The organism is Microbacterium sp. NPDC055502 (assembly GCF_053643635.1).
The window spans coordinates 999,982-1,055,147 of the sequence record NZ_JBSHKJ010000001.1 but is presented as its reverse complement, the minus strand read 5'-3'; the positions used below and the strand labels follow the sequence as shown (position 1 = coordinate 1,055,147).

Annotated in this window: 53 protein-coding genes (2 of these 53 only partly in view); 26 read left to right on the top strand and 27 right to left on the bottom strand. The window is 71.4% G+C overall.

Annotation, left to right across the window (positions count from 1 at the left end):
* Positions 1-277: the 3' end of a GNAT family N-acetyltransferase gene (locus ACWH95_RS05260; RefSeq protein ID WP_240744642.1), read on the top strand. 374 nt of this gene lie to the left of the window's left edge; the window shows 277 of its 651 coding nt (coding positions 375-651); its start codon lies off the left edge, out of view; it ends in the stop codon at positions 275-277.
* Between the two features lie 66 nt (positions 278-343).
* Here the strand turns inward: ACWH95_RS05260 and ACWH95_RS05255 are convergent, their stop codons facing one another.
* The 5 genes from ACWH95_RS05255 to ACWH95_RS05235 form a co-directional block, all read right to left on the bottom strand.
* Positions 344-535 (bottom strand): hypothetical protein, encoded by a 192-nt coding sequence (locus tag ACWH95_RS05255; RefSeq protein ID WP_454120312.1) that lies wholly within the window; start codon positions 533-535, stop codon positions 344-346.
* Between the two features lie 197 nt (positions 536-732).
* Positions 733-1,056, bottom strand: coding sequence for a thioredoxin (gene trxA / locus ACWH95_RS05250; protein WP_136033773.1), 324 nt, complete (start codon positions 1,054-1,056; stop codon positions 733-735).
* A gap of 68 nt (positions 1,057-1,124) precedes the next feature.
* Positions 1,125-2,099, bottom strand: coding sequence for a thioredoxin-disulfide reductase (trxB, locus tag ACWH95_RS05245; protein ID WP_136033775.1), 975 nt, complete (start codon positions 2,097-2,099; stop codon positions 1,125-1,127).
* A gap of 98 nt (positions 2,100-2,197) precedes the next feature.
* Positions 2,198-3,814, bottom strand: a complete 1,617-nt coding sequence (gene murJ / locus ACWH95_RS05240) for a murein biosynthesis integral membrane protein MurJ (protein WP_452313000.1) — start codon at positions 3,812-3,814, stop codon at positions 2,198-2,200.
* Positions 3,811-6,006 (bottom strand): DUF6049 family protein, encoded by a 2,196-nt coding sequence (locus ACWH95_RS05235; RefSeq protein WP_454120311.1) that lies wholly within the window; start codon positions 6,004-6,006, stop codon positions 3,811-3,813. Before ACWH95_RS05235 ends, murJ begins: the two co-directional genes overlap by 4 nt.
* 96 nt (positions 6,007-6,102) lie before the next feature.
* Between ACWH95_RS05235 and ACWH95_RS05230 the strand changes: the two genes are divergently transcribed.
* Positions 6,103-7,611: a DUF7059 domain-containing protein gene (locus ACWH95_RS05230; RefSeq protein ID WP_247638030.1), complete on the top strand. Its 1,509-nt coding sequence runs from the start codon at positions 6,103-6,105 to the stop codon at positions 7,609-7,611.
* A gap of 28 nt (positions 7,612-7,639) precedes the next feature.
* Entirely contained in the window at positions 7,640-8,698 is a 1,059-nt protein-coding gene (locus ACWH95_RS05225; protein WP_452313002.1) for an LLM class flavin-dependent oxidoreductase, read from the top strand.
* Between the two features lie 32 nt (positions 8,699-8,730).
* On the opposite strand, the gene ACWH95_RS05220 is transcribed toward ACWH95_RS05225, so the two are convergent.
* From ACWH95_RS05220 to ACWH95_RS05175, 10 genes are all read right to left on the bottom strand, one after another.
* Positions 8,731-10,500 (bottom strand): alkaline phosphatase family protein, encoded by a 1,770-nt coding sequence (locus tag ACWH95_RS05220; RefSeq protein WP_447653420.1) that lies wholly within the window; start codon positions 10,498-10,500, stop codon positions 8,731-8,733.
* Positions 10,501-10,647: 147 nt separating this feature from the next.
* Entirely contained in the window at positions 10,648-11,691 is a 1,044-nt protein-coding gene (locus tag ACWH95_RS05215; RefSeq protein WP_136037432.1) for an ABC transporter ATP-binding protein, read from the bottom strand.
* Positions 11,691-12,491 (bottom strand): ABC transporter permease, encoded by an 801-nt coding sequence (locus tag ACWH95_RS05210; protein ID WP_206252167.1) that lies wholly within the window; start codon positions 12,489-12,491, stop codon positions 11,691-11,693. The genes ACWH95_RS05215 and ACWH95_RS05210 overlap by 1 nt, the downstream gene beginning before the upstream one ends.
* A gap of 2 nt (positions 12,492-12,493) precedes the next feature.
* The gene (locus tag ACWH95_RS05205) at positions 12,494-13,321 is read right to left on the bottom strand and encodes an ABC transporter permease (protein ID WP_136037433.1); all 828 of its coding nucleotides are present in this window, start codon (positions 13,319-13,321) and stop codon (positions 12,494-12,496) included.
* Positions 13,318-14,403 (bottom strand): ABC transporter substrate-binding protein, encoded by a 1,086-nt coding sequence (locus tag ACWH95_RS05200; RefSeq protein ID WP_136045691.1) that lies wholly within the window; start codon positions 14,401-14,403, stop codon positions 13,318-13,320. Before ACWH95_RS05200 ends, ACWH95_RS05205 begins: the two co-directional genes overlap by 4 nt.
* 46 nt (positions 14,404-14,449) lie before the next feature.
* Positions 14,450-14,917 carry a DUF3830 family protein gene (locus ACWH95_RS05195; RefSeq protein WP_136033794.1) on the bottom strand — a complete coding sequence of 156 codons (468 nt, stop codon included), beginning with the start codon at positions 14,915-14,917 and terminating at the stop codon, positions 14,450-14,452.
* On the bottom strand, positions 14,914-15,672 hold the full coding sequence (locus tag ACWH95_RS05190; RefSeq protein ID WP_378822228.1) for a gamma-glutamyl-gamma-aminobutyrate hydrolase family protein: 759 nt from the start codon (positions 15,670-15,672) through the stop codon (positions 14,914-14,916). The genes ACWH95_RS05195 and ACWH95_RS05190 overlap by 4 nt, the downstream gene beginning before the upstream one ends.
* Positions 15,669-17,159 carry an aldehyde dehydrogenase family protein gene (locus ACWH95_RS05185; RefSeq protein ID WP_136033798.1) on the bottom strand — a complete coding sequence of 497 codons (1,491 nt, stop codon included), beginning with the start codon at positions 17,157-17,159 and terminating at the stop codon, positions 15,669-15,671. Before ACWH95_RS05185 ends, ACWH95_RS05190 begins: the two co-directional genes overlap by 4 nt.
* Positions 17,160-17,274: 115 nt before the next feature.
* Complete coding sequence (locus tag ACWH95_RS05180) at positions 17,275-18,300, bottom strand: Lrp/AsnC family transcriptional regulator (RefSeq protein ID WP_136035212.1); 1,026 nt, start codon at positions 18,298-18,300, stop codon at positions 17,275-17,277.
* A gap of 107 nt (positions 18,301-18,407) precedes the next feature.
* Complete coding sequence (locus tag ACWH95_RS05175) at positions 18,408-20,981, bottom strand: fibronectin type III domain-containing protein (RefSeq protein ID WP_378822226.1); 2,574 nt, start codon at positions 20,979-20,981, stop codon at positions 18,408-18,410.
* Positions 20,982-21,112: 131 nt separating this feature from the next.
* On the opposite strand from ACWH95_RS05175, the gene ACWH95_RS05170 reads away from it, so the two are divergent.
* Positions 21,113-22,540: a CCA tRNA nucleotidyltransferase gene (locus ACWH95_RS05170; protein WP_247982465.1), complete on the top strand. Its 1,428-nt coding sequence runs from the start codon at positions 21,113-21,115 to the stop codon at positions 22,538-22,540.
* A 22-nt stretch (positions 22,541-22,562) separates the two neighbouring features.
* Here ACWH95_RS05170 and treZ read toward each other — a convergent pair whose 3' ends face one another.
* The 5 genes from treZ to ACWH95_RS05145 form a co-directional block, all read right to left on the bottom strand.
* Positions 22,563-24,311, bottom strand: a complete 1,749-nt coding sequence (gene treZ / locus ACWH95_RS05165) for a malto-oligosyltrehalose trehalohydrolase (RefSeq protein WP_378822225.1) — start codon at positions 24,309-24,311, stop codon at positions 22,563-22,565.
* A gap of 34 nt (positions 24,312-24,345) precedes the next feature.
* A complete protein-coding gene (gene treY / locus ACWH95_RS05160) occupies positions 24,346-26,694 on the bottom strand; it encodes a malto-oligosyltrehalose synthase (protein ID WP_378822223.1) in 2,349 nt (782 codons plus the stop codon).
* Positions 26,691-28,868 (bottom strand): glycogen debranching protein GlgX, encoded by a 2,178-nt coding sequence (gene glgX, locus ACWH95_RS05155; RefSeq protein ID WP_378822222.1) that lies wholly within the window; start codon positions 28,866-28,868, stop codon positions 26,691-26,693. Before glgX ends, treY begins: the two co-directional genes overlap by 4 nt.
* Entirely contained in the window at positions 28,865-29,152 is a 288-nt protein-coding gene (locus tag ACWH95_RS05150) for a hypothetical protein (protein ID WP_378822221.1), read from the bottom strand. The genes glgX and ACWH95_RS05150 overlap by 4 nt, the downstream gene beginning before the upstream one ends.
* 119 nt (positions 29,153-29,271) lie before the next feature.
* Entirely contained in the window at positions 29,272-29,841 is a 570-nt protein-coding gene (locus ACWH95_RS05145) for a dihydrofolate reductase family protein (RefSeq protein ID WP_378822220.1), read from the bottom strand.
* A gap of 70 nt (positions 29,842-29,911) precedes the next feature.
* On the opposite strand from ACWH95_RS05145, the gene ACWH95_RS05140 reads away from it, so the two are divergent.
* The 7 genes from ACWH95_RS05140 (at position 29,912) to ACWH95_RS05110 (ending at position 36,009) form a co-directional block, all read left to right on the top strand.
* Entirely contained in the window at positions 29,912-30,478 is a 567-nt protein-coding gene (locus ACWH95_RS05140) for a TetR/AcrR family transcriptional regulator (RefSeq protein WP_136033830.1), read from the top strand.
* Between the two features lie 111 nt (positions 30,479-30,589).
* Positions 30,590-31,924 (top strand): GAF domain-containing protein, encoded by a 1,335-nt coding sequence (locus ACWH95_RS05135; protein WP_136033832.1) that lies wholly within the window; start codon positions 30,590-30,592, stop codon positions 31,922-31,924.
* Positions 31,925-31,933: 9 nt separating this feature from the next.
* Positions 31,934-33,046: an epoxide hydrolase family protein gene (locus ACWH95_RS05130; protein ID WP_378822219.1), complete on the top strand. Its 1,113-nt coding sequence runs from the start codon at positions 31,934-31,936 to the stop codon at positions 33,044-33,046.
* Positions 33,047-33,155: 109 nt separating this feature from the next.
* Complete coding sequence (gene exaC, locus ACWH95_RS05125) at positions 33,156-34,706, top strand: acetaldehyde dehydrogenase ExaC (RefSeq protein WP_206252179.1); 1,551 nt, start codon at positions 33,156-33,158, stop codon at positions 34,704-34,706.
* Between the two features lie 114 nt (positions 34,707-34,820).
* On the top strand, positions 34,821-35,207 hold the full coding sequence (locus ACWH95_RS05120) for a DUF779 domain-containing protein (protein ID WP_454120310.1): 387 nt from the start codon (positions 34,821-34,823) through the stop codon (positions 35,205-35,207).
* A gap of 30 nt (positions 35,208-35,237) precedes the next feature.
* The gene (locus tag ACWH95_RS05115; RefSeq protein WP_136033841.1) at positions 35,238-35,513 is read left to right on the top strand and encodes a type II toxin-antitoxin system TacA family antitoxin; all 276 of its coding nucleotides are present in this window, start codon (positions 35,238-35,240) and stop codon (positions 35,511-35,513) included.
* Entirely contained in the window at positions 35,506-36,009 is a 504-nt protein-coding gene (locus ACWH95_RS05110; RefSeq protein ID WP_454120309.1) for a GNAT family N-acetyltransferase, read from the top strand. The genes ACWH95_RS05115 and ACWH95_RS05110 overlap by 8 nt, the downstream gene beginning before the upstream one ends.
* On the opposite strand, the gene ACWH95_RS05105 is transcribed toward ACWH95_RS05110, so the two are convergent.
* Positions 35,999-36,913, bottom strand: coding sequence for a LysR family transcriptional regulator (locus ACWH95_RS05105; protein ID WP_454120308.1), 915 nt, complete (start codon positions 36,911-36,913; stop codon positions 35,999-36,001). The two genes, ACWH95_RS05110 and ACWH95_RS05105, sit on opposite strands and share 11 nt — an antisense overlap.
* 104 nt (positions 36,914-37,017) lie before the next feature.
* On the opposite strand from ACWH95_RS05105, the gene ACWH95_RS05100 reads away from it, so the two are divergent.
* Together ACWH95_RS05100 and ACWH95_RS05095 are read left to right on the top strand one after the other, a co-directional pair.
* Entirely contained in the window at positions 37,018-38,397 is a 1,380-nt protein-coding gene (locus tag ACWH95_RS05100) for an MFS transporter (protein ID WP_136033847.1), read from the top strand.
* Positions 38,394-39,140 (top strand): 3-hydroxybutyrate dehydrogenase, encoded by a 747-nt coding sequence (locus ACWH95_RS05095; protein WP_454120307.1) that lies wholly within the window; start codon positions 38,394-38,396, stop codon positions 39,138-39,140. Before ACWH95_RS05100 ends, ACWH95_RS05095 begins: the two co-directional genes overlap by 4 nt.
* A gap of 12 nt (positions 39,141-39,152) precedes the next feature.
* Here ACWH95_RS05095 and ACWH95_RS05090 read toward each other — a convergent pair whose 3' ends face one another.
* The gene (locus ACWH95_RS05090; protein WP_136035820.1) at positions 39,153-39,791 is read right to left on the bottom strand and encodes a TetR/AcrR family transcriptional regulator; all 639 of its coding nucleotides are present in this window, start codon (positions 39,789-39,791) and stop codon (positions 39,153-39,155) included.
* A gap of 63 nt (positions 39,792-39,854) precedes the next feature.
* Here ACWH95_RS05090 and ACWH95_RS05085 point away from each other — a divergent pair, with 63 nt between their 5' ends.
* Positions 39,855-41,168, top strand: coding sequence for a glycosyltransferase (locus ACWH95_RS05085; protein WP_454120306.1), 1,314 nt, complete (start codon positions 39,855-39,857; stop codon positions 41,166-41,168).
* 216 nt (positions 41,169-41,384) lie between these two features.
* Here ACWH95_RS05085 and ACWH95_RS05080 read toward each other — a convergent pair whose 3' ends face one another.
* Both ACWH95_RS05080 and ACWH95_RS05075 read right to left on the bottom strand, forming a co-directional pair.
* Entirely contained in the window at positions 41,385-42,494 is a 1,110-nt protein-coding gene (locus tag ACWH95_RS05080) for a hypothetical protein (RefSeq protein WP_454120305.1), read from the bottom strand.
* Entirely contained in the window at positions 42,491-43,462 is a 972-nt protein-coding gene (locus ACWH95_RS05075; RefSeq protein WP_454120304.1) for a hypothetical protein, read from the bottom strand. Before ACWH95_RS05075 ends, ACWH95_RS05080 begins: the two co-directional genes overlap by 4 nt.
* A 78-nt stretch (positions 43,463-43,540) precedes the next feature.
* On the opposite strand from ACWH95_RS05075, the gene ACWH95_RS05070 reads away from it, so the two are divergent.
* Together ACWH95_RS05070 and ACWH95_RS05065 are read left to right on the top strand one after the other, a co-directional pair.
* On the top strand, positions 43,541-43,900 hold the full coding sequence (locus ACWH95_RS05070) for a hypothetical protein (protein WP_206252185.1): 360 nt from the start codon (positions 43,541-43,543) through the stop codon (positions 43,898-43,900).
* Between the two features lie 155 nt (positions 43,901-44,055).
* Complete coding sequence (locus tag ACWH95_RS05065) at positions 44,056-44,352, top strand: hypothetical protein (protein ID WP_454120303.1); 297 nt, start codon at positions 44,056-44,058, stop codon at positions 44,350-44,352.
* A gap of 7 nt (positions 44,353-44,359) precedes the next feature.
* Here ACWH95_RS05065 and ACWH95_RS05060 read toward each other — a convergent pair whose 3' ends face one another.
* Entirely contained in the window at positions 44,360-44,947 is a 588-nt protein-coding gene (locus tag ACWH95_RS05060) for an Lrp/AsnC family transcriptional regulator (RefSeq protein ID WP_206252186.1), read from the bottom strand.
* 152 nt (positions 44,948-45,099) lie between these two features.
* Between ACWH95_RS05060 and ACWH95_RS05055 the strand changes: the two genes are divergently transcribed.
* From ACWH95_RS05055 to ACWH95_RS05035, 5 genes are read left to right on the top strand one after another with little or no spacing between them, the layout of a single operon-like run.
* Positions 45,100-46,686 carry an ABC transporter substrate-binding protein gene (locus tag ACWH95_RS05055; RefSeq protein WP_136035825.1) on the top strand — a complete coding sequence of 529 codons (1,587 nt, stop codon included), beginning with the start codon at positions 45,100-45,102 and terminating at the stop codon, positions 46,684-46,686.
* Positions 46,687-46,697: 11 nt separating this feature from the next.
* A complete protein-coding gene (locus tag ACWH95_RS05050; protein ID WP_136033861.1) occupies positions 46,698-47,759 on the top strand; it encodes an ABC transporter permease in 1,062 nt (353 codons plus the stop codon).
* Positions 47,756-48,667: an ABC transporter permease gene (locus tag ACWH95_RS05045; RefSeq protein WP_136033863.1), complete on the top strand. Its 912-nt coding sequence runs from the start codon at positions 47,756-47,758 to the stop codon at positions 48,665-48,667. Before ACWH95_RS05050 ends, ACWH95_RS05045 begins: the two co-directional genes overlap by 4 nt.
* Positions 48,664-49,506, top strand: coding sequence for an ABC transporter ATP-binding protein (locus ACWH95_RS05040; RefSeq protein WP_206252188.1), 843 nt, complete (start codon positions 48,664-48,666; stop codon positions 49,504-49,506). Before ACWH95_RS05045 ends, ACWH95_RS05040 begins: the two co-directional genes overlap by 4 nt.
* On the top strand, positions 49,499-50,338 hold the full coding sequence (locus ACWH95_RS05035) for an ABC transporter ATP-binding protein (protein WP_247638013.1): 840 nt from the start codon (positions 49,499-49,501) through the stop codon (positions 50,336-50,338). The genes ACWH95_RS05040 and ACWH95_RS05035 overlap by 8 nt, the downstream gene beginning before the upstream one ends.
* A gap of 60 nt (positions 50,339-50,398) precedes the next feature.
* Here ACWH95_RS05035 and ACWH95_RS05030 read toward each other — a convergent pair whose 3' ends face one another.
* Entirely contained in the window at positions 50,399-51,103 is a 705-nt protein-coding gene (locus ACWH95_RS05030; protein ID WP_454120302.1) for a hypothetical protein, read from the bottom strand.
* Positions 51,104-51,328: 225 nt separating this feature from the next.
* Between ACWH95_RS05030 and rpsF the strand changes: the two genes are divergently transcribed.
* From rpsF to ACWH95_RS05005, 5 genes are all read left to right on the top strand, one after another.
* On the top strand, positions 51,329-51,697 hold the full coding sequence (gene rpsF / locus ACWH95_RS05025; RefSeq protein WP_021201450.1) for a 30S ribosomal protein S6: 369 nt from the start codon (positions 51,329-51,331) through the stop codon (positions 51,695-51,697).
* 5 nt (positions 51,698-51,702) lie between these two features.
* A complete protein-coding gene (locus tag ACWH95_RS05020; RefSeq protein WP_136033869.1) occupies positions 51,703-52,203 on the top strand; it encodes a single-stranded DNA-binding protein in 501 nt (166 codons plus the stop codon).
* Between the two features lie 59 nt (positions 52,204-52,262).
* Positions 52,263-52,517 (top strand): 30S ribosomal protein S18, encoded by a 255-nt coding sequence (gene rpsR / locus ACWH95_RS05015; RefSeq protein ID WP_017203799.1) that lies wholly within the window; start codon positions 52,263-52,265, stop codon positions 52,515-52,517.
* An 11-nt stretch (positions 52,518-52,528) separates the two neighbouring features.
* Complete coding sequence (gene rplI, locus ACWH95_RS05010) at positions 52,529-52,981, top strand: 50S ribosomal protein L9 (protein WP_136033871.1); 453 nt, start codon at positions 52,529-52,531, stop codon at positions 52,979-52,981.
* 129 nt (positions 52,982-53,110) lie between these two features.
* On the top strand, positions 53,111-53,842 hold the full coding sequence (locus ACWH95_RS05005; RefSeq protein WP_136033873.1) for a GntR family transcriptional regulator: 732 nt from the start codon (positions 53,111-53,113) through the stop codon (positions 53,840-53,842).
* Positions 53,843-53,911: 69 nt separating this feature from the next.
* On the opposite strand, the gene kynU is transcribed toward ACWH95_RS05005, so the two are convergent.
* Positions 53,912-55,166, bottom strand: partial view of a kynureninase gene (kynU, locus tag ACWH95_RS05000; protein WP_378803046.1) — the 3' portion only. It continues 35 nt past the right edge of the window; the window shows 1,255 of its 1,290 coding nt (coding positions 36-1,290); its start codon lies off the right edge, out of view; it ends in the stop codon at positions 53,912-53,914.

Genomic DNA, 55,166 nt, shown 5'->3' with positions numbered 1-55,166 from the left:
CGGCGAGGGTCGGGTGCCGTTCGTGGACCGCTACCCCGCGCATCTGCACATCGACCTGCTGCCCGAGGCGCAGGGCCACGGGTGGGGGCGGCGGTTGATCGACACGCTCGCGACGCTGCTGCGCGACCGGGGCGTGCCGGGGATGCAGCTGACCGCCGGGACGCGCAACACCGGCGCCATCGCGTTCTACCGTCGCCTCGGCTTCGCGGAGCTGCGTCGGACGGACGACGGGGTGACGTTCGGGATGCTTCTCGACGACGTGACCCCGCGGCACTGAGGGCCGGGGACGCAGAAGGGGCCGCACCCCCGGGAGGTGCGGCCCCTTCTCGTCGTCCGGGGAGGATCAGCCGATCACCTGCCCGTGCTCAGTCGTCCTGGGTTCTTCGTCAGTCTTCCGGTTCACGTCTTCTCGGAGGCGGCGAAGCTCCGCATGGACGCTGTCTCGAAAGCGCCGGATCATCACGATGAGCGCGACAAGGAGGATTGCCGGAGAGGCGACAAGGAGGACGCCTACGCCAACGATCATCGGGTTCATCGCTTGTCTCCTGTCCGCCTGTTGAGCACTCCAGCAACTGCCGAGCCAGGCAGTCTTCATGTAACACGCTAGTCGCGAACGACCGATCCACGCCACCCAATGGAGACTGGTCCATAACGCCGCGGCACTGAGGGGCGGGCACGCAGAAGGGGCCGCACCCCCGGGAGGTGCGGCCCCTTCTCGTCGTCCGGGGAGGATCAGCCGATGAAGTCGGCGAGATCCTTCTCGAGGGCGAACTTCGGCTTGGCGCCGATGATGGTCGTCTTGACCTCGCCGCCGTGGAAGACCTTCATCGCCGGAATCGACGTGATCTGGTACTTCATGGCGAGCTCGGGGTTCTCGTCGACGTTGAGCTTGAGGATGGTGATCTTGTCGGGGTTGTCGGCCTGGATCTCGTCCAGCACCGGCGCGACCATACGACACGGACCGCACCACTCGGCCCAGAAGTCCACCAGCACGGGACCATCGGCCTGCAGCACGTCCTGCTCCCAGGTCGCCTGGCTCGTTGCCTTTGCACTCATCAGAGTTCTCCTTGTTCGAGGTTCGCCTGCTACAACAACGGGCGAGGGGAAAGTGTTCCCGGCGCTGATCAGGCCGTGATGACCTCGGCGGCCTCCGCGGCGGGGACTTCGACCGAGGCGTCCTCCAGATCGGCGAGGAAGTGCTCCGCGTCGAGCGCGGCGACCGTGCCGGTGCCGGCGGCGGTGATGGCCTGACGGTAGGTCGGGTCGATCACGTCGCCCGCCGCGAACACCCCGGGGACCGAGGTGCGGGAGGAGCGGCCGTCGACCCAGATCGTGCCCTCGGACGTGAGCTCGAGCTTGTCGTGCACGAGGTGCGTGCGCGGGTCGTTGCCGATCGCGATGAAGAGGCCGTCGAGGGGCAGGTCGCGCAGCGAGCCGTCGACCGTGGACCGCAGCTGCACACCGGTGACCGCGGTCTCGCCGAGGATCTCCGCGACCTCGCTGTTCCACACGAACTCGATCTTCTCGTTCGCGAACGCCCGCTCCTGCATGATCTTCGAGGCGCGCAGCGTGTCCTTGCGGTGGATCACGTACACCTTGTCGGCGAAGCGCGTGAGGAAGGTCGCCTCCTCCATCGCCGAGTCGCCGCCGCCGACGACCGCGATGGTCTTCTGGCGGAAGAAGAAGCCGTCGCACGTGGCGCACCAGGACACGCCGAAGCCCGACAGGCGCTCCTCGCCCTCGATGCCGAGCTTGCGGTAGGCCGAGCCCGTCGCATAGATGATGGTCTTCGCCTCGTGCGTGGCGCCGGAGCCGAGCGTGACCTTCTTGACCGGGCCGGCGACATCGAGCTCGGTGACGTCGTCGTACAGGACCTCGGTGCCGAACTTCTCGGCCTGCTCCTGGAACTTGGCCATCAGCTCGGGGCCCTGGATGCCCTCCGGGAAGCCCGGGTAGTTCTCGACCTCGGTGGTGTTCATCAGCTCACCGCCGACCTCGACCGAGCTCGCGATGAGCAGCGGCTCCAGGTTCGCGCGTGCGGCGTAGATGGCAGCCGTGAATCCGGCGGGGCCGGAGCCGATGATGATGACCTGACGCATGTGATCTCCGTTAGAAAGGCGGTGCCGTCGAAAGACGTCCGACTGCTTCAACCCATGGTAACCGCGGGGCATTCCCCAGCGGCAGGCGCGCGCGGGCCTCAGCGACCAGGGAGGAAACGGCGCATCAGGCCGCCCGCCGCCTTCAGCTCGGGCGCCCGCATCGCCGCCAGCAGCGCGATGTAGACCGCGACCACGACGAGGCCGATGATCGCCGTGCCCACGGCGCCCTGGATCTTGTCCGAGGCGGTCCAGCCGCCGGCGCCGCCCATCAGCTGGAACACGCCCCACCCGGCGAAGCCCGCGGGAATCGCCGCCACCGCGAAGCGGCCGATCGAGGTCGCCCACGTGCGCACGCCGAGACCGCCGAGGCGACGATGCAGAAGCCAGGTCGCGACGATCGTCTGCAGGGTGCTCGCGACGGACTGGCCGAGGGCGACCGCGGCCGCGAGCATCGTGATAGGGATCACCCCGGCCTGGTACAGCCCGCCCGCGAGCAGCGCCGTCGCGACGATGAGGACGCACTGGAAGATCGTGAACCAGAACGGCGTGCGGGTGTCGTCGTAGGCGTAGAAGGTGCGCTGCACGATGAACAGGATCGTCAGCGGGATCAGGCTCACGAGATAGCACAGCAGCACCAGCGCGGCGGCCTCGGCGTCGGGCGCGGAGCTCGTGAACACGCGCGACGCGGGGATCGCAGCGGCGGCCACGGCGGCGACGGCCGCCACGATGAAGAACAGCAGCGTGCGGATGCTGCGCGAGATGTCGGCGCGCACCTCGGGGTCGCGTCCGGCCGCGGCGTGCTCGCTGATCTGCGTGAAGTAGGGCGTCCCGATCGACAGCACGATCACGGAGTACGGCAGCATGAAGATCAGCCACGCGTTCGCGGTGACCGTCGCGGAGGCGCCCGAACCGGAAGCCTCGCTCACGATGTTGCCCTGGAGCACGCCGGCGGCCAGGCTCGCGAACGCCATCAGGAAGGTCCAGCCGGCGAGCTTGCCGACTGTGCCGAGGCCCACGCCGCGCCAGTGGAAGTCGGGCTTGAGGGCCAGCCCGGTGCGCCGCCAGAACACGAGCAGCACCAGCGCCTGCAGCGCGATGCCGAGCGTGGCCGTGCCGCCGAGCGTGGCGATCATCGCGGGCGTCCACTCCGCCGCCTTCGTCGGCACCGGGGCGAACAGCGCCCCCAGGATCAGGAAGCCGATGATCGAGACGATGTTGTTGACGACCGGTGCCCACGTGAACGGGCCGAAGATGCGTCGCGCGTTGAGGGCCTCGCCCAGCAGCGCGTACAGGCCGTAGAAGAGGATCTGCGGGAGGCACCAGTAGGCGAGCGCGGTCGCCAGGGCCTGCGCCTCCAGCGGCGCCCGGCCAGCGACGAGCACGACCAGCCACGGCGCGGCGATCGTCGCGACAGCGGTGGTCGCGACCAGCACGACCGTGCCGAGCGTGAACAGCTTCGAGATGAACGCGTTGCCGCCGTCGGCGTCGGCCGTGGCCTTCACGATCTGCGGCACGATCACCGCCGTCAGCACGCCGACCGAGATCAGCGAGAACACGCTGTTGGGCAGGGTGTTGGCGAAGGTGAAGGCGTCGGCGGCCTCCGAGCCCACGGCGCCGAGCACGCCCACCAGCACGATGCTGCGGAGCAGACCGGTGAGGCGTGACACCAGGGTGCCGGCACCGATGATGGCGCTCGCGCGTCCGAGGCTCGTCACGGGGTCTCCTTCGTCGGCGGGGCGTCGCGGTCGAGTGCGCGCTCCTGCGCCGCCGCCTCGGCCTCCTTCTCCTCGATCAGCTCGTCGACGGCCACCTCGACCGCGTGCTCCTCGATGGCCTCCCGGCGCTTGCGGCGCACCGTGCGCACCACGCCGAGGGCGATGAGCAGCACGGCGAGGCCGCCGAACACCACGAGCCCGATCGTCTCCCCCTCCGCGCGCACCGCCACCCGCACCGACTGCTCGGACTGGATGGGCACGCCCGTGGGGCTGGACAGGCTGAGCCGGAGGTCGAGCTCGCCGCTGCCCACCCGCGCCGACACGGGCACCTTGACCCGCGTGCTCGACTGGGGCTGCACGACCGTCTCGATCATGGGCTTCACCTCGAGGCGCGGGTCGCTCGGCGAGGCGGACAGCCGCACGGTCACCGGCCACGGGAGGTCGTTGCGCACCGCGATCGGCAAGTCGGCGTTCGCGGTGAGGAGCTGGATGGTGCTCGACGGGGGGATGCTCACGCTCGACAGGGTCGTGGTCGTGCGGGCGCGGTGGGCCGCGACCTTCTCGGCAAACGCGGCGTCGGACGACCCCACCGCGATCGTGCGCAGGATGCGCATCCGCTCCGGGGCGAGCAGCACGTCGGGCTCGCTCAGGATCGACGAGAACGCGGTGAGCGACTGTTCGTCGGTGAGCAGGTTCACGAGGTCGGCCGAGCGGGGGGCGGCGGCCGCCTCCGGCAGCGTGACCGCGACGGGAGCGGCGGCGCGGACCGTCGACAGCTCGAACCCGACGGAGTCGGCGGCGGAGATCGCGTCGCGCAGTGCGTCGGCCGTGCGGGTCTCGTCGCGGTCGAGTCCGACCAGCAGCGGTGCGCCGCCCGTGGCGCCCTGCGCCAGGAACAGCTGCGCGGCGGCCTCCGCGAGCAGACGCTGCCGCACGACCGGATCCGACGCCCCGGCGGCGCCCGAGAGCGCAGCGGACGTCGCGGCGTCGGTCACCAGCAGGTCCTGTCCGCCCGCGGTGGCGTATGCGGCGGTGGGTCCGCCGACCGTGTCGGACGACACGACCGTGGTCGTGCCCTGGCCGAGGTACCCCGCGAACGCCGTCACGTCGGCCTGGGTGAGGTCCTCCTCCGGCCACACGATGCGGGGGAGAGCGCCGTCGACCTCGGTGAGCGTCGCGTCGTCGGGCAGGGCGGGCGCGTTCGTGCTCCCCGGCGAGGGGCTCGGTGTCGACCCCGGCGCGGACGTGGGCTCGGCGGTGGCCTGCTGCTGCGGGAACGCGGCGGGGTCGAGGAGGGCGGCGAACGGCAGCGGGGACAGCAGCGCGCTCAGGCCCGTCTGCGCCTGCACCGTGACGTCGGCATCACCGAACTGCAGCGCGAACCGGGGGTTGGGGAGCTCGTCGAGCCGCGTCAGCCACTCCCTCGCCGACTCCGGTGCCGCGGTGCCGAGGGCGCGGATCGACGCGAGGATCGCGGGGTCGATCGCGAGTACGGCCGTGGTGCCGGAGACCCCGTCGAGCTGCGCCGTGAGCGCGCCCTCCGGTGCGGTCAGCGTCGTGAGCTCCTCCGCCGTCAGCAGGGCGCCGCCGGCCGGGGTCGCGGTGACGGGCACGAGGACGCCGACCGGGCTCGCCGAGGACGCGTTGACCACCAGCACGCTCGTGGCCGTGGTGTCCCACGTGGCCGCGCGCTCGCCGCCGGTGTCGCCCGTGCGCGCCCCGGTCAGTGCCGCCCGCAGCGGGTAGACGCCGGGGGCCAGGGTCTCGATGGTCTCCTGCGGCACGAACACCGTGGTCGTGGCGATGCCGTCCGGGTCGGCGGCCTTCGACGCCTCGTCGCCGAGCGAGACGAAGGAGCCGTCCGTCTCACCGTCGTCGAGCCAGTCGCTCACGGCATCGGAGGTGGGGAGGGGCGTGCTGCCGAGCTCGATCTCGACCCGTCCGGCGCTCAGCTCGGTCTCGGTGCCGTTGGTGATCGTGACGACCGCTGACGTGGAGGTGCCGGGGGCGACCACGCCCCGCAGCCCGGCGGAGACGTGCAGCTCGACCGTGCGGGTGTCGTCGTCGCCCTTCTGATCCGCGGCGGCCGCGACCGCGGGAACCGCGACGGCGCACACGGAGGCGGCGATCACCGCGGCCGCCAGCCGTCGCAGGCGCACACGGAGGCCCGTGTGGGGGGTGATCGCGGTCATGAAGGTCTTCCTCGAACGCCGGGGAGGGGCGGATCGTGAGTACTGACCCTGCGATTCTAGGAGGCGCGAGGGAGGAGAACCCTGAAGACGCGTAGAGTGACGGCCGTGTCCGACGCCCCCGCACCCGTCCCCGACCCCGTCCGCAGCGCCCGCCTCGCCGCCGATCTCGACGCCGCCGACCTGCGGTCGGACCCGCTCCGGCAGCTGTGGGGCACGGAGGCCGACGACGCGCTCGGCCGCGGCATGCGCGAGCCGATCCTCCGCGCGATCGCCGACGACGACGGTGTGCTCGCGACCCTCGGCCGCCTGTTCGTGCTCGGGCTCCCGCAGCCGGAGGCCGCCGTCGCGTCGGCCCTCCCGACGCTCGGAGTGGATGGACTCGTGGCCCTGGGGCTCGCGCGCGTCGAGGGCGACACGGTCGCACCGTGCGCGCTGCTGCGCCCGCAGTCGTTCGTCGACGCCGACGGGGTGGGCGAGTGGTGGATCGCGAGCGACCTCGATGAGGTGGCGCTGGACGGCCCCTTGCCCGCCGACCACGTGCTGGGCGTGGGCGGGGCGTCGCGCACCCTCGCGGAGACCGTCGTGCCGGTGCAGGTGGAGCGCGCGCTCGACCTCGGCACGGGCTGCGGCATCCAGGCGCTGCTGGTCGCCCGGCGCGCGGGCACGGTGGTCGCGACCGACATCTCCCGCCGCGCCCTCGCCTACGCCGAGCTCAACGCGCAGCTCAACGGCGTGACGAACATCGACTTCCGCCACGGCAGCATGTTCGACCCGGTCGCGGGGGAGGCGTTCGACCTGATCGTGTCGAACCCGCCGTTCGTGATCACCCCGCGCACCGAGGGCGTGCCCGCGTACGAGTACCGCGACGGCGGGCTCGTCGGCGACGCGCTGGTGGAGACGTTCGTGCGCGCGGCCCCGGCGCACCTCACCCGCGGGGGCATCGCGCAGCTGCTCGGCAACTGGGAGTCCCGGCAGGGCGTCACCGGGCTCGCGCGGCTCGAGGCGTGGGTGCCCGCCGACCTCGACCTGTGGGTGATCGAGCGCGAGGAGCTGACGCCCCTGGCGTACGCGGAACTGTGGATCCGCGACGGAGGGACCACGCCCCGCGATGCCGCGTTCGTGCCGCTGCTCACCGCGTGGCTCGACGACTTCGCGGCCCGCGGCGTGACCGCGGTCGGGTTCGGGTACGTGCTGCTGCGCCGCGGCGGCGGCGAGCCCCTACGGCGGGTGGAGCGGCTCGGACAGTCGGTGTCGAACGTGGGCGCGGCGCTCGCCGCGGGGCTCGCCGCGCACGACGTGCTCGCGGCGGGGCTGCCGTCGACGCTGCTCGTGGCGCCCGACGTGACCGAGGCCAGACACCTCATGCCGGGCGACGACGACCCCAGCGTGATCGAGCTGCGGCAGGGCGGTGGCTTCGCGCGCACGGTGGGGGTGGACTCCGCGCTCGCCGGGTTCGTCGGCGCGTGCGACGGGGAGCTCACGGTGGCGCAGATCGTCGGCGCGCTGGCCGACCTGTTCGACGTGCCGCTGGCGGACCTGTGGGCCGACCTGGAGCCGAAGATCCGCTCCCTCGTGCGGGACGGCTTCCTGACACCGGGGGAATAGACGCGGCATCCATGCGTTCGAATACATCATGAAGGCTTTCGGATTCCTCTCCTTCGGGCACTACGCAGACGTGCCCGGCTCGGCGACCCGCACCGCGGGCGACATGCTGAAGCAGACGATCGAGATCGCGGAGGGGGCCGACGAGCTGGGCGTGAACGGCGCGTACGTGCGCGTGCACCACTGGGCGCGCCAGGCGGCCTCGCCCATGCCGCTGCTGACCGCCATGGCCGCGCGCACCGAGCGCATCGAGGTCGGCACCGGCGTGATCGACATGCGCTACGAGAACCCCTTCCAGTTCGCGGAGGAGGCCGCCGCGCTCGACCTCATCGCCGACGGCCGCATCGCCCTCGGCGTGAGCCGTGGTTCACCCGAGACCGCGCTGCGCGGCTACGAGACGTTCGGCTTCCGCGACACCGAGGACCCGGAGCGCGGCAGTGTGCTGGCGCGCGAGAAGTTCGAGATCTTCCTGCGCGCCATCGACGGGGAGCGCCTCGCCCCGGGCGACCCGCGCATGGTGGGTGCCGGGCAGTACCTGGCCATCGAGCCGCAGTCGCCCACCCTCCGCGACCACATCTGGTGGGGCTCCGGCTCGCGCGCCACGGCCGAGGAGACCGGACGCCAGGGCCTCAACATGATGAGCTCCACCCTCGTGACCGAGGCCACGGGACAGCCGTTCCACGAGCTGCAGCGCGAGCAGATCGACCTGTTCCGCGCCGCGTACAAGGAGGCCGGGCACACCGGGACCCCGCGGGTGTCGGTGAGCCGCAGCGTCTTCCCGCTGATCTCCGACATGGATCGCGCCTACTTCGGGCTGCGCAGCGAGGAGAACGGCGACCAGATCGGCGTGATCGACGGGTTCCGCTCCACGTTCGGCAAGACCTACGCCGCGGAGCCCGACGTGCTCATCCAGCAGCTGCTCGCGGACGAGGCCGTGATGGCCGCGGACACCCTCATGCTCACGATCCCCAACCAGCTCGGCCCGGAGTACAACCTGCACGTGCTGGAGGCGTTCGCGGAGCACGTGGCCCCGGGGCTCGGGTGGAAGCCGAACACCGAGGGACCCGTGCAGGGCGACCCGGTCGCCTGACGCCGGTCGCCCCGCGCCGTCCGCGGCTCGGATCAGCCCTTCGCGGGGCCGAACAGCTCCTCGCCGTGCTCGTGCAGGAGCTTGTACGCGTCGGCGAAGGTCTGCGGCTCGGGCTCGCCGGGCGTGCCGTAGCGCGCGATGAGCAGGCCGAGCAGCCCGCGTGCCGGCGGGGTCAGCGGCTTGAGGTGGTCCGCCTCGTTCGGCTGCGGCGTGCCCTCCTCGGGGTTCGGCGGCGTGTAGGCCGGGGTGGTCACGGGCCAGTCGGCCGGATGCCGCGGTCTGTCGAGGTTCACCACGTTCATGAGCGTGTTCGCCGACTGGTCGCGGTCGTTGAGCGGCTTCAGGCCGTGCAACCGCGACAGCGTCGCGGTGACCGAGCCGTGGTGCATCTCGTCGTGGATGATGGTGCCGCGGCGGGTGTACGCCGACACCGCGATCGCGGGCACCCGGCAGCCCAGACGGTCGAACGTGAAGCCCATCTCGCCGGCCTTCGTGTCGGGCGTCGGCTTCGTGGCGGCGGGCGGCGGCACGTGGTCGTAGCAGCCGCCGTGCTCGTCGAACGTGATGAGCAGCAGGGTGTTCACGGCGTTCGAGCCGTCGGGCGTCGCACTCGTGCGCACCGCCTCGTAGATGTCGTGGATCAGGCGGTCACCGGCGCGCACGTCCGAGATGGCGCTGTCGAACACCGGCTCGCCGTCGACCACGCTCTCCCGCGGCGACCCGAACGGCGGGTGGAAGTCGTTGTGGTCGTAGACCATCCGCGGCTCGATGAACGCGTAGGCGGGGAGGGTGCCGTTCTTCGCGTCGGCGTAGAAGTCCTCCATCGTGCCGAAGTGCTCGGTGCGCCAGTACTTCTCCAGCACCGCGGCGTGCAGCATGCCCGTGAACGACACGAGCTGCAGCTTGTCGATGTAGATCTTCCAGCTGACCTTCGCGTCTTCCAACCGGTTGAACACGGTGGGTGCCGCGGGGGCGTCGATCCACTTCTTGTAGCCGCCGCCGGCCTGGTTCGTGACGAATCCGTGCGAGGTGGACGCGTGGAAGAACGAGCGGTTGCAGAACGTCTGCGAGGGGACGGCCGCGTACCAGTGGTCGAACACGGCGAACTCCGACGCCAGGGTCGACAGCACCGGCAGCATCTCGGGCGAGAACGAGCCCATGATGTGCCGGGCCTCGTCGACGCTCGGCTCCTTGCCGCCGCGGAGCCGCCGGAAGTTGATGATGTAGTCCTCGAGGAAGCCCGACATCGTCGCCTTCTCACCGTGCGTCGGGGCGTTGAACGGCGCGGACATCTGGTCGACGAACAGGTCAGCGTTGGTCTTCGGGTCGACCGTGCCGAAGATCTGGGTGTTGACGTGCGGGTACTCCTCGCCCGGGTCGGGGTCGGGCAGGCTCATGATCCGGTCGGTGTCGCCCTGGTAGACATGCGCATCGACCACGGTGCCGTCGGCGGCCGTGTTGCTGTGCGAGCCGAACGCGAGACCCTCGAACGTCTCGCCCTTCGGCAGCGTGTCCTTCGTGTAGAGGTAGCCGAGCAGGTTGTCGAACGAGCGGTTCTCGCCCATCACCACGACCACGTGGTCGAAGCCCGGCTCCTTCCGCGGCGTGAGGGCGGCGAACGGATCATCGCCGGTCGCGAAGCCGTCGCGCGGGTTGTTCCCCGCCACGGACGCGCCGATCGCCGCGCCTCCGGCCCCGCCGATGACGGCCCCCGCGAGTGCGGCACCCCCCACCTTGAAGAACCCGCGGCGGGACGTGTCGCGGGGGGCGGGAGACGGGGAGGGGGAGTCTTCGTCGGCCATGCGCCGATCCTATGACCGGGCGGGGCGGCTCCGCAGGGGTTGGGCGCTGTTCACAACTCCGGAGAAATCGAGCCCCATGGCCGGATCGCAGCGCAGGAGACGACGTGTCGCCCGAGAACTCCGGAGTTGTGAATGGTCGAGGGCGGGTCAGGCGGCGGGGATCCAGAGCACGGCGCCGTCGCGCCAGCCGAGGCCGGCGGGGCCCTCGGGGATCGGCTGCTCGTGGCGGGGGCGGACGACGCGCAGCCGCTTCCCGGCGAACTCGACGATGTAGACCACGTCGGCACCGCGGTACACGTGCGCCACGACCTCGACCGCCACCGGGGCGTCCGCGCCGACCGCCGGCGCCAGGTGCAGGTCCTCCTGACGCAGCACCACCTCGCCCGAGCCGTCGGCGCCCGCACCGGTCAGCGGCACCTGCACGCCCGTGCCGTCGACCGTCGCGGTCACACCGGAGCGGGTCGCGGGGAGCAGGTTCGCCGCCCCGATGAAGTCCGCCGCGAACGGGGTGCGCGGGGAGCCGTACAGCTCGGCGGGCGCACCCTCCTGCTCGATCACGCCGCCGTTCATCAGTACGATCCGGTCGGACAGGCTCATGGCCTCCTCCTGGTCGTGCGTGACGAACACCGTGGTGAGGCCGAGGGTGCGGTGCAGCTCCTTCAGCTCGACCTGCATGTCTTCCCGCAGTCGCGCGTCGAGGTTCGACAGGGGCTCGTCGAGCAGCAGCACCCGCGGCTCGAACGCGATCGCTCGGGCGAGGGCCACGCGCTGCTGCTGGCCGCCGGACAGCTGGGCGGGCATGCGGTCGGCGAGGTGACCCATCTGCACGCGCTCCAGCGCCCGCACCGCGAGCTCCTTCTGCTCGGCCTTGGGCTTGTCGCCGGCCATCCGCAGCCCGAAGCGCACGTTCTCGACCACGCTCATGTGCGGGAACAGCGCATAGCTCTGGAACATCATGCCGAGGTGCCGCTTCTCGGGCGGCAGCTTCGTGACGTCCTGTCCCGCGATCTCGATCGTGCCGCTGGTGGGCGACTCGAGCCCGGCGATGCAGCGGAGCAGCGTGGTCTTGCCGCAGCCCGACGGACCGAGCAGCGAGACGAACTCGCCGGACCGCATCGAGAGGTCGATGCCCTTGAGCACCTTCGTCCCCTTGAAGTCCTTGGTGAGTGAGGTGATGGTGAGCGTTGTCATCAGACGAACAACCTTCCCAGGCCGATGATGCGTTCGAGGACGATCATGAGGACGACGGTGAGCAGGACCATGAGGGTCGAGACGGCCGCCACGGTGGGCGACGTGCTGAACTCCAGCTGGCCGTAGATGGCGATGGGCAGCGTCTCCAGCTGCGGAGTGCGCAGGAAGAGGGCGATGACCGCATCGTCGAACGAGATGTTGAAGGCGAAGAACGCGCCGGCCGCGATGCCGGGGCGGGCGATGGGGAGCACGACGAGCCGGTAGCGGTTCCAGGTGCTGGCGCCGAGGGTGCGCGCGGCCTCCTCGGTGAAGTGGTCGGCGCGCGTCATCACCCCGGTCACGGTGCGCATCACGTACGGGATGGCGATGACCACGTGGATCGCGATCAGCACGCCGACGTTCGGCGAGCCGATCGTCAGGGACGCGATCGACAGCGCACCGATGGCGAGGATGATCGTGGGGATCGTCAGCGGCGACATCAGCAGCGCCTGGATCGCGGCCCCGCCGGGGACGCGGAAGCGGGTGAGCGCCAGCGCGGCCGCCGTGCCGATCGCCGCGGCGACGATCGCGACCGTCACACCCACCACGAGGCTCAGGCGGAACGGCTCCAGGTAGGTGTCGGAGGTGAGCGCCTCCACGTACCAGTCGAGCGTGAAGCCCTGACCGGGGAACGTGAGGAAGCGGTTCTCGCCCACCGAGGCGCCGGCGACGACGAGCAGCGGCACGAGCATGTACAGCGTCACGACGACGCCGAGGAGGATCGCGAGGATCCGGCCGAGGATCGGAACGGAACGGACCATGGTCACACCTTCTGCTTCCCGAGCCGGGACGTGGCCGCGAGCACGAGCATGACGCCCGCGAACAGCAGCACGGCCTGCGCCGCCGCGAACGCCCAGTCGAGGTTGGTGGTCGCGTCGACGTAGATGGTCTGCGCGAACACGGGGATCTGCGAGCCGCCGATGAAGCGGGGGGTGATGAACGAGCTCACCGACAGCACGAACACCAGCGAGGCGCCCGCGACGATGCCCGGCACCGACAGCGGCAGCACCACGTGGCGCAGCGTGCGCCAGAAGCCGGCGCCGAGCGTGCGCGACGCCTCTTCCAGCTGCGGCCTGATGCCGGAGATCACGCCGAGGATGCTGAGCACCGCGAACGGCAGGAGCACCTGCACCATCGCGATCACCACGCCCGTCTCGGTGCCGAGGAAGCCCTGGGTGCCGCCGACGAGGAGCTCCGCGCCGGGGATCTGCATCATCAGGCCCGACGGACCCATCAGCACCACCCAGCCGAACGTGCGCACCACGACGCTGGTCATCAGCGGCAGGATCACCACGATCAGCAGGAACGAGCGCACCTTCGAGCCGGCCCTGGCCATGATGTACGACAGCGGGATGGCGATGACCAGCGTGATCACCGTCTGGATCACCCCCAGGCGGAGCGAACGCAGCGCCGCCTGGAGGTGATATTCGCTCGCGAACAAGCGGGTGAAGTTGTCGAGGGTGAACCCGCCTGCCGGCGATTGCACGCTCATGAGAAGCATGCCGGCCACCGGGGTGAGGAAGGCGAGCGCGAGCAGCACGATCGCCGGCAGGAGCAGGAGCCAGGGCTCCCTACGGGTTCGGACGCTCATTTGGTGATCAGCGCATTCCACTCGTCGGTCCACGCCTGACGCGACGCGGCGATGTCGCCGGGCGCGTAGACGACGACGTCGTCGAGCTCGTCGCCGGTCAGCACGGACTCGGCCGCCTCGTCCGACAGCTCGGCCTTGGTGTTGACCGGGGAGTAGCGCATGTTCTCCGCGAAGACGGCCTGCGCCTCCGGGCGCAGCTCGAAGTCGATGAACAGCTTCGCCAGGTCGGGGTTGTCGCGACCCTCGACCACGTTCGCGGTGATGAGCGACGCCGTCGCACCCTCCTCGGGCACGATGAACTCCACCGGGAGACCCGCGTCCTGCAGCGTGCCCGCGTAGTCCATGGCGTACGGGGCGAGCCAGGTGTCGCGCTGGGCGAACGCGGTCTGCAGGTCGGGCGAGGTCGGCACCACGATCGCGTCGCCCGACGAGGCCAGGGCCCCGAGCTCCGAGATCGCCTCGGACGGGTCGTCGATGCCGCCGCCGAGGGTGTCGGCCACCCGCAGCATCGACAGCACGCCGTACGTGTTCGAGAAGTCGGTCAGCGCGATGTGACCGGCGTACGCGTCGTCGAACAGGTCCTCCCACGAGGTGGGCGCCGGAGCGTCCGCCTCGGTGTTGTAGACCAGGCCGATCGGGGCGAGCTGGATGACGGGGCCCTCGCCGCGCTCGAGACCGGCGGTCGCGATGTCGATCAGGTCGCCGGACTCCGACAGGTCGTCGGCGGCGATCGGCGCGATGAGGCCCTGCTCGGCGGCGGTGAACTCCTGGCCGCCGGAGAAGTGCACGACGTCGATCTGCGGGCTCGCCTTCTGGGCGGTGACCTGCGCGAGCGCGTCGGCGCTGTACAGGGTGATCAGCTCGACCTTCGCGCCCGTCTCCTCTTCGAACGGGTCGACGACGGCCTCGATGAAGGCCTTCTCCCAGTCGCCGCCGAACGACGTGACGACCAGGGTCTCGCCGGCGAACTCCTTCTCGCCGCCGGACGCGGAGGACTCGTCGTCACCGGCGGCACAGCCGGCGAGGACGAGGGCGCCGGTGGCGACGAGCGCTCCGGCGGTGAGGATTCTGCGGGTGTTCATGCACTGCTCCTTCGGGATGGGTCCAGCACGGGGGGAGGGGTGACGCCTAGAGGCGTCCGAGGGTGAGCTGCTTCGCTCCGTCGATGCGGATCGCGGCGCTCTCCTGAGCGAACTCCGCGAGTCCTTCGGTGATGCCGGCCCAGATGTTGACGGGTGTCCATCCGAGCGGGCCGAGAATACGGGCACCACGATCGTAGAAGACGCCGATCTCATACCACTCGAACGGCAGTCCGCCCATCTGCATCGGGCGCTGCCAGTACCACTGCAGATCACCGGGTGCGGGCACGACCTGCTGGTTCTCGGCGGGCACGGCCTCCGGGTCGAAGTTCTGCGCCTCCTCGGGCAGTCCCATCATGACCTCGGGCCCGGCGTACATCGCGTGCATGGTCTGCATGGTGACCGGCTTCTCCAGCGCGCCCCACATCGCCTCGCACGTGCGGGGGGCGAGGTCCTCGAACAGCGTGGCGACGGCGCGGACGCCGTTCTCGTACTCGAGGAAGATCTGCTTGGTCATCGGGTTCCTTTCTTTGCGGCGGAGGATTCCGCCGCTCGTTCACGGGCGGCCTCGACGAACGCCGCGAACAGCGGGCGCTCCTCGGCGGCCTCATCGGGGTCGATCATCTTCTCGGGGTGCCACTGCACCGCCCAGAAGGGCCAGTCGCCGTCGGTCTCGACGGCCTCGACGATGCCGTCGGGCGCCCAGGCCACGGGCCGCAGGCCGGGCGCGGACCGATCGACGGACTGGTGGTGGATGGTGTTCACGGTCCGCTCGGTCGTGCCGTACAGGGCGGCGAGGCGGCTGTCCTCGGCGAACACGACGGGGTGGCGTGCCGAGAGCTGCTCGTCGGCGCCGCGCACCGGATGGTGATGCTCGGTGGCGGGGATGTCGACGATCAGCGAGCCGCCGAAGGCCACGGTGCTCACCTGCAGGCCGCGGCAGATCGCGAGCACGGGGAGGCCGCGGTCGCGGGCACCGAGGGCCAGGGCGATCTCGTAGCCGTCGCGGGCGGAGTCGTACGTCTTGTCGTCCTGCGGGGCGGCGCCGTAGCGGGAGGGGTGCACGTCTTCCCCGCCGGAGAGCACCAGCCCGTCGAGACGGTCGAGCACCTCGTCCACCCCGCCGGTGGGCGGCAGCAGGACGACGGCGCCGCCGGCCGCCTCGACCGGCGCGGCGTACTCGGCACCGAGCGTGTGGGCCGGGCGACCCGTGCCGAGGTCGGTGTCGATGAGGCGGCGCCACGTGGTGATGCCGATGAGCGGGCGGGTCACGACAGCTCGATCCAGGTGGTCTTGAGGTCGGTGAACTTCTCCATCGCGTGCAGGCTCTTGTCGCGCCCGAAGCCGGAGCCCTTGACGCCCCCGAACGGGATGGTCATGTCGCCCTCCTCGAAGCAGTTGACCCACACGACCCCGGCGCGCAGGCGCCGCGAGAGGGTGTGCACGGCGTTGAGGTCGGTGCTCCACAGCGCGGCGGCGAGCCCGTACTCGGTGCCGTTGGCGATGGCCAGGGCCTCCTCCACGTCGTCGTACGCGATGACCGAGAGCACGGGGCCGAACACCTCGCGCTGTGCGACCTCGTGCTGCGGGGTGACCCCGAGCACGACGGGGGCGAAGTAGCTGCCGCCGTCGACCGCGGCGAAGCGCTCGGGGCTGCCGGCCGCCAGCTCGCCGCCCTCGGCCTGTGCCCGCTCCACGAAGCCGGCGATGCCGGAGAGCTGCTTCTCGCTGACGATCGCGCCCATCGAGGTGCCCACGTCGAACGGGTCGGCCGGGAGCGTGGTGCGGGCCACGTCGGCGGCGATCTCCAGGGCGCGGTCACGCTGCGCCCGCGGCACGAGCAGCCGCGACGAGGCCGTGCACATCTGGCCCTGGTTGTAGAAGCAGCCGTCGGCGGTCGCCCGCACGGCGCGCTCCAGGTCGGCGTCGGGGAGCACGAGGCTCGCGGTCTTGCCGCCCAGCTCGGGCCACACCCGCTTGCCGTTCGAGGCGGCGGCGTAGCCGAGGAACCGGCGGCCGACCTCGGGGGAGCCGGTGAAGGTGACGACGTCGACGTCGTGGTGCTCGCCGAGGGCCCGGCCGGCGATGTGCCCGGCACCGGGGGTGACGTTGAGCACGCCGGCGGGGATGCCCGCCTCGTGCGCGAGCTCGGCGAGGCGGAGTGCGGAGAAGGTGGTGTGCTCGGCGGGCTTGAGCACCACGCTGTTGCCGACCGCGAGCGCGGGGGCGAGCTTCCACGCGGTCATCGTGAGCGGGAAGTTCCACGGTACGACGGCGGCGACCACACCGGCGGGTTCGCGGGTGACGAGGGCGAGGCTGCCCGGCGCGGTGACGGGCAGCTCGTCGAGCACCTTGTCGACGGCCTCGCCGTACCAGCGGAAGCAGTTCACCACGGCGCGCAGTTCGGTCTGCAGGGCCTCGCGCACGGGCTTGCCCATCTCCAGCGAGATGGTGAGGGCGAGCTCTTCGGCGTTGTCGTGGATGAGCTGCGCGAACGCGATCAGGCGCTGCCCGCGCTCGCGGGGGGCGATGCGCGACCAGACGCCGGAGTCGAACGCGGCGCGGGCCGAGCGGACGGCGCGGTCGACGTCGGCGTCCGAGGCGGCGGCGATGGGCGGCAGGGCGCGACCGTCACGCGGGCTGACCGGGGCGAGCGGCTCGGCGGTGCCGTCCTCCCACGCGCCGTCGATGAACATGCGGGTGCGCAGGGTGAGCGTCGCCGCGCGGTCCGCCCAGTCGTCTCCAGTAGCCGTGAACACGATCGTCCTCTCCAGGGGTGATGGCCCTGGAGAGGATACTCGCCCTATTTCGCCACTAGGTCAAGCTATAGCGAACGATCTCGCCATTTCTTTACACTCCCGTAACAGAATCGGCCTATAGCCGGATGGCTCCCGTCGGCATGTCCTGCGCCAGCGCCTCGGGCGCCTCGTCGACGATCAGCGAGCCGCGAAGCACCGGGGTGATCACGACGAGCGACTCCACGACCTCGAGCCCGTCGTGCCCCGCGACCGCCGGTCCCGTGAGGAAGTCGTAGAACGCGTCGGCATCGGTCACCAGCACGTTCATGAGCAGCTGCGAGGTGCCCGTCGTCGCCACGATGAACTTCACCTCCGGAGCCGCGGCCAGAGCCGTGCCCACCTTCTCCAGCCGGTCCATCGGCACGCGCAGCCACACGAGCGCCTCCAGGCCCAGCCCGAACAGGCTCGGCACGATCTCGGTGCGCGGATGCATCAGGCCGCGCCGGTTCAGCGACTCCATGCGGCGCCGGGTCGTGGTCACGTTGAGGCCCAGGGCGCGGGCGAGCTGCGCCACCGGCATCCGCCCGTCCTTCAGCAGCAGCCGGATCAGCGCCTCCTCGTCGGCGCTCAGCGCATCGGCCGGATCGACCTCCGAGCCCGACGACTCGTCGAGCATGTGCACCTGCTCGTCGGTCAGCACGCCCACCCGCCAGTCGTGCCCCGAGCGGAAGAACTTCAGCACCGTGGTGACGTTGATCGACGCGATGCCGTCGACCTCCGGGAAATCGGTGAACAGCAGCTCGCGGATCGACGCGTCGTCGTGGGGGAGCAGCATGCCCGCGATGTCGCTGCTGCCCTCCAGGACCGACACCGAGGAGGCGTCGGTGCGCCGCGCGAGCGTGCGGGCGACGTGCCACAGCGCGTGCGGCTCGGTCGTGATGCGGAACAGCACGGCCCGGGCGTGCAGCACCCTCGCCGGGTCGACGTAGGTGGAGACCCGTACGAGGCCGCGATCGAGCAGACGCTGTCCACGGCGGGCGACCGTGCGCTCCGGCAGGTCGATGGCGCGCGCGATCTCACCCCACGACGCCCGCCCGTTCACCTGTAGGGCCGCGGCCACGATCCGGTCGGTCTCGTCGGCCATCACATCGTTCGCGGGCACGGGTTCTCCTTCGCGGGTTCGGGCACGTGAAGGTTATCCCAGGACCACGACGCGCGAAGGCGCCGCCGGAGCCGAAGCCCCGGCGGCGCCCTCGGTCACGCGGGCGGCTACTCCGCCTCGGCGGACTCCACCGTCGAGGCCTCCGTCGCCAGCGCACGACGGCGGCGCAGCGCGAACAGGCCGAGGCCCGCGGCGAGCAGCACGACCGCGGCGACGATGTACGGCACGCTGTCGGCACCGGTCGTCGCGAGATCGCCGTCGCTCGCGCCGCCCGAGCCGCCCTGGCCCGGAGTGGTCGCCCCGCCGCCCGCGGCCGCGGTCACGGTGATCGCGGCCGTGACCTCGGTGCCGTCCGGCAGGATCACGGCGAGCGTGTGCGCACCGGCCGGGGTGGCCGCGGGGATCGTGACGGTGCGGGAGAACGACCCGTCGGCCGCGGCCGTCACCGTGCCCAGCGACACCGGGTCGCTGCGGAGCTCCAGCTGCAGCTCGGCACCCGCCGCGAAGCCGCTGCCCGAGACCGTGACCGTGCCGCCGGCCGCGACCGTGGTCGCGCCCAGCTCGACGGACGCGGGCTGCTCGGGCTCCGGCTCCTCGGTCACCGGGGGAGTGACCCCGGCCTCGGTCACCCACTTCTCGCCCGCGTCGGACTTCGTCACCGTGAACGTGTCGTACACGGCGCCCACGGGCAGGTCGGTCGACGCGGACGCCGTCTTCTCCGCCAGGTACGACCGGTACACGAGCTGGTTCTTCGACACGTCGATCACCTGGTACGTGGTCACGCCCTCGCCGCGCAGCACCTGGGTGGCGCCGTTGTTGGTCCAGACGTTCTTCTCCGGCGTCTCCAGGTCGTAGTGCTTCGCGCCCGAGTTCGACACCACGTACACGGGTCCCGTGGTGAGGCCGGGGGTGTCGGTCGCGTCGGTGTTCACGTAGCCGCGGGCGTACGTGTGGTCGTGGCCCATCAGCACCAGGTCGATGTCGTTGCGCTGGAACACGGGCAGCCACTCGGCACGCAGCACCGGCTCGTCACGGCCGGCCGACGCCGAGAACACCGGCTGGTGGAAGGTCACGACGTTCCACTTCGAGGGGCTGTTCTGCAGCAGCAGGTCGAGCCACGCCGCCTGGAACCGCGTCCACAGCGTGCCGATCTGCGACGACGGGCAGTCCGCGCCCGAGCACGACGGGAGGCCGGCCGGGGTGAGGAAGGTCGTGTCGCGCGTCGCGTTCAGCGTGATGAAGCGCACGCCCTGGTAGTCGGTGTAGTACGCGGTCTCCGCGGCGAACGCGCTCCAGTGCTCGAAGAACGCGCGGTACTGCTGCGCCACGGGGGAGTCGCCCTTCGCGAGGTCGGCCAGGGCTCCGATCGAGCTCATCGAGGGGTTGTTGTGCGGGTACTCGAAGGCGGCCTTCCACGCCGTGAGCAGCTTGTCGCCGGAGTACTCGTGGTTGCCGGGGGCCGCCATCACGTTGGTGCGGACGGCCGAGTCCTCCATGCCCTTGAACCAGTTGAGCCACTCGTTCTCGTTGCTCGACGTGTTGATCAGGTCGCCCGCGTGCACGGAGCCGATCGAGCGCGGTGCGTTCGCCTCGGCCTGCTTCACAACGCTCGGCCACGTGGTGTCCAGACCGATCTGGGCGTCGCCGTAGTACAGGAACTGGAAGTCGGTGGCGTTCGGGTCGGCCGTGCGGAAGGTGAACCAGTCGCTCCAGCTGCCGGGGAGACCCACGCGGTAGCGGTACTCCGTCGCCGGGGTGAGTCCGGTCACGGTGGCCGAGAAGTGCTTGTTCGGGTTGCCGTTCACGACCCCCGCGTCGTACGCGTCGACGACGCGCGTCTCACCGCCGGCCGCCGCGCCGATCTCGACCTGTCCGACCGTGTGCGAGGCGTCGCCCGCGAGCCACGAGAACGACTGCGACACCTCGGGCCGCTCGGTCGGGGTGAGGATCACGCGCGTGGGCGGGGCGATCACCGGGGTACCGGGGTCGGACGCGGGCACGAGCGTGAGCGACGACATGTCGAAGTAGATGTCGGAGCTGGTGGCGCGGTCCTGGAACAGCGACACCGCGATGGTGTTGGTGCCGTCGTGCAGCAGTGCGCCCTCGGCGCTGAACGTGCTGGTGAGCGGGTCGCCGTTGGAGTCGCCCGCGTACTCGACGTTGGTGGTGTCGGTGATGCGGCCGTCGACGTAGCGCGCGACCTCCGTGCCGTTGATCCACACGACGAGCGCGTCGTCGTAGGTGACGGTGCTCTGCAGGGCTGCGACCTGCTCGGCGACGCCGGCCTCGAGCTCGAACGTGGTGCGGAAGAAGTACGTCGGGACCGTGGGCGCCTTCACCCCGTCGAGGTAGTGGTTCAGGAGCGTCTTCGGCGTCTGCGGCCCGACAGCGCCGAGCTTGCCGTTCTTCGCGCCGAAGCTGCCCGGAGCGGTCTTCCAGGCGCTGTCGTCGAAGGCGGGCAGGGTCCAGTCGCGCAGGGCGGCCGGGGCGGGCGACGGGTCGGTGCCGTCGTCGAGATAGTGCCAGGCGGTGTCGCCGGTGATGAGCGAGCCGGTGGGCACCTCGGGGTCGGGTGCGGCGAGGGCCGCGGGAGCGACGACGGCGCCGCCGAGCACGGCGAGCAGCGCGACGGACGTGAGTCCGCGACGCCGCCACCGCACCGCAGGGGTGGGGGAGGTCATGTCAGTCCTTCGTGGGTGGGGTTCCGTGCTCAGCCGCACGGGGCCCGCCCAGCCCATCGAAGCCGGATGACCGTCACCTGACGCCGAGACGACGGGGAGGTGAACGCGGGCGCCCCGGTACGCTGGAACCCATGCTCAACATGGCCGACGGCCTCGCCCGTCTCGGCGCGCTCGCCGAGAATCCCGTCGTCCGCACCCTCGCGCAGGCGTTCGCCGAGGCCGGGTTCGAGCTCGCCGTCGTGGGCGGACCGGTGCGCGACGCCCTGCTCGGCCGGGAGACGCACGACCTCGACTTCACCACGAACGCCTCGCCCGACCAGATCCTCGCGATCGTGAAGCCCGTGGCCTCGGCGCACTGGGACATCGGTCGAGCGTTCGGAACGATCGGCGCGCGCGTGCGGGGCGAGCAGGTCGAGATCACGACGTACCGCGCCGACAGCTACGACGGGGTCACCCGCAAGCCCACGGTCGAGTTCGGCGACACGATCGACGGCGACCTCGTGCGGCGCGACTTCACCGTGAATGCGATGGCCCTCCAGGTGCCGGCGGTGAAGCTGATCGACCCGACCGGAGGCGTGGAGGATCTGGTGGCCGGGGTCCTCCGCACGCCCGCCGATCCGCGGGTGTCGTTCGGCGACGACCCGTTGCGCATGCTGCGGGCCGCCCGCTTCAGCGCCCAGCTCGGCTTCCGCGTCGACGACGACACCGCCGCCGCGATCACCGAGCTCCGCGAGACCCTGGCGATCGTCAGCCCCGAGCGCATCCAGTCCGAGCTCGTGCGGCTGATGCAGACCGACGACCCGGTGCGCGGCATCCGCGTGCTGGTCGACACCGGCCTCATCGAGGAGTTCCTGCCCGAGGTCAGCGAGCTGCGCCTCGAGGTCGACGAGCACCACCACCACAAGGACGTGTACGAGCACTCGCTCACGGTGCTGCGCCAGGCGATCGCGCTGGAGCACTCCCGGCACCCCGGCGCCGCGCCCGACGTGCCGCTGCGCATCGCCGCCCTCCTGCACGACATCGGCAAGCCGCGCACCCGCAAGCTCGAACCGGGCGGGGCCGTGACCTTCCACCACCACGACGTGGTCGGCGCGCGCATGGCCCGCAAGCGCCTGCAGGCCCTGCGCTTCGACACCGCCACGACCGACGCCGTCGCCGCCCTGATCGAGCTGCACCTGCGGTTCTTCGGCTACGCGGAGGGCACCTGGACGGACGCGGCCGTGCGCCGGTACGTGCGCGACGCGGGCGACCTGCTGGAGCGCCTCCACATCCTCACCAGGGCCGACGTGACCACGCGCAACAAGCGCAAAGCCGCCCGGCTCTCCGCGGCCTACGACGACATCGAGTCGCGCATCTCGGCGCTGCGCGAGCAGGAGGAGCTCGACGCGATCCGCCCGGAGCTCGACGGCAACCGCATCCAGCAGGTGCTGGGCATCCGCCCGGGCCGCGAGGTGGGCGAGGCGTACAAGTTCCTGCTCGACCTGCGCCTCGACGAGGGCGTGCTCGGGCCGGAGGTCGCCGAGCAGCGCCTGCGCGAATGGTGGGCCGCCCGCGGCTGACCGCCCCCTCCCCGTGCGGGGCTCAGTGCAACGGCGGACCCACGACCGCGGCGCTGTCCGGCGGCAGCGTGAGCAGGCCGTCCGCGCGCGTGTGGGCTCCGGTCGACACGAGCTCCACCGCCTCGTCCGCGACCGCGAAGACCGCCCGGGCGGGGGAGAGGTTCACCAGCACCGACAGCGCCCCCCGGTCGATGCGGTACACGCGATGCTCCGGGCGGCCGTCGGTGGCGCGCACCTCGACCCTCGCGTGCGTCGTGTCGGGCTCCGTCAGCTCCGGCCGCTCCCGGCGCAGTCGCGCGAGGTCGCGGTACAGGCGCAGCAGTCGCGTGTGCTCCGGTCGCTCGACCTCCGCCCAGTCCAGGTGCGAGCGGGCGAAGGTGCCGGGGTCCTGCGGGTCGGGCACCGCCGCCGGATCCCACCCCATGCGCGCGAACTCGGCCGTGCGGCCCTCCGCGACCGCGCGGCCCAGCTCCGGCTCCGGGTGCGAGGTGAAGAACTGCCAGGGCGTGGTCGCCCCCCACTCCTCGCCCATGAACAGCATGGGCGTGCCCGGGGCCGTGAGCGTGAGCACCGCGGCGACCGCGAGGCGATCGGGCGAGAGCGTGGCGGAGAGCCGGTCGCCCGCCGCCCTGTTCCCGACCTGGTCGTGATCCTGCGCGAAGGTCACCAGCCGCCACGACGGGACCTCGGGCGGGATCGGTGCTCCGTGCGGGCGGTCGCGGAACGTGGAGAACGTGCCGTCGTGGAAGAAGCCCCGGTCGGTGACCTTCGCCACGGCCTCCGGCGATGCGAAGTCCTCGTAGTAGCCCGTGGTCTCGCCGGTGAGCGCGACGTGCACCGCGTGGTGCCAGTCGTCCGACCACTGCGCCGTGAGCCCGTACCCTCCGGCCTCGCGCGGCAGGATCAGCGTCGGGTCGTTGAGGTCGGACTCGGCGATCAGCGTGAGCGGACGGTTCTGCTGCGCCGACAGCGCGTCGACCCGCTCCGACAGCTCGCGCAGCAGATGCACGGGCCGGGTGTCGTGCAGGGCGTGCACGGCGTCGAGCCGCAGGCCGTCGACGTGGAAGTCGCGCAGCCACATCAGGGCGTTGTCGATGATGTACGCCCGCACGGCCGGCTCGTCGAGGTCGACCGAGTCGCCCCACGTGGTGCTGTCGCCCTCGCGCAGGTACGGACCGAACAGGGGCAGGTAGTTGCCGCTCGGGCCGAGGTGGTTGTACACGACGTCCTGCACCACGGCGAGGCCCCGGGCGTGCGCGGCGTCCACGAAGCGCTGATACGCCGCCGGGCCGCCGTACTCCTCGTGCACCGCGAACCAGAGCACGCCGTCGTAGCCCCAGTTCCACCGTCCGTTGACGGCGTTCACGGGCAGCAGCTCGACGTGGGTCACGCCGAGCTCGACCAGATGGTCCAGCCGGGCGACCGCCGCGTCGAGCGTGCCCTCGGGTGTGAACGTGCCCAGGTGCAGCTCGTAGATCAGCCCGCCTGCGAGCTGCCTCCCGGTCCAGTCGCTGTCGGTCCACGCGAACGCGGCGGGGTCGAACGCGGCCGAGGCCTCGTGCACGCCGTCCGGCTGCCGCCGCGACCGGGGGTCGGGGCGCAGGTGCTCGTCGTCGTCGATCAGGAAGCCGTAGCGCTCGCCGTCCGCCAGGATGCCGTCGCCCCGCCACCAGCCGTCGGCCGCAGCCGTGAGCTCCGTGTCGGTCGCGGTGCCGTCGGCCGCGAGCCGCCGCAGCCGCATCCGCCGTGCCCGCGGAGCCCACACCTCCATCACGACCGTGCTCCCCTCACCGTGCGTGTCCCCCTCACCGCGCGAGCTCGATCAGCGCCACGGGATACGTGTCCAGCAGCTCGGCCAACCGCACGGGGCCCGGGGCGATGCGGCGCCCCGTCAGCAGGTCGGTCCCGGGGATGTCCGGCCGCATCATCACGGTGTCGCCCCAGCCGCCGCGCCGGGCGAGGCCCACGGGCAACCGCGTCGCGATCGCGGTCGCCCCGCCGCGGTGCACCGCGACGGCATGCGCAGCGGCCGCCCCCTCGACCACGGCCGGGCGGTAGAAGCGGAACAGCTCCGGGTTGTCGCGGCGCAGGCGCAGCGCCCGGGAGGTGACCAGGAGCTTCGCGGCGCCGGAGTCGTCGATCGGCGGGAGGATGCCGCGGGCGACCTCGGCATCCAGCTCCCTCAGCATCCGCGCCCGCAGCGCGAAGTCGACCGGACGACGGTTGTCGGGGTCGACCAGCGACAGGTCCCACAGCTCGGAGCCCTGATACACGTCGGGCACGCCGGGGCCGGTGAGCTGCAGCAGCTTGGCGGCGAGCGAGTTCGAGCGGCCGTGGCCCGCGATCTCCGCGACGAAGCGGTCGAGGATCGGGGCGGCGTCGCCCTCGACGGCCTGGGCGACGGCCGCGAGACCCTCCTCGAACGCGGCGTCGGGGCGCTGCCAGGTGGTGCGCTCCGCCGCCTCGCGCGCGGCCTTGGTGGCGTACGCCAGCAGACGCTCGGACGGGATCGGCCACGCGCCGACCGCGGCCTGCCACAGCAGGGCGTCGAGCGGACCGTGGCCCGTGGTCGCCACGGCCCGCAGCTCCTCCAGCACCTCGGCCCATCGCTCCGGGACCTCGGACAGCACCGCGAGCCGCGCCCGGACGTCTTCCGAGCGCTTGGTGTCGTGCGTGGAGAGCGTGGTCATCGAGTACGGCCAGGCGGCGAGCCGGGCCCGCTGCGCCTCGTGGAACTCCTCGACCGTGACCGCGGGGATCGACGGGTCGGCCCCGACCTCCGTGAGCGTGCCCAGCCGCGTGTACCGGTAGAACGCGGTGTCCTCCACGCCCTTCGCCATGACAGCGCCGGTCACCTGGGGGAACCGCTGCGCGACCTCCAGCGACGTGTCCCTCAGCAGGGGTTCGAGCTCGGTGAACGCCGCGTCGAGGTCGGGGCGCCGCCGCCGCGCCTCCGCGAACGCCGCGCGCAGGTGCTCGCTGCCCTCGGGCAGATAGGCGCGGTACACCGGGAAGCACGCGACCAGCTCGGCGAGGGCGTCGTCGGCGTGCACGATGCCGCGCGGCAGGGTGCGCACGAGGCGCCGCACCTCCGCGACCAGCAGGGTGTCCGCGATCATCCGCTTCGTGTCGTGGATCAGGTCGGGCCATGCCAGTGCGGGCAGAAGCCCCGTCTCGGCGCGCAGTCGTGCGTCCAGGCGGTCGAGTGCGGCCACGCCGTCGCGGTCGACGAACAGCCGGTCCAGCTCGGCCAGCGCGTCGTATCCCGTGGTGCCGTCCGTGCGCCACCAGGCCGGCAGCGCCTCGCCCGGCTCCAGGATCTTCTCCACGAGGGTGTACGCGCGACCGGTCGCGTCGGCCAGCTGCTCCAGGTAGCCGCCCGGGTCGACCAGGCCGTCCGGGTGGTCGACGCGGAGCCCGTCCGCGAGGCCCTCGCGCAGCCAGCGCAGGATCTCGCGGTGCGAGTCGGCGAACACGTCCGGCAGTTCCACGCGCACCCCGGCGAGCTCGGACACCGCGAAGAAGCGCCGGTAGGTGAGGTCGGTGTTCTGGTCCTCCCAGTACCGCAGCTCGTAGTGCTGGGCGGCGAGCAGTCGCGGCAGGTCGTCCGCGAGCGCGGCGGTGCCGGGGGCGAGGGGCAGCTCGTGCTCGAAGTAGCGCAGCACGCCGTCGGGGGCGTCGGCGGCCGGGGTCGCGTCGACCACGAGCTCGCCGTTCGCGCGGGCCTCGTCGGGCGCGGAGCCGAGCAGCGGCAGCAGGATCCGTCCGCCGCCGGCCGCCCAGTCGATGTCGAAGGCCGCCGCGCGCCTGGTCTGCCGCCCGAGCCGCAGCACCTCCCACCACCACGGGTTCTGTCGCGGCACCGCGACGCCCACGTGGTTGGGCACGATGTCGACCAGCATGCCCAGCCCCGCGTCGTGCGCGGCCGCGGCGAAGCGCTCGAGACCGGCCTCGCCGCCGCGGTCCGCGTCCACGCGGGTGTGGTCGACCACGTCGTACCCGTGGGTGGAGCCGTGCACGGCCGCGAGCAGCGGCGAGACGTACACCCACGAGGCCCCGAGGTCGGCGAGGTACGGCGCGAGCTCGGCCGCCGCGTCGAGCGGGAGGTCCCGGCTGATCTGCAGGCGGTACGTCGACAGTGGCCGTCGGGTCATGCGTCGGCCTGCTCGCTCTGCGAGCGGAGCGAGGCGTCCACGGAGTCGTCGGTCGCGAGGGGTTCGCCGTCGATCTCGCGCAGCACGATCATGGCCTTGCCCTCCAGCGGGATCGTGGCGCGGGCATCGAGCGGACGGGTGTCGTCGATGTCGCCGGCGGTGTCGACGGCCACCGACCACTCGCGGCCGTGGCGTTCGTCGGGCAGCACCAGCTCGACGGGTTCGTCTCCGCTGTTGAAGTACACCAGGAAGTTCACGTCCTCCACCGGGCGGCCGCGGCGGTCGTTCTCGCGGATGCCGCGGCCGTTGAGGAACATCCCCACCGAGCGTCCGAAGCCCGAGTCCCAGTCCTCCGGTGCCATCGGGCCGCCATCGGGCCGCAGCCAGACGACATCCGGGATCCGCTCGCCGTCGTCCGCGCTCGCCGGTCGCCCGTCGAAGAAGCGGCTGCGGCGGAAGGTCGGGTGCTCGCGCCGGAGTCGTGCGACCGCGGCGGTGAACTCCACGAGCGGCAGGTCGGCGGCGTCCCAGTCGATCCAGGTGAGCTCGTTGTCCTGCGCGTAGCCGTTGTTGTTGCCGTGCTGCGTGCGCCCCAGCTCGTCGCCGTGCGAGATCATCGGCACGCCCTGCGACAGCAGCAGCGTGGCGAGGAAGTTGCGCTGCTGGCGCGCTCGCCGCCGGTTCACCTCGACGTCGTCGGTCGGGCCCTCGACGCCGTTGTTGTCGGAGCGGTTGTGCGATTCGCCGTCGTTGTTGTCCTCGCCGTTGTCCTCGTTGTGCTTGTCGTTGTACGACACGAGGTCGCGCAGCGTGAAGCCGTCGTGCGCGGTGACGAAGTTGATCGACGCGACCGGCCGCCGTCCGGAGTGCTCGTACAGGTCGGCCGAGCCGGTGAGGCGGGCCGCGAACTCGCCCAGCGCCTGCGGTTCGCCGCGCCAGAAGTCGCGCACGGTGTCGCGGTACTTGCCGTTCCACTCCGACCACTGCGGCGGGAAGTTGCCCACCTGATAGCCGCCGGGCCCCACGTCCCACGGCTCGGCGATCAGCTTGACCTGCGACACCACCGGATCCTGCTGCACGAGCTCGAAGAACGCGGCGAGGCGGTCGACGTCGTAGAACTCGCGGGCGAGCGTGGAGGCGAGGTCGAAGCGGAACCCGTCGACGTGCATCTCCGTGACCCAGTAGCGCAGCGAGTCCATGAGCAGCTGCAGGGCGTGCGGGTTGCCGGCGTTGAGGCTGTTCCCGGTGCCGGTGTAGTCGGTGTAGTAGCGGCGGTCCTCTTCCAGGCGGTAGTACGCCTCGTTGTCGATCCCGCGCATCGAGAGGGTGGGCCCGAGGTGGTTGCCCTCGGCGGTGTGGTTGTAGACCACGTCGAGGATGACCTCGATGCCGGCCTCGTGCAGGGTGCGCACCATGGCGCGGAACTCCTGCACCTGCTGGCCGTGCTGACCGGTCGCCGAATAGGCGTTGTGCGGGGCGAAGAACCCGAGGGTGTTGTAGCCCCAGTAGTTCGACAGACCCTTGTCCTGCAGCACCGAGTCGTTGACGAACTGGTGCACGGGCATGAGCTCCAGCGCGGTGACGCCGAGGCGCTGCAGGTGCTCGACGACGGCGGGGTGGGCGATGCCGGCGTAGGTGCCGCGCAGCTCCTCCGGGATCTCGGGGTGACGCTGGGTGAGGCCCTTCACGTGCGCCTCGTAGATCACGGTCTCGGCGTACGGGGTCTTGAGGCGACGGTCGCCCGCCCACTCGAAGAACGGGTTGATCACGACGCCCTTGACCATCGCGGCGGCGGAGTCGTCGTCGTTGCGGGAGTCGGGGTCGCCGAAGTCGTAGCCGAACAGCGACTGCCCCCAGTCGATGTCGCCGGCGACGGCCTTGGCGTAGGGGTCGAGCAGCAGCTTGTTCGGGTTGAATCGCCGGCCCTGCGCGGGGTCGTGCGGGCCGTGCACGCGATACCCGTACAGCTGCCCCGGCTGCACGGTGGGCAGGTAGCCGTGCCACACGTACGCGTCGACCTCGGTGAGCGGCACCCGGGTCTCGGTGCCGTCGTCGTCGAACAGGCAGAGCTCCACGCTCTCCGCGCCCTCGCTGAAGAGGGCGAAGTTGGTGCCCTGTCCGTCGAACGTCGCGCCCAGCGGGTAGGCCTCGCCCGGCCAGATCTCGCGGCTCATCCGGCGAGGGCGTGGTGGCGCGAACCGGCGGCCATGGCGCTGACGATGCCGACGGCGTGGTCGAACTCGTAGACCTGCGCGACCTCGACGGCGCGCGCATAGGGGTGACCGAGGTAGCAGACGTAGAGGGGCGGCACGACGTCAATGTAACCCACGGGCGAGGCGGGGTCGACGACATATCTGTCGAAGTCGATCCGCTCGCAGGACGGCTCAGCGGCACCGGCGGACGGAGGCGTCTGCGTGCGCTGCGGGGAGCCAGTGGGGATGGGGGTCTCGACGTTCATGGCGTCTCTCCTGACTCGTGGGTGTGACCTCACGATAGGAAGCGGGACGGATTCGGAGAACGCCATTGCCAGGGCGGCCCGGAGGGGGTATGGGACCCGCCCTCCGGGCCGCCGGGCGCTCAGTTCTCGCGGCGTCTCTCGAACTCGGAGAACACGACGCCGGACTCGTACGCGGTCGTCTCCACGGCGTCGAACCGCTCGGGGCGATACGGGCGCTCGCCGAAGAGGGGGATGCCCGCGCCGAAGAGGAGCGGCTGGCGTTTGAGCACGAGCCGGTCGATCTCGTCGGCGAGGGTGGCCGCGAGGGCGCCGCCTCCGCACAGCCAGATCGCACCGCCGTCCTCCTGCTTGAGCCGGCGAACGACCTCGACCGGGTCTTCCGCCGTCACCTCCAGGTTCTCGGCCTCGGCCGTGTGCGCGCGGCTGAACACGATCTGGCGCAGGTGCCGGTACGGGCTCGGCAGGCCGCCCACCTGATAGGTGTTCCAGCCCATCAGCACGGTGTCGAACACGTCGTTGCGCTGCTCGATGCCCAGCGCCTCGGCGGCGACCGTGGGGATCGTGTCGGCGAACCGGGCGTTGATGCCGTCCATGTGGTCGCCCTCGACGAGGAAGGCGTCGAACTCTCCGCCCGGGCCGGCGATGAAGCCGTCGAGCGTGACGGCCACGTAGTACACGAGGTCTCGCATGATTCTCCAATCACTACATCTGTCGCGGTTGAGACTACAACAGCCGTAGTGATTGCGCTAGGGTCGAGACATGGTCAAGAACGAGTCGCGTCGCCGCGTGATCGCCGACGCCGGGCTGACGGTGCTGGCCCGCGAGGGCTCGCGCGGACTCACCCACCGGGCCGTCGACGTCGAGGCGCAGGTGCCCACCGGGACCACGTCGAACTACTTCCGCAGCCGCGAGGCCCTGATCGAAGGACTCGTCGACCGCATCGGGGAACGGCTCGCTCCGACCCCCGAGGATCTGGAGCGTCGCGCCGCCGGCACCCCCGGCCCCGCGCTGTTCGCCGACTACGTGCGCGACATCGTGCGTCGGCTCACCGGCGACCGCGACGTGACGCTCGCCCTGTTCGAGCTGCGCCTGGAGAGCGCCCGGCGCCCCGAGCTCGCGGCCGTGCTCGGCGCGTGGCAGCGCGCGGGCTTCGACGCCGACGTGGCCTTCAACACCGCGGCGGGCCTGCCCGGCGGACGCGCGGAGATCGCCCTGTTCCACTACGCGATCGACGGCCTCCTGCTCGACCGCCTCACCACCCCCATCGACCCTGACACCTCGACCGATGCCGTGATCGACGCCCTGGTCGCGGGCCTGCTCCGCTGAGCCTTCGAGCCCCTGCCCGGGAGGAGTCCCGCGGGGGCGCGAGGCGATATTCCGCCGCAGGTCCAACGCTCCTACACTGAGGGCACGCCCGTTCTCGACGAAGGAGATCGCGTGTCTGCACCGTGGCAGGGAACCCACGGGTCTCTCCCCGAGGCCCCGCGCCTGCTCGTCGAGCGTGCGCACGAGGAGCTCATCGCCGGGAACCTCGACGACCGCCGCCTGCAGGAGGTGCGCCCGCTCGTCCGGGAGTCGTGGGAGCGGTCATGGCGGGGTCGCGTCGGACCGGAAGGGCTTCCGCCGCTCGACCTGCACGCCGAGGAGCTGGAGGAGTACCGCCTCGCGCATCCGCTCGCCTCCGCGATGGACCTGATCCGTGCCCTGCTGCTGCCGGGCTCCTCGGAGGACTCCGGGGTCGTGATCGCCGTCGGCGACCAGGCCGGGCGGCTGCTGTGGATCGAGGGCGACGCGCAGCTGCGCTCGCTCACCGACGGCATGGGCTTCGTGGCGGGGGCGAACTGGTCGGAGGCCGCCGTGGGCACCAGCGCACCGGGCACCGCGCTCGCCCTCGGGCAGTCGGTGCAGATCCGCGGCGCCGAGCACTACAACCGGCTCGTGCACCCGTGGTCGTGCAGCGCGGCGCCCGTGCGCGACCCGGAGACCCAGCGGGTGCTCGGCGTGATCGACATCACCGGCGGCGCCGAGGTCGTCACCCCGCAGGCCCGGCTGCTCGTTGACGCGACCGCCCGTGCCGTCGAGTCCGAGCTGATGGTGGCCCGGCTGCGGCGGCGCGCCGAATCCCCGCGCAGCCGTCCCTCCCCGAAGCCCCGAGCGACGGCGACCGCCCGCGCGCGGCTGCACGTGCTCGGCCGCGACCGCGCGCGGCTGGAAACGGAGTCCGCGCACGAGGAGGCGGTGATCGAGCTGAGCGCGCGGCACGCCGCCATCCTCCTGATGCTCGCGGTGCACCGGCAGGGGCTCTCCGCCGAACGGCTGTGCGAGCTGGTGTACGGGCCCGACGTGTCGCCCGACACCCTGCGCCCGGAGATGGTGCGGCTGCGGAAGGTGCTGGAGCGCACGGCTCCCGACCTGGTGCCCGAGTCCCGCCCGTACCGGCTGCCCGTGCCGCTCGAGACCGACGCCCACGACGTGCTGTCGCTGCTCGACCGCGGCGCCCACCGCGTCGCGCTCACCGCCTACCGCGGCGCCGTGCTGCCCGAGTCGACCTCACCGGGCGTGGAGGAGTTCCGCGACACCGTGCGCGCGGCGCTCCGGGAGGCGATGCTGTCGGAGGCGAGTCTCGACGTGCTGCTCGCGTACGCGGACATCCCCGAGGGGCGGGAAGACGCGGAGGTGCTGCGGCTCGCGCTGGAGATGCTGCCCGCGCGCTCGCCGCGGCGGGCGGGCCTGGTCACCCGCATCGAACGCGCTGTCGGTGGCCCCGCGTAGCGTCCGGGCATGACCGAGATCCGTCCGTTCCGCGTGCACGTGTCCGACGAGGTGCTCGACGATCTGCGCGCCCGCCTTCGACGCGCGCGGCTGCTCGACGACTCACCCCGGCGCATGCGCTCCGGCATGAACGCGGCCTGGCTGCGTGAGCTCGTGCAGTCCTGGGCGGAGTGGGACTGGCGGGCGCGGGAGGAGTGGCTCAACGGCTTCCCGCAGTTCCTCGCCGAGGTCGACGGCACCGACATCCACTTCGCGCACCTGCGCTCCGAGCGGCCCGACGCCCCGGCGCTGCTCCTCATGCACGGCTGGCCGCACACGTTCGCGCTGCAGCTCGACGCCGCGGCGCTCCTCGACGACGTCCACGTGGTGGTCGCCAGCCTGCCCGGTTTCGCGTTCTCGCAGCCCTACGCCGACGGTCCGGCCGACGAGCGGCGCTTCGCCGCCACGATGCACCGGCTGATGACCGAGGTGCTGGGCTACGACTCCTACGTCACCTACGGCGAAGACGTCTCGGCGAACGTGAGCGATCTGATCGCCGTGTCATACCCCGATCGGGTGGCGGGCATCGTCGCGACCCATGCGCACTTCGGCACGCCGGAGGAGCGGGCGGCCAGCGACGACCCGGAGGTGCAGGCGTTCTTCGCCCGGCTCGACGCCGAGCACGGACCGAACGGGTCGTACGGGCACGTGCAGTGGGCGCGGCCCGACACCCTGGCCGCGGCGCTCAACGACTCCCCGGCGGGGCTGCTCGCGTGGATCGCCGAGAAGCTGTCCGAGTGGGCCGACACCGACGGCGACGACCCGGCGGCCGTGCAGGCCGTGATCTCGCGCGACCGCATCCTCACCGAGGCGATGATCTACTGGGTCACGCAGAGCATCGCGAGCTCCTTCCGGCCGTACTACGAGGGCGCCGACACTCCGGCCCCGATGCCGCCGGTCACGGTCCCCGCCGCGGTGTTCATCCAGCGCCACGAGCACGACTACCCCGAGGGGCTCGCCCGCGGCTACTACCGCGACCTGCGCGTGTTCGAGCGGCTCGAGCACGGCGGCCACTTCACGATCGCCGAGGTGCCGGGGGCGATGGCCGAGCGGTTCCGCGCCTTCCTCGCCGCGCTCCCCTGAGGCTGCAACCTCCTGCAACGTTGCGCACGGGGCTGCAACGGGGAGCCGCCTACCGTCGGAGACAGCCGCTGAGCATCGAGGCCGCGGCCCACCCGTCGAAGGAGACCCCATGACCATCGTCGAAGAAGACGTGTCCCTCGCCTACGCCGCTCCGGGGCAGCCCGGTGCCGTGGCCACCTATCGCCCCCGCTACGGGCACTACATCGGCGGCGAGTTCGTCGAGCCCGTGAAGGGCCAGTACTTCGAGAACATCAGCCCGGTCAACGGCAAGCCCTTCACCGAGGTGGGCCGCGGCACGAGCGAAGACGTCGACCGCGCGGTCGACGTGGCGTGGAAGGCGTTCGCCACCTGGGGCAAGACCAGCCCCGCCGAGCGCTCGGTGCTGCTGAACCGCATCGCCGACCGGATGGAGCAGCACCTGGAGGCCATCGCGGTCGCCGAGACCTGGGAGAACGGCAAGCCCGTGCGGGAGACCCTCGCCGCCGACATCCCCCTCGCGATCGACCACTTCCGCTACTTCGCCGGGGTCCTGCGGGCGCAGGAGGGCGGCATCAGCCAGCTCGACGAGAACACCGTCGCGTACCACTTCCACGAGCCGCTGGGCGTGGTCGGACAGATCATCCCGTGGAACTTCCCGATCCTGATGGCCGTGTGGAAGCTGGCGCCGGCGCTCGCCGCGGGCAACTGCATCGTCATCAAGCCGGCCGAGCAGACCCCCGCCTCGATCCTGTTCCTGTTCGACCTGATCGGCGACCTCATCCCGGCCGGCGTCGTGAACATCGTGAACGGGTTCGGCATCGAGGCCGGGGCGCCGCTCGCGCAGCACAAGCGCATCCGCAAGGTGGCGTTCACGGGCGAGACCACGACCGGGCGGCTGATCATGCAGTACGCGTCGCAGAACCTCATCCCGGTGACGCTGGAACTGGGAGGCAAGAGCCCGAACGTGTTCTTCGAAGACGTCGCGCGCTCCACGACCGACCCGTTCTACGACAAGGCGCTCGAGGGCTTCACGATGTTCGCGCTGAACCAGGGCGAGGTGTGCACGTGCCCGTCGCGGGCGCTCATCCAGCGCTCGATCTACGACGGCTTCCTCGCCGACGGGCTGGAGCGGGTGAAGAAGGTCGTGCAGGGCAACCCGCTCGACCCGGCGACGATGATCGGCGCGCAGGCGTCGAACGACCAGCTGGAGAAGATCCTCAGCTACATCGACATCGGGAAGCAGGGCGGGGCGCGACTGCTCGCGGGCGGTGAGCGGGCCGACCTCGGCGGCGACCTGAGCGACGGGTTCTACGTGCAGCCGACCGTGTTCGAGGGCACGAACGACATGCGCATCTTCCAGGAGGAGATCTTCGGCCCTGTGCTGTCGGTCACCTCGTTCGACGACTTCGCCGACGCGATCTCGATCGCCAACGACACCCTGTACGGTCTCGGCGCCGGGGTGTGGAGCCGCAGCGGCGACACGGCCTACCGCGCCGGCCGGGCGATCGAGGCCGGCCGGGTGTGGACGAACACGTACCACCAGTACCCGGCGCACGCCGCGTTCGGCGGGTACAAGCAGTCCGGCGTCGGCCGGGAGAACCACAAGATGATGCTCGACCACTACCAGCAGACGAAGAACCTCCTGGTGTCGTACGCCGAGGGCCCGATGGGCTTCTTCTGATCCGCCTCCCGGGCGGGCGCGGCAGCGTCCGCCCGGGATACTCCGGTCGTCGAGCGAGCGACCCGCGAGCGGCGGGGTCTCGCTCGACGACCGGCACTACGGAAGGACGGGCACATGACGGAGAGCACCCCCGAGCGGGTCGCGGTGACGGAGCCCGCGGCCGCACTCGTGCGTGAACTGACCGCGCAGCACGGTCCGCTCATGTTCCACCAGTCGGGCGGCTGCTGCGACGGCTCCGCGCCCATGTGCTACCCCGTGGGGATGTTCCTCACCGGTCCGGGCGATGTGCTGCTCGGACGGCTCGACGTGGGGCTGACCGAGCCCGTGGAGGTGTTCATGTCGGCGTCGCAATTCGAGTACTGGAAGTACACGCACCTCACGATCGACGTGGTCCCCGGCCGCGGCGCCGGCTTCAGCGTGGAGGGCCCGACGGGTCTGCGGTTCCTCATCCGCTCGCGCATGCTCGACCCCGCCGAGCTCCTCTCCCTCGGGCTCGCCTGATCGTACGGTGATCTGCCGTACACTGGGGCGATGAGTACTCCCCTGAAGAACGCCCGCCTGGAGTTCCGCGTCACCTCGGAGCAAAAAGCGGCGATCGAGGAGGCGGCTGCCATCGAGGGCCGCACGGTGACCGACTTCTCCGCTGCGGCCCTCGTGGAGCGGGCGGAAGAGGTGATCCAGCGCGACCGTAGGATGCTCGTCGACATGGTGCGCTTCGACGCATTCATCGAGGTGATGGACCGCCCGGCGCGGTCCATCGACGGGCTGCGCACGCTCCTGGACCGGGAATCTGTGTTCGTTGACTGAGTTCCTCACGCCGCGGCCGCTCGCCGTGGGCGACGCGCTCGCCGACTTCCGGTGCGGGGTGGAGAGCCTCGATATCTGGCTCCGCGGGCGCGCGCGTCGCAACGAGAAGAGCGGCGCATCGCGCACCATGGTCTCGGTCACGCGCGAGGGCCGGGTGGCCGGGTATTACTGTCTGTCCGCGAGTTCGCTCGACCGTGCCGAGGGTCCCCGTCCGGTGTCGGCAGGGATGCCGTCGTCCGTGCCGGTCGTGCTCCTCGGTCGGCTCGCCGTCGATCAGGAGTTCTCGGGACTCGGGCTCGGGGCCTCGCTGCTGCAGCACGCGACCCTCCGTGCGCTGGAGGCCGCGGCCACGATCGGCATCCACGCCGTCCTGGTGCACGCGATCAGCGACGAGGTCGTGCCCTTCTACGAGCGCTTCGGCTTCACGGGCTTTCCCGGAGAGCGCCGCACGCTGTACCTGCTGACGAAGGACGCCCGCGCGACGCTCAGGCGGTGAGGCCGTCGAGCATCGCCCGGGAGGCGCGGGTGCGGGCGCGCAGCGCGTCGGCGAGGGCGGCGACCGCGGGGAGCCGCAGCGACTCGGGCCGGGCGACCATGTAGTAGGGCAGCTTCTCGGCGAACACCGACGGCAGCAGTCGCACCAGGTCGTCGTGGCGGTCGGCGGCGAAGCACGGCAGCAGCCCGATGCCCGCGCCCGCCCTGGTCGCCTCCACGTGCACGAACACGTTCGTCGACGTGAGGCCGTCCTGCATCCCGGGCACGAGCCGGCGCGGGAGGTCGAGCGCGTCCACCTGCAGCATCGAGTCGACGAAGTACACCAGGCGATGCCGCTCCAGCTCCTCCCGCGTGGCCGGCGTGCCCGTGCGCGCGAGGTAGTCGCGCGAGGCGTACATGCCGAGCGTGTAGGTGCCGAGCTTCACCGCGTGGGCTCTGCGGGTCTGGGGTGCGCCGACCACCACCTCCAGGTCGAGCCCGGCGCGGTGCTCGGCCGCCCGACGCGTCGCGGCGACGATCTCGACGGTCAGCCGCGGATGCTCGAGGCGCAGGTCGGCGATGGCGGGCGCCGCGATGTAGGCGCTGAAGCCGTCCGTGGCCGACATCCGCACGACGCCCGCGACCGGGTCGGGGGTCTCACCGCCGCCGTCGTCGAGCTGCGACAGTGCGGCCTCGATGCGTCCTCCGGTCTCGGCGGCGCTGCGCCCGAGGTCGGTGAGCTCCCATCCGGATGCGGACTGAGCCACGACCCGTCCGCCGAGGGCGTCTTCCAGGGCGGCGATGCGCCGGGCGACCGTGGTGTGGTCGAGGCCGAGGTGCGTCGCGGCGCTGGTGTAGCGGCCGGTGCGGGCGACCGCGAGCAGCACGAGCAGGTCGTCAGCCCGGGGTCGCCTCGTCGCCTCCATTCTGCAATTATGCACAAGGGCTGCGCGTGACTGGGCATTGCTGCAGCCTTAGCGCCCGCCGACACTGGTCGGGAGGTGTCACCGTCGACACCCGAAGGAGAGACATGGCATCCCCCACTGCTGCATCCCCGACCGCCGCACCCCCGTCGAAGCTCAAGCGCGTCGTCGCGGCCTCCATGGCCGGCACCGTCGTCGAGTGGTACGAGTTCTTCCTCTACGCCACCGCCGCGAGCCTGGTGTTCGGCACCTACTTCTTCCCCGCGACCGGATCCCCGCTCGACGGCATCATCGCCGCCTTCGTCACCTACGCGGTCGGCTTCATCGCGCGCCCGCTCGGCGGCATCGTGTTCGGGCAGATCGGCGACCGCTTCGGCCGCAAGCCCACCCTGCAGGCCACGATCATCATCGTCGGCGCCGCGACCTTCCTGATGGGCTGCCTGCCCGGGTTCCAGAGCATCGGCTACTGGGCCCCCGCGATGCTCGTGGCCCTGCGGTTCATCCAGGGCTTCGCGGTCGGCGGCGAGTGGGGCGGCGCGGTACTGCTGGTCGCGGAGCAGAGCCCCGACCGCTCGCGCGCGTTCTGGTCGAGCTGGCCGCAGGCCGCCGTCCCGGTGGGCAACCTGCTCGCCACGCTCGTGCTGCTCGTGAGCTCGTGGGTCATGAGCTCCGCCGCGTTCCTCGAGTGGGGCTGGCGCATCGCGTTCTGGCTGTCCGCCGTGATCGTCCTCGTCGGCTACTACATCCGCCGTCACGTGGAGGAGGCGCCGATCTTCCTGGAGGCGAAGGCCCAGGTCGAGACCGAGAAGGCCACCTCCTACGGCGTCGTCGAGGTGCTGCGCCGCTACCCGGTCGGCATCGTGCAGGCGATGGGCCTCCGGTTCGCGGAGAACATCGTCTATTACATCGTCGTCAGCTTCACGATCGTGTACCTCAAGACCGTGCACGAGTACGACACCAGCCAGCTGCTGCTGGCGCTGCTGATCGCACACGTGGTGCACTTCGCGGTCATCCCGCAGCTCGGCCGGCTCGCCGACCGCTGGGGCCGCAAGCCCGTGTACCTGACCGGCGCGATCCTCAGCGCGACGTGGGCGTTCTTCGCCTTCCCGCTGTTCGACACCCTCAACCCGGTGCTGATCGTGCTGGCGGTGACGATCGGGCTCTGCTTCCACGCGTTCATGTACGCGCCGCAGCCGGCCGTGATGGCGGAGCTGTTCCCGACGCGCATGCGCTACTCGGGCGTCTCGCTGGGCTCGCAGGTGACGGCCATCCTCGCCGGCTCGCTCGCCCCGATCCTGGCGATCCAGTGGCTGCGCGACTTCGGCTCCTGGCTGCCGATCGCGATCTACATCGTGATCGCCTGCGTGGTCACGGCCATCGCCGTGCTGTCGCTGCGCGAGACCACCGGCATCTCCCTGCAGGCGATCGACGACGAGGACGCGGCGCGCACCGCGGCGCGACTGGACGCGGAGAAGGCCACCGCATGACGGATCTGCGCGGACGCCGGGCCCTCGTGACGGGCGGAGCGAGCGGGATCGGCGCCGCGTGCGTGCGCGCGTTCGCCGCCGCGGGGGCCCGGGTGACCGTCGCCGACATCGACGGCGACGCGGCGCGGGCCCTCGCGGCGGAGGTGGGCGGGGAGGCGTGGCAGGTGGACCTGTCCGACGTCGCCGCGCTCGCCGACGCGCGGATCGACACCGACATCCTCGTGAACAACGCGGGTGTGCAGCACGTCAGCCCCATCGAGGAGTTCGATCCGGAGCGGTTCTCGTTCCTCCTGCGGCTGATGCTGGAGGCGCCGTTCCTGCTGATCCGGGCCGCCCTCCCCGGCATGTACGAGCGCAGGTTCGGGCGGGTGCTGAACGTGTCGAGCGTGCACGGCCTGCGGGCCTCGCCGTTCAAGGCGGCGTATGTCGCGGCCAAGCACGGGCTGGAGGGCCTGTCGAAGGTCACGGCGCTGGAGGGCGCGGCCCACGGGGTGACGAGCAACTGCCTGAATCCGGGCTACGTGCGCACGCCGTTGGTGGAGAAGCAGATCGCCGATCAGGCGCGACTGCACGGCATCGCGGAGGACGAGGTGCTGGAATCGGTGCTGCTCACCGAGTCCGCGATCAAGCGGCTGGTGGAACCGGAGGAGGTCGCGGCGCTCGCGCTGTGGCTCGCGGGCGACGCGGCGGGCATGATCACCGGAGCGAGCCACACGATGGATGGCGGCTGGTCGGCGCGCTGACGCGCAGGCGCGTCAGGGGCGTGTGACCTCGGCGAGCACCGTCGTGCGCAGCCAGTCGGCGTAGCGGGCGGGCGTCCACCCGGACTGCGCGACCAGCTGCTGGTAGCTCTCGGGCGACAGCAGGAATGACAGGGCATCGGCGGTCGCGTCGGTGTCGGTGGCCGCGGGGGCGATGCCGCGCCGCACCAGCTCCGCCACGAACCCGCGGTAGTCCGCCGCCCGGTTCTCCAGGATGCGGCGGAGCGCTTCGTCGACGACGGGGTCGGACAGCGCGGCCCCGAGCAGGACGGTCCACAGGCCGTGCCCGCGCTGGTTGGCCGTGGTGATCTGCGCGAGCACGCCGTCGAGGAACGCGTCGTCGGGCAGGTCGAGCAGTCCGGAGGCGACCTCCGTCTCCACGAGTGACTCCGCGGCCTCCGACCCGGAGAACGTCACCTCGAACGCGGCGATCAGCAGCTCGGCCTTCGCCGCGGTGGTCTTCACGGTCTCGGCCGACACCCCGGCCTCGCGGGCAATGGCCGCGATGGTGGTCGCCTGGTAGCCCTGCGACGCGAAGAGCCGGGCGGCCGCGGCGACGATGCGCGCTCGCGTCTCCTGGGCCTGGCGGGTGCGCAGGGCGGACGTGTAGGCACGCGGGGCGGCTTCAGCCATTGACTTTCCTCAAGGGGTGATGAATACTTCGACGGTACAGTCAATCCTAACCGAAGGCACGCCATGTCCAGCTACCTCCTCACCTGCACTCCCGCTCACGGTCACGTGCTCTCCCTCCTGCAGGTCGCCCGGCACCTGGTCGACGCCGGGCACGAGGTCGGATTCCTCACCAGCGCCCGCTACGCCGACCGCGTGCTGGCCAGCGGCGCCCGCTTCCTTCCGCTGCCGCCCGAGGCCGACGTCGACCTCGACGACGCCGACGGCGCGTTCCCCGAGCGTGCGGGTCTCACCGGCCCCGCAGCACTCCGGTTCGACATGAGCACGCTGTTCGTGCGGCCCGGTGCCGCCCAGCTCGCGGCCGTGCGCGCCGAGCTCGCCTCCCGTCGCATCGACGCCGTCCTCACCGAGCCGCTCTTCGTCGGGGGTGCGCTGCTGCAGCTCCTGCCCGCGGCCGAGCGGCCGCCCGTGATCGCGCTCGGGATCTTCCCCCTCGGAGCCCGCAGCGTCGACACCGCGCCGTTCGGGCTGGGCGTCACCCCGATGCGCGGGCCGCTGGGGCGCCTGCGCAACGCGGCCCTGCGGCTCGTCGCCGAGCGCGCGATCTTCGGCGGGGTGCAGCGTGAGGCCGACGACATGGCGCGGCAGACCGTCGGCCGCGACCTCGGCGGCTTCGTGCTGGACTGGGCGGGACGCACCGACGCCTACGTGCAGTTCACGGTGCCCGAGTTCGAGTATCCGCGCGGCGACCTGCCCGACACGGTGCACTTCGCCGGACCGCTGCCTACGACCGCGTCCGACGCCCCGCTGCCGGACTGGTGGGACGACCTCGACGGCGACCGCCCGGTCGTGCACGTCACCCAGGGCACCATCGCCAACTCCGACTTCACCCAGCTCGTGCTGCCCGCGGTGCACGGGCTCGCGCCGTCCGACCTGCTCGTGGTGGTGACGACGGGCGGGCGCCCGAGGAACAGCCTTCCCGCCGACCTGCCGGAGAACGTGCGGGCGGCGGAGTACCTGCCGTACGACCGGCTGCTGCCGAAGATCGACGTGCTGGTCACCAACGGCGGGTACGGCGGCGTGCAGCAGGCCCTCGCCCACGGGGTGCCGATCGTCGTCGCCGGCCAGACGGAGGACAAGGTGGAGGTCTCGGCGCGCGTGGGCTGGTCGGGCGCCGGCGTGAACCTCCGCACCAACACCCCGGCGTCCGCCCAGATCGCCGCGGCCGTGCACCGCGTGCTGGCGCAGCCGTCGTTCCGCGTGGCGGCGGAGCGCATCGGCACGTCGATGCGCTCGGCCGATGCGTGGTCGACCCTGGATGGGGTGCTCGACCGGGTGACGCGGTCGTGGCCGGCGCGGGAGACCGTCGCGGAGAGCTGAGCGCGCGGTCCATTCCGGCGCATGGACGCAACAGGACGCAACGTCGACCGGTATACCATCCTGGGCAGGCGCCTCCCGGTGTCAGTCCCCAGCTGACCTGGCGGGCGCGACGGCATCGCCGTCATGCGGAGGGAACGTCGGAATTCCTTTCGATCCCGAGGGGGGATGGGGTGGGAGTCGATCCCCAGACGACACCCACCCCCACTTCGCACGCGGTCAGTTCCAGCGCGTCAGCAACCAGAACGCCGCGAAGCCGATCACCACGATCAGGGGAAGCCACGTCCCGGTGCGCTTGAGGCGTCGTCCCTGCGGCGCGACGCCCGGCGGCGGAGTCAGCAGGCCGACCGGCGGAGCGAACGGCAGCGCGTGCCCGCCGGAGGATCCCGCCGTGACGGGCGGCGTCCCCTGCACAGCCAGCCGATCGTCGCGCCATCGCGCCCACTGGTCGAACTTCGTCAGCAGCGCGCCGACCGCGCCGAACAGCCACGCCCACGTCGCCGGATCCAGCGTCGACGCCTTGCGCTGCGTGTACAGGAACAGCCAGTCGTCGACGATCTCCACGTCGAGCTGTGCGGCGTTGTCGATGAACCGCGCCATGATGTCGGGCGTGAAGAGGTAGAGCGCATCCTGCTCGTAGCCCTCGGGGCAGTACAGGGTGAAGTGCCGGTCGAAGTCGCCCTCGAGCGACAGCCGCTGCGCCCGCTGGAACGACGCCGGCAGGTTGGAGCCGAAGCCGTTGTTGCCCGTCGCGTCGAGCACGATGTTGGGCAGCGGCACGTCGAGCTTCACGGCCACGTAGCCCCAGCGGTAGGTCGTGGAGTTCTTCCCCGACTGCACCGTGTACTGGTAGTTGCCGAACTCCACGAACCGCGGGTGGCTGCCGCGCACCAGGTCCGTGGCGAGGCGCGACCGGCCCAGCTGGAAGATCATGCCGGGCAGCGGCGGGTCGTCCACGCGCGGCTCGTACGTCATGCCGTTGGCCTGGGCGAAGCGGTGCAGCCGGTAGCGGGTGGCCTGACCGTTGCGCACGGCCATCCAGATGAGCACGCCGACCGCGGCCGCGAGCAGCACGATCAGCACGAGCGGGATCGCGGCCGCGCCGGGGGATCCGGTGGATGCGGCCAGGCTCAGCACCACCGTGATCAGGATCGGCAGCATCACCAGCCCGGCGATCGACACGGCGACGATCGCGATGATGGAGGACACCGCCATGCCCGATGTGCGCCGCGACCGCAGCTCGGCGGCGAAGGCGCGCACGGCGGCCGGGTCGACCGGTTCCGTGAGGGGACGGGCGTCGAAGCTCGGCGCCGGAGCGGGCGCCGTCACCGGTTCACCTCGTCGGCGTCCCACGTGAGGTCGGCGCCCTCGCGCAGGGCCAGCGCCTCCAGCCGCTCGTCCGTGCAGATCGCGCGGATGAGCTCGGGCGAGCCCGCGACGATCGTCGAGTCGAAGTCGATCTCCGAGACCATGACCCAGGCGCGGTCGTCGGGCCACAGCAGGCTCGGACTCTGCGCCGACGGCGGGAACCCGTGCTCCTCGGCGGCGAGGTCGCGCCACGGCGCCCGCAGGACCCAGTCCGGATCGGCGAACTCCGATGCTCCGGCGGTGAACGGCACGTGGTCGCGCTGGGGGAGCCGCAACCGGGGCCCCTCCGAGATCTCGCGTGACAGGATGCCCTCCTGCCAGGTGGGCTTGCGGAAGCCGTTGTTGAACGGATCGTGGGTGCTGCGCTCCAGCATCGCCCGGTGGTGGGGGTCGTCGTCGAACCCGAGGAACGCGCGCGACGGCGTCTGTCCGAAGAAGCCGACCAGCCCGCCCCATCCCTCCCACAGCGCCGCGACCCCCGCGTCGGGTGTCGCGGTGTGCGCGGCGAGGTGGCCCGCCACCACGGACAGCAGGTCGGGGTCGAGCTCCCCCTCCGCAGGGGCGTTGTACTCGCGCCCGTCCGGGCCGATCCGGGTGCGCCAGTCGCCCTCGACCGGGGTGCGCACGATCCGCTGCCACTGTGCGAGTGCGTGCATCGTGGTGCCGAAGACCGCGGCGGTGTCGGCCCAGGTCACGCGCTCGCCGGAGAACTGCGCGTCGAGCCGGCGGCGCTCGGGTTCCGGCAGGCGCTCCCACTCCTCGGGGGTGGGGTACGGGCGGTCGGGCAGGGAGCGCACGACCCCCGGATGGAACACGCGCGCGTAGGCGGGGAACCCGCGCGGCACCACGCCGTGCATGCTCGCGGTCACGTCGTCGTCGAGGCGGTCGCGCAGCCAGGCGCCGGGGCTCGGGTCGGCCATCCACTCCATGCGACCCACGGTACCGGCCGGGCCCGGGCGCCCGGCTTCCCGCGCGGCGGCGTCTGCGGCATCCTCCATAATCGAGGGGTGACTGCGACTGCGACCCTTCCCTCCCTCGACGGCCGACGCTTCCGCATGGTGTCGTCCACCACCTCTGCCGTCGACCCCGACGCCCCCAGCATCTTCGAGTACTTCGAGCGCGACGGCGCCATCTGGGGCGGGTATGAGGGCGACACGGTCACGTTCGGCAAGTTCGTCGGAACCCGCACCGCCGACACCATCTGGGTGTCGTTCGTGCACGTGCTCAAGACCGACGGCACCGTCGTCACCGGCGACGGCGAGAGCGAGCTCGAGCTCACCGACGACGGCCGCATCCGCCTCGTCGAGCACTACGAGATGCACGGCCTGCCGCAGCTGAGCGTGGTCGAGGAGATCCCCGCCGCCTGACCCGGGTCAGCGGGGCGGCCTCGTGCCGGGTTCATGATCACCCGCGAGGTCCGCTCGTCCAGTAACGTGTTACCTGCGCGCACTCGGGTGAGTGAGGGGAGGCGCGCGACGGGCGACGGGCGAAGGTCGAGGTCGACCGGAACGGAGTCACGCGCATGGACGTTTCCGACGAGGAACCCCCACGCGATCCGGCGGTGACGCGGCGAAAGATGCGGCGCCTCGCGCGGCTCGTCGTCTGGGTCCTGGCGATCGCCTCGGTGTGGACGGGCATCGCACTGACGGTCTCGCGAACCGTGACCGTCTGGGAGCCGGTCGACGGGTCGGCGGGAACCTACGCCGCCCATCCGGTCGACGTGACCGGGGTCGGGCTCGCACTTCTCGTGGTGGGTCTCGTGATCCTCGCTGCGCTGCTCATCCTCGAGGGATACGGCCGGAGCGACACCGAGCGCTGACCCCGGGTCAGCGGGGCGGGAGGGTGTCGCGGCCGGGGGAGGCGGGCGTCCAGCGGGTCATGCCGAGCGGCACCTCGGTGTCGCGCTCCGGGAGGTCGGCGGGCAGCAGGTAGGGGCGGCGGACCACCTCGTCGAGCACCACGACGCTGACCACGGTGCGCACCTCGGGCAGCTGCGCGATCACCCCGGTGGAGAACTCGTGCACCCCGCTGACGTCGACCGCGCGGATCAGCAGCATCGCGTCGTGCTCGCCCGTGGTGATGGCGCACCACTCCACGTCGGGCATCTCGATGATGCGCTCCCGGAACGAGGCCCAGGCCTGCGGCATGACCGTGACGAACACGAGCGCGCCGATCGACAGTCCGGCCTTGGCGTGATCGACGCGGGCGCTGAAGCCGGTGATGACGCCGTCGTGCACCAGGGACTCGACCCGGGTGTACGCGCTGGCGCGGGAGATGCCGACCTTCTCGGCCAGTGCGGCGATCGAGACGCGACCGTTATCACGCAGCACATCGAGGATTCTGTACGCCGTCTCATCCAGTGGGGCGGCACTTCGTCCAGAAAGCTTCGACGGATCCGCATCCTTGCTGGACATATTGCTCCTGACATCCGAGGTTCTGGACAAAGCGTGCCGATGTGACCCGCACTTGCTGGACACATCGTCGCATATGATGCGAATCTGATCACCGGTCGTCCACATCGGACATCACCGGAACCCGAATGTACTCCTCGCCCTTGGAGGCCCTCATGTCGTCACGCCGTTTCACGCCGGTCATCGCGCTCGGAGCCGTCGCGCTCCTGGCGCTCGCGGGTTGCTCGGGAGGGAACTCGGCGAACAACTCCGACGCGTCCCAGGGCTCCGACTCGCTCGTCATCGACACCGCGTTCTCGATCGAGACCGCCGACCCTGGTCACACCTACGACCCGACCGGCAACATGATCGCGAAGGCCCTGTACGAGACCCTCGTCGACTTCGAGGGCTCCGACGTCTCCACGCCGGTCCCCGGTCTCGCCTCGTGGGAGCAGAACGACGCCGCGACCGAGTTCACCTTCACGCTCGAGGGCGACCGCGTGTTCTCCGACGGCTCGCCCGTCGAGGCGAAGGACGTCGTGTTCTCGCTGCAGCGCATCCAGGGCATGGAAGACGCCAAGCCCAACTTCCTGCTCGGCGGCCTCACCATCACCGAGGTCGACGACAAGACCATCCGGTTCACGTCCGAGACCCCGCTGCTGCAGCTCCCGGCCATCCTCGCGAACCCGGCCCTCGGCATCGTGAACTCCGACGTGGTGATCGAGAACGGCGGCGCGATCGACGGCACCGACTCGGCGCAGGAGTTCCTCGACGGCGAGTCCGCGGGCTCCGGGCCGTTCGTGCTCGACACGCTCGACCTCAGCTCGCAGGTGGTCCTGAAGAGCAACGACGAGTACAACGGCGACGAGAAGTCGGCCTACAGCCGCGTGGTCGTGCGCAACGTGTCGGAGAGCGCCACGCAGCTCGCCAACCTCAAGGGCGGCGACTCGATGGTCGCGATGGACCTCAACGGCGACCAGGTCGCGGGCCTCGGCGACGACATCACGGTCGACTCGGTCCCGTCGGGCCAGACCATCTTCCTGCTGCTGAACCAGTCGCCCGCCGTGGCCGGCGAGCTGGCCAACGTGAAGATCGCCGAGGCGATCCGCTACGCGCTCGACTACGACGCGCTGCTCGAGCTCGCCGGTGCGGGCGCCGTGCAGGCGACGGGCGTGATCCCGCCCGGATTCGAGGGTGCACTCGACGGCGGCGTGGAGCAGGACCTCGACAAGGCGAAGGCCGCGCTCGCCGAGGCCGGCTACACCGGCCAGACGCTGAAGCTGCAGTTCCCGAACGACTACCCGGTCGGCGGCGTGGAGTTCACCCCGCTCGCGGAGCGCGTGCAGGCGCAGCTCGAAGACGCCGGCATCACGGTCGAGCTCGCCCCGGCCCCGTTCGCGACCGAGCTCGACGCGTACGTCAACGGCACCGAGGGCTTCGGCCTGTGGTTCTGGGGTCCGGACTACGCCGACTCGGCGAACTTCCTCCCCTTCGCTCCCGGTCTGAAGGTCGGCCTGCGCGCCGGCTGGGCGGCCGAGGCCAACCCGGAGATCGCGGGCATCGCGGCGGGTGCCGCGAGCGCCACCGACCCCGCGCAGCGCGAGGCCGCGTTCACCGAGTTCGCCGAGGCGATGCAGGAGCAGGGTCCGTTCGTGCCGCTCATCGTCCCGGGCCGCAACATCTCCTCCGCGAGCGACGTGACCGGTGCCGTGTACAACTCCGTGTGGGAGATGGACATCGCCGAGATCGCCCCGGCCGGCTGAACGGACCTTCCATGACGACAGTGGCCGTGCAGAGGCAGGCGCAGCGGCGCCGTTCGCCTCTCGTCGGATACCTGCTGCGGCGGGCCGGGACCTCCCTGCTCCTGTTGGTGGGCGTGACGATCGTCACGTTCGCGCTCACCAACCTGGTGCCGGGAGACCCGGTCTCGGCCGCCCTCGGTGAGGGCGCGTCGCAGAACCCGGCGACGCGCGAGGCGTTCATCAAGGCGAACGGACTCGACCAGCCACTGTTCGTGCAGTACTTCATCTATATGGGGAACCTGCTCCGCGGGGACCTCGGCACGTCGCTGGTGACCGGACGCCCGGTCACCAGCGACCTCGCCACCGCGGTGCCCGCGACGATCGAGATCGCGATCGGGGCGATCATCGTCAGCCTCGCGGTCAGCATCGTGCTCGGCACGCTCGCCGCCTACCGCCGGGGCCTGGTCACCGACCAGGTCATCCGCGTGGTCACCCTCGTCGGCCTCAGCGTCCCCACCTTCTGGCTCGCGCTGGTCAGCTTCTACGTCTTCTTCCTGGAGCTGCGCATCGCGCCGGGCTCGGGGCGCATCTCGCCGTCGATCACCCCGCCGCCGCGCGTGACCGGGCTCTACACCGTCGACTACCTGCTCAACGGCGACGGCGTCGGCTTCTTCGACGCGCTCGCCCACCTCGCTCTTCCCGTCATGGTGCTCTCGCTCGTGACCATCGGCCTGCTCACCCGGTTCATCCGCACGTCGGTGCTGGAGGTGCTGGGCAGCGACTACGTGCGGGCCGCCCGCGCCAAGGGCCTCCCGGCCATGCGCGTCATCCTCGACTACGTGCTCCGTGGAGCCTCGCTGCCGATCCTCACCGTGGTGGGCGTCGCATTCGGGGCCCTGCTGTCGGGCACCGTGCTCGTGGAGTCGGTGTTCGCGTGGCCGGGCCTGGGCACGTACGCCTACAACTCCGCCGCGAACCTCGACCTGCCCGGAATCATGGGCGTCGGCCTGGTCGTCGGCGTCATCTACCTCCTCATCAACTTCATCGTCGACCTGCTCTACGGCGTGCTCGACCCGAGAGTGAGGATCGCATGAGCCGCATCGACGCCGCCGCCGGCCCCTGGCGCTTCCGCTTCCGCTGGCCCCGCGCCTGGCGCACCCCGCTCGGCATCATCGGCACCGTGATCGCGGCGGCCTGGATCGTCATCGCCTTCACGGCGCAGTGGTGGGTGCCGTACCCGCCGAACGCGCAGGTGCTGCCGCGACTGCAGGAGCCGGGCATCGACACGATCCTCGGCACCGACGGCAACGGCCGCGACATCTTCTCGCGACTCATGACCGGAGCGACCGTGAGCCTGCCGCTCGCGCTCATGCTCGTGATCGCGGCGATGATCATCGGCACGCTGATCGGCGCCGTCGCGGGCTACTTCGGCCGCGCGGTCGATGAGACGCTGATGCGCATCACCGATCTCTTCATGGCGTTCCCGACCGTGATCCTCGCGATGGTGGTCGCCGCGTCGCTCGGCCCGTCGCTGTTCAACGCGGTGATCGCGGCGATCGTGGTGTCGTGGCCGCAGTACGCCCGCGTCACCCGCAGCATCGTGCTCGGCCTGCGCGGACAGAACTACGTGATCGCCGGACGCCTGCTCGGCCACTCGCCGCTGCGGACCCTGTTCGTCGACATCCTCCCCAACATCGCCGGGCCCGTGCTCGTGCTCGCCACGCTCGACATCGGCGCCGCGATCCTGCTGCTCTCCGGCCTCTCCTTCCTCGGCCTCGGCGCGCAGCCGCCCACCGCCGAGTGGGGGTCGATGATCTCGGGGGCCATGCAGAACTTCGACGCCTGGTGGCTCGGGGTGTTCCCCGGTCTCGCGATCCTCACGGTCGTGCTGGCGTTCAACTTCCTCGGCGATGCGATGCGCGACGTGCTCGACCCGACCGCCGAGGTCACGCACGAGAAGGAGGCCGACCACCAGGCCTCCGCGACGGGGGTGCCCGCATGACCGCCGCGCTGAGCATCCGCGATCTCACGGTCGACATCGGCCGCCCGCTCGTGAAGGGTGTGTCGCTCGAGCTCGAGGCCGGGCGCATCCACGGCCTCGCGGGCGAGTCGGGCTCCGGCAAGACCCTCACCTCGCTCGCGGTGCTCGGGCTGCTGCCGCGGCAGGCCCGCACGGGCGGCTCGATCACCCTCGCGGGGGAGGAGCTGCTCGGCCTGAAGCGCCGCGGCCTCAACCGCATCCGCGGGAAGCGCATCGCGATGGTGTTCCAGGACCCGTCGGCGTCGCTGCACCCGCAGCTCCCGGTCGGCCGCCAGCTCACCGACCACATGCGCGTGCACCTCGGCCTCACGGGCGCCGCGGCGCGCGAGCGGGCGGTGGAGCTGCTGCAGACCGTGCAGGTGCCGAACCCGGCGGAGGCGCTGAAGCGCTACCCGCACCAGTTCTCGGGCGGGCAGCGGCAGCGCATCGCGATCGCGTGCGCCCTGGCGTGCGACCCCGAGGTGCTGCTGGCGGACGAGCCCACCACGGCGCTCGACGTCACGGTGCAGGCCGGCATCCTGCAGCTGCTGCGCGACCTCGCCATCGAACGGAACCTCGCCGTGCTGCTCGTGACGCACGACCTCGGCGTGATGAGCGCGATCGCCGACACCGTCGCGGTCATGAAGGACGGCCGCATCGTGGAGCTCGCCGACCGCGAGACCCTGTTCCTGCACCCGCAGCACGAGTACACGCGGATGCTGCTCGCCGCCCTCCCCGGCTCGCGCATCGAGGCGCCCGCGGTCGACGCGACGGACCAGGTCGATGCGGTCGACCCGATCGAGGAGGATGCGCATGAGTGAGGTCAGCGTCCTCGACGCGCGCGACGTGGTCGTGCGCTACCCGGGCAATCCGCCGGTGATCGCCGTGAACGGGGTGTCGGTCCGCGTCGCCGCGGGGGAGACCGTCGCGCTGGTCGGCGAGTCGGGCAGCGGCAAGTCGAGCCTCGCCCGCGCCGTCGTCGGCATCGAGAAGACCGCCGCCGGCACGGTCGAGTTCCGCGGGGCCCCGGTCGCGCCGCTCGGCATCCGCCGCCGGTCGACCGCCCTGACCGGGATCCAGATGGTGTTCCAGGACCCGTCGACCTCGCTGAACCCTCGCCGACGCATCGGCGACCAGATCTCCGACGGCATCGCCACCGCCCGAGCGCGCGGTGCCGCCGGATCCACCGTGGAGGAGTGGCTCGAACGCGTCGGGCTGCCCGCGAACGTCCGCACCCGCTTCCCGCACCAGTTCTCGGGCGGGCAGAAGCAGCGCATCGCGATCGCCAGGGCCCTGGCCGCGCGGCCCTCGCTGCTCGTGGCGGACGAGCCCATCTCGGCGCTCGACGCGTCGACGCAGACGAGCGTGGCCGGACTGATGCGCGACCTGGTGGCCGAGTCCGGCGCCGGCATGCTCTTCATCTCGCACGACCTCGCCGTGGTGCGCCGCATCGCCGATCGCACCCTGGTCATGTTCGCGGGACGGGTGCTCGAGTCGGGCCCCACGGAGCAGCTGTGGTCCGCGCCGCAGCACCCCTACACGCAGGCCCTGCTCGCGGCCATCCCCGAGCCGGACGGCGCCGGCCGCATCCCCGACGCCCCCTCCACGGACGACCGCGGCGTGTGGGCCGAGGTCCCGCCCGTCGCCTACTGACGCGGGGCCGGACGACGAAGGGCCGGGGCGCATGCCCCGGCCCTTCGTGTCATCCCCGGATCACACCGGGGCGACGATGTTCTGCTTCACGTCCCACTCGGTGATCTCCATCGCGATCTCCAGCGACTGGCCCTCGACGGACGCGGTGCTCTTCGATGCGAGGTTGACGTAGTCGGCGGTGACCTCGAACGCCACGTCGACCGTCGTGCCCTGCTGGTCGACCGAACCGGTGATCAGGAACACCTTCTGGCCGAGGCGCTCGCCGGTGCCGCTCACGGTGAAGTCGCCCGCGAGGGCCTCGGCCGCGGCGGCGGGGTCCATGGCGGCGACGTCGGCCGCGCTCGTGCTGAGGCCCGCGATGATCGGGTCGCTGGAGTCCGGGTCGGCCGGCTGCCAGTCGCTCGACGGCGACTTGACCCACACGTCGTCGCCGATCGCGACGATCGAGCCCATCGGCGAGATCGACTCGAGGGCGTTCTCGGAGGGGTTCACGCGGGCGGTGCTCTCCATGCCCAGCACGCTCGTCTTGGCGGCGTAGCCCGCGGAGTCGGCCATCGCGTCGGCGATGCACGTGCCGAGCGCCGTGCCGTCGACGGTCGCGCCCTCGGCCAGCTCGGGGCAGTCCGTGGCCGGTGCGTCGGCCTCCTGCGATGCGGCCGTGCTCGGCTTCGCGTCGGCCGGCTTGTCCGATCCGCCCGCCGAGCATCCGGTGAGCATGACGGCGGCGGCGAGAACGACGCCGACCCCCCACTTGTTGACGCGCATGGCGCCCCCCTCCAGTCATGTGCCCGATGACGGTCATCGGGCACGCCCTCCAGCATGCCAAGCCGCGGGCCGATCGGTGGGAGGCGGCTCGGAGGAATGTCCGCTAGACTGTCGAGGTTGTCTGCCTTCCGGCACCCACTCGGGTTCCACGGGCAGGCACGTGCACACACCCTCCTGCTCCCGGGAAAGTCCCGAGAGCCGTTCTAGTCCGAAGGAGGTGGGTAAGTGACGCACCAGTACGAACTCATGGTCATTCTGACCCCCGAGATCGACGAGCGCCAGGTCGCCCCGACGCTCGACAAGTTCCTGAAGGTCATCACCAACGATGGTGGCTCGATCGAGAACGTCGACATCTGGGGCAAGCGCCGTCTGGCCTACGAGATCCAGAAGAAGACCGAGGGCATCTACGCCGTCGTCAACTTCACCGCGACCAGCGCCGCCACGCAGGAGCTCGACCGTCAGCTCAAGCTGAACGAGCAGATCATGCGCACCAAGGTCCTGCGCGCGGAAGAGGCTCAGGCGATGATCGCGTCCGAGGCCAAGCGCTCCGAAGAGAAGGCTGCCCGCAAGGCCGCCAAGGCTGCGAAGGCCTAAGTCTCATGGCCGGCGAAACCGTCATCACCGTGGTGGGAAACCTCACGGCCGACCCCGAGCTGCGGTACACGCAGAACGGGCTGCCGGTGGCGAACTTCACCATCGCATCGACGCCGCGCAACTTCGACCGTGCCGCGAACGAGTGGAAGGACGGCGAAGCGCTGTTCCTCCGCGCGTCGGTCTGGCGCGAGTTCGCGGAGCACGTGGCGGGCTCGCTGACCAAGGGCATGCGCGTGATCGCGCAGGGCCGTCTGCGTCAGCGTTCCTACCAGGACCGCGAGGGCAACCAGCGCACCGCGATCGAGCTGGAGGTCGACGAGATCGGCCCCTCGCTGCGGTACGCGACCGCGCAGGTCACCCGTGCGGCCTCGAGCGGTGGCGGTGGCGGGCAGTCCCGTCCGCAGCAGCAGCAGGTGTCGGAGGAGCCGTGGTCCACGCCCGGCTCGTCGACCAGCGCCGACGCCTGGAGCACTCCGGGCAGCTTCGGCGACGACACCCCGTTCTGATCAATTCTCCGGATGCGCGCGTGCGCGCAGCGTCCGATCATCATCACTAAGGAAGAGCAATGGCTGGAAAGTCGAGCGGCGACCGCCGCAAGCCGCGGAAGGGCGCGAAGAACGCCGCCCCCGCGAAGTCCATCCGGGTCGGTGTCATCGATTACAAGGATGTCGCCACCCTCCGCAAGTTCGTCTCGGAGCGCGGCAAGATCCGCGCCCGTCGCATCACCGGTGTGTCGGTGCAGGAGCAGCGTCTGATCGCCACGGCGATCAAGAACGCCCGCGAGATGGCGCTCCTGCCCTACGCTGGCGCCGGCCGGTAAGGGGTACTGAGATGGCAAAGCTGATTCTCACGAACGAGGTCGCCGGGCTGGGTAGCGCCGGTGACGTGGTCGAGGTCAAGAACGGGTACGCCCGCAACTACCTCATCCCGCAGGGTTTCGCGACCGCGTGGACGCGCGGTGGCGAGAAGCAGGTCGCGTCGATCCAGGCCGCACGCCAGGCGCGTGCGATCCACGACCGCGACGAGGCCGTGGCCCTGAAGAACTCGCTGGAGGCCGCCAAGGTGCGCCTCGCGGTCAAGGCCGGCAAGGAGGGTCGTCTCTTCGGCTCGGTCAAGACCGCCGACGTGGCCGACGCGGTCGAGGCCGCCGGTCTCGGTGCGATCGACAAGCGCAAGGTGCACATCACGTCGCCCATCAAGGCGACCGGTGAGCACGAGGCGACCGTGCGTCTGCACGAGGACGTCACCGCGGTCATCACGCTGCAGGTCGTCGCCGCCAAGTAAGGCACGTCTGTCGAACGCCCTCCGTCCTCCGGGACGGGGGGCGTTCGTCGTTCTCCGGCCGCGACGCGTTCGGTGATCTTGGATCCAGAATGCAGAGTTTGAGGGCTTCGATCCGATAGCCTCTGACCCATGGTGAAGTCAGGGGACGCGGCCGCGTCTGCGAAGGATCGCGCCGATGCGCTGCAGAAGCTCGCCCAGCGACACGGGGCCGGGTATCGGTCGGTCGGCGCGATGGCGTACGACATCATCCGCGACGCGATCCTCGATGGCACGCTCCCGCCCGGCATGAAACTGCGCCAGGAGACCCTCGCCGAATCGATCGGCATCTCCCGCCTCCCGATCCGCTCCGCCCTCATCCAGCTCGAGGCCGACGGGCTCGTGGTGTTCCACGCACGCCGCGGCGCGATGGTGCGGGCACTGTCCACGGAGGAGGCCGGGGAGGTCTACCACCTGCGCATGCTGCTCGAGAAGGAGGCGCTGCGCCTGGCGATGGCGGAGATCACGCCCGAACGGGTCGAGCGCCTGCGGGAGCTCGCGAAGACCGCCGACGACATCTCCGAGGGCGGCGAGTTCGTCGAGGCGCGCACCGAGTTCTACGCCACCCTGTACGACGCGCAGGCCCGCCCGCTGCTGTGGGAGATGATCGAGCAGCTGCGGCTCAAGCTCGGGCGCTACGTGCTGGGGTGGCGGCTGGGGCCCGCGGGCTCGCACGACCACTCGCACACCGAGCTCGTCGACGTGGTCGCGGCCGGCGACGCGAAGAAGGCGCTGGGCGTGCTGGAGGCCCACCTGACCCAGGTGCGCGACGGCGTGATCGCCCTGCTCGACGACGCGGCCGCGGAGGGCGCGGACAACTCCTGACGCGGCGCACGACTCGCGGCGGGCGACTCCGCCGACACACCGCTCCGCAGGCGCAGGACCGCCCGTTGCTCAGGTGACGGTGCCGCGGCGCGCGAAGCGGGGCTCGCGCCACACCTCGGTCTCCAGCACGTCGTGCAGCACGTCGACCGCATCCCACACGTCGGCGTAGGAGGTGTAGAGCGGGGTGAACCCGAAGCGGATGAGGTCGGGCGCCCGGAAGTCGCCGATGACCCCGCGCTCGATCAGGGCCTGCATCACCGCATAGCCGTCGTCGTGGCGCAGGGACACCTGGCTGCCGCGGCGGGACGACTCGCGCGGTGTGACCGACACGATGCCCCAGCGCTCTGCGAGCCGCGCGTCGACGAGCGACAGGAACAGCTCGGTCAGCCGCAGGCTCTTCTCGCGCAGCAGCTCCAGGTCGACGTCGTCCCAGATGTCGAGGCTCGCCTCCAGTCCCGCGACCGACAGCAGCTGCGGTGTGCCGACGCGGAACCGCTCGATGCCGGGCGCCGGGGCGTAGTCCACCGTGAAGTCGAACGGACGGGCGTGGCCGTGCCAGCCGGTGAGCGCGGGCCGGGCGGCGGCGTGATGGCGGGACGCGGCCCACAGGAACGAGGGTGACCCCGGGCCGCCGTTGAGGTACTTGTAGGTGCAGCCCACCGCGAAGTCGGCCCCGGCGGCGTTCAGGTCGATCGGCAGCGCCCCGGCGCTGTGGCACAGGTCCCACACCACCAGCGCCCCGGCGGCCTGCACGCGGCGCGTGACCTCGGCCAGGTCGTGCAGCCGCCCGGTGCGGTAGTCGACCTGGGTGAGCACGACCACCGCCACGTGGTCGTCGAGCATGTCGTCGAGCGTGGGGCCGTCGTCGGCGATCAGCCGCCGCTCCAGGGGTTCGCCGCCGCCGAGCAGCTCCTGCACGGCCTCCAGCATGTACAGATCGGTGGGGAAGTTGCCGCGCTCGGCGACGATCACGCGCCGCCCCGGCCGCATGCGCACCGCCGCGACCACGGCCTGGAAGAGGCTCGCCGACGTGGAGTCGCCGAGCACGACCTCGCCCTCCGCGGCGCCGATCAGCGGGGCGATCCGGTCGCCGACCGTACGCGGCTTCGCGAACCAGCCGGCGTCGTTCCAGCTGCGGATGAGCCCGGTGCCCCACTCCTCGGTGATCACGCGCTGCACGTGCGCCGGGGTGTGCCGGGGGAGCGCGCCGAGGGAGTTGCCGTCGAGGTAGATCACGCCCTCCGGCAGCACGAAGCGGTCGCGGAACGACCCGAGCGGATCGGAGGCGTCGAGCGCCTCGCAGGTGGCGCGGTCGAGGGCGGGG

What these genes read in the sequence shown, in the direction of transcription:
- ACWH95_RS05095 (WP_454120307.1), top strand. Translation starts at nt 38,394, where the DNA reads ATGACGGATCTGCGCGGACGCCGGGCCCTCGTGACGGGCGGAGCGAGC.
- ACWH95_RS05150 (WP_378822221.1), bottom strand. Translation starts at nt 29,152, where the DNA reads ATGAACGTCGAGACCCCCATCCCCACTGGCTCCCCGCAGCGCACGCAG.
- rplI (WP_136033871.1), top strand. Translation starts at nt 52,529, where the DNA reads ATGGCAAAGCTGATTCTCACGAACGAGGTCGCCGGGCTGGGTAGCGCC.
- ACWH95_RS05170 (WP_247982465.1), top strand. Translation starts at nt 21,113, where the DNA reads ATGCTCAACATGGCCGACGGCCTCGCCCGTCTCGGCGCGCTCGCCGAG.
- ACWH95_RS05215 (WP_136037432.1), bottom strand. Translation starts at nt 11,691, where the DNA reads ATGACAACGCTCACCATCACCTCACTCACCAAGGACTTCAAGGGGACG.
- ACWH95_RS05115 (WP_136033841.1), top strand. Translation starts at nt 35,238, where the DNA reads ATGAGTACTCCCCTGAAGAACGCCCGCCTGGAGTTCCGCGTCACCTCG.
- exaC (WP_206252179.1), top strand. Translation starts at nt 33,156, where the DNA reads ATGACCATCGTCGAAGAAGACGTGTCCCTCGCCTACGCCGCTCCGGGG.
- ACWH95_RS05220 (WP_447653420.1), bottom strand. Translation starts at nt 10,500, where the DNA reads ATGGCCGACGAAGACTCCCCCTCCCCGTCTCCCGCCCCCCGCGACACG.
- ACWH95_RS05120 (WP_454120310.1), top strand. Translation starts at nt 34,821, where the DNA reads ATGACGGAGAGCACCCCCGAGCGGGTCGCGGTGACGGAGCCCGCGGCC.
- ACWH95_RS05030 (WP_454120302.1), bottom strand. Translation starts at nt 51,103, where the DNA reads ATGCGCGTCAACAAGTGGGGGGTCGGCGTCGTTCTCGCCGCCGCCGTC.
- ACWH95_RS05085 (WP_454120306.1), top strand. Translation starts at nt 39,855, where the DNA reads ATGTCCAGCTACCTCCTCACCTGCACTCCCGCTCACGGTCACGTGCTC.
- ACWH95_RS05060 (WP_206252186.1), bottom strand. Translation starts at nt 44,947, where the DNA reads ATGTCCAGCAAGGATGCGGATCCGTCGAAGCTTTCTGGACGAAGTGCC.
- ACWH95_RS05200 (WP_136045691.1), bottom strand. Translation starts at nt 14,403, where the DNA reads ATGAACACCCGCAGAATCCTCACCGCCGGAGCGCTCGTCGCCACCGGC.
- ACWH95_RS05210 (WP_206252167.1), bottom strand. Translation starts at nt 12,491, where the DNA reads ATGGTCCGTTCCGTTCCGATCCTCGGCCGGATCCTCGCGATCCTCCTC.
- rpsR (WP_017203799.1), top strand. Translation starts at nt 52,263, where the DNA reads ATGGCTGGAAAGTCGAGCGGCGACCGCCGCAAGCCGCGGAAGGGCGCG.
- ACWH95_RS05035 (WP_247638013.1), top strand. Translation starts at nt 49,499, where the DNA reads ATGAGTGAGGTCAGCGTCCTCGACGCGCGCGACGTGGTCGTGCGCTAC.
- glgX (WP_378822222.1), bottom strand. Translation starts at nt 28,868, where the DNA reads ATGAGCCGCGAGATCTGGCCGGGCGAGGCCTACCCGCTGGGCGCGACG.
- ACWH95_RS05140 (WP_136033830.1), top strand. Translation starts at nt 29,912, where the DNA reads ATGGTCAAGAACGAGTCGCGTCGCCGCGTGATCGCCGACGCCGGGCTG.
- ACWH95_RS05090 (WP_136035820.1), bottom strand. Translation starts at nt 39,791, where the DNA reads ATGGCTGAAGCCGCCCCGCGTGCCTACACGTCCGCCCTGCGCACCCGC.
- trxB (WP_136033775.1), bottom strand. Translation starts at nt 2,099, where the DNA reads ATGCGTCAGGTCATCATCATCGGCTCCGGCCCCGCCGGATTCACGGCT.
- treY (WP_378822223.1), bottom strand. Translation starts at nt 26,694, where the DNA reads ATGACCCGACGGCCACTGTCGACGTACCGCCTGCAGATCAGCCGGGAC.
- ACWH95_RS05105 (WP_454120308.1), bottom strand. Translation starts at nt 36,913, where the DNA reads ATGGAGGCGACGAGGCGACCCCGGGCTGACGACCTGCTCGTGCTGCTC.
- ACWH95_RS05055 (WP_136035825.1), top strand. Translation starts at nt 45,100, where the DNA reads ATGTCGTCACGCCGTTTCACGCCGGTCATCGCGCTCGGAGCCGTCGCG.
- ACWH95_RS05235 (WP_454120311.1), bottom strand. Translation starts at nt 6,006, where the DNA reads ATGACCGCGATCACCCCCCACACGGGCCTCCGTGTGCGCCTGCGACGG.
- ACWH95_RS05040 (WP_206252188.1), top strand. Translation starts at nt 48,664, where the DNA reads ATGACCGCCGCGCTGAGCATCCGCGATCTCACGGTCGACATCGGCCGC.
- ACWH95_RS05205 (WP_136037433.1), bottom strand. Translation starts at nt 13,321, where the DNA reads ATGAGCGTCCGAACCCGTAGGGAGCCCTGGCTCCTGCTCCTGCCGGCG.
- ACWH95_RS05050 (WP_136033861.1), top strand. Translation starts at nt 46,698, where the DNA reads ATGACGACAGTGGCCGTGCAGAGGCAGGCGCAGCGGCGCCGTTCGCCT.
- trxA (WP_136033773.1), bottom strand. Translation starts at nt 1,056, where the DNA reads ATGAGTGCAAAGGCAACGAGCCAGGCGACCTGGGAGCAGGACGTGCTG.
- ACWH95_RS05145 (WP_378822220.1), bottom strand. Translation starts at nt 29,841, where the DNA reads ATGCGAGACCTCGTGTACTACGTGGCCGTCACGCTCGACGGCTTCATC.
- ACWH95_RS05045 (WP_136033863.1), top strand. Translation starts at nt 47,756, where the DNA reads ATGAGCCGCATCGACGCCGCCGCCGGCCCCTGGCGCTTCCGCTTCCGC.
- ACWH95_RS05075 (WP_454120304.1), bottom strand. Translation starts at nt 43,462, where the DNA reads ATGGAGTGGATGGCCGACCCGAGCCCCGGCGCCTGGCTGCGCGACCGC.
- ACWH95_RS05175 (WP_378822226.1), bottom strand. Translation starts at nt 20,981, where the DNA reads ATGACCTCCCCCACCCCTGCGGTGCGGTGGCGGCGTCGCGGACTCACG.
- ACWH95_RS05065 (WP_454120303.1), top strand. Translation starts at nt 44,056, where the DNA reads ATGGACGTTTCCGACGAGGAACCCCCACGCGATCCGGCGGTGACGCGG.
- ACWH95_RS05005 (WP_136033873.1), top strand. Translation starts at nt 53,111, where the DNA reads ATGGTGAAGTCAGGGGACGCGGCCGCGTCTGCGAAGGATCGCGCCGAT.
- ACWH95_RS05130 (WP_378822219.1), top strand. Translation starts at nt 31,934, where the DNA reads ATGACCGAGATCCGTCCGTTCCGCGTGCACGTGTCCGACGAGGTGCTC.
- ACWH95_RS05225 (WP_452313002.1), top strand. Translation starts at nt 7,640, where the DNA reads ATGAAGGCTTTCGGATTCCTCTCCTTCGGGCACTACGCAGACGTGCCC.
- ACWH95_RS05255 (WP_454120312.1), bottom strand. Translation starts at nt 535, where the DNA reads ATGAACCCGATGATCGTTGGCGTAGGCGTCCTCCTTGTCGCCTCTCCG.
- ACWH95_RS05020 (WP_136033869.1), top strand. Translation starts at nt 51,703, where the DNA reads ATGGCCGGCGAAACCGTCATCACCGTGGTGGGAAACCTCACGGCCGAC.
- ACWH95_RS05195 (WP_136033794.1), bottom strand. Translation starts at nt 14,917, where the DNA reads ATGACCAAGCAGATCTTCCTCGAGTACGAGAACGGCGTCCGCGCCGTC.
- treZ (WP_378822225.1), bottom strand. Translation starts at nt 24,311, where the DNA reads ATGGAGGTGTGGGCTCCGCGGGCACGGCGGATGCGGCTGCGGCGGCTC.
- ACWH95_RS05100 (WP_136033847.1), top strand. Translation starts at nt 37,018, where the DNA reads ATGGCATCCCCCACTGCTGCATCCCCGACCGCCGCACCCCCGTCGAAG.